34 protein-coding genes are annotated in these 41,791 nt (G+C 66.0%); 18 read left to right on the top strand and 16 right to left on the bottom strand.

Annotated features, from left to right (window positions below):
* Positions 1-149: 149 nt before the first annotated feature.
* Positions 150-641 carry a hypothetical protein gene (locus E3O45_RS01965; RefSeq protein ID WP_134441318.1) on the top strand — a complete coding sequence of 164 codons (492 nt, stop codon included), beginning with the start codon at positions 150-152 and terminating at the stop codon, positions 639-641.
* Between the two features lie 167 nt (positions 642-808).
* Here E3O45_RS01965 and E3O45_RS01960 read toward each other — a convergent pair whose 3' ends face one another.
* Positions 809-2,212, bottom strand: coding sequence for a recombinase family protein (locus E3O45_RS01960; protein ID WP_134441317.1), 1,404 nt, complete (start codon positions 2,210-2,212; stop codon positions 809-811).
* 20 nt (positions 2,213-2,232) lie between these two features.
* Here E3O45_RS01960 and E3O45_RS01955 point away from each other — a divergent pair, with 20 nt between their 5' ends.
* A complete protein-coding gene (locus E3O45_RS01955) occupies positions 2,233-2,421 on the top strand; it encodes a hypothetical protein (protein WP_134441316.1) in 189 nt (62 codons plus the stop codon).
* Positions 2,422-2,746: 325 nt separating this feature from the next.
* Here the strand turns inward: E3O45_RS01955 and E3O45_RS01950 are convergent, their stop codons facing one another.
* Both E3O45_RS01950 and E3O45_RS01945 read right to left on the bottom strand, forming a co-directional pair.
* Complete coding sequence (locus tag E3O45_RS01950; RefSeq protein ID WP_174843039.1) at positions 2,747-5,680, bottom strand: UPF0182 family protein; 2,934 nt, start codon at positions 5,678-5,680, stop codon at positions 2,747-2,749.
* 122 nt (positions 5,681-5,802) lie between these two features.
* A complete protein-coding gene (locus tag E3O45_RS01945; protein WP_134441315.1) occupies positions 5,803-6,903 on the bottom strand; it encodes a PDZ domain-containing protein in 1,101 nt (366 codons plus the stop codon).
* A gap of 226 nt (positions 6,904-7,129) precedes the next feature.
* Here E3O45_RS01945 and E3O45_RS01940 point away from each other — a divergent pair, with 226 nt between their 5' ends.
* A complete protein-coding gene (locus E3O45_RS01940) occupies positions 7,130-8,431 on the top strand; it encodes a zinc-dependent metalloprotease (RefSeq protein ID WP_134441325.1) in 1,302 nt (433 codons plus the stop codon).
* Between the two features lie 157 nt (positions 8,432-8,588).
* Entirely contained in the window at positions 8,589-9,599 is a 1,011-nt protein-coding gene (gene adhP / locus E3O45_RS01935; protein ID WP_134441323.1) for an alcohol dehydrogenase AdhP, read from the top strand.
* Between the two features lie 853 nt (positions 9,600-10,452).
* On the opposite strand, the gene E3O45_RS01930 is transcribed toward adhP, so the two are convergent.
* A complete protein-coding gene (locus tag E3O45_RS01930; RefSeq protein ID WP_134441314.1) occupies positions 10,453-12,168 on the bottom strand; it encodes an ATP-dependent helicase in 1,716 nt (571 codons plus the stop codon).
* Positions 12,165-13,199, bottom strand: a complete 1,035-nt coding sequence (gene nudC, locus E3O45_RS01925) for an NAD(+) diphosphatase (RefSeq protein WP_134441313.1) — start codon at positions 13,197-13,199, stop codon at positions 12,165-12,167. Before nudC ends, E3O45_RS01930 begins: the two co-directional genes overlap by 4 nt.
* A gap of 83 nt (positions 13,200-13,282) precedes the next feature.
* Here nudC and E3O45_RS01920 point away from each other — a divergent pair, with 83 nt between their 5' ends.
* Positions 13,283-14,419 (top strand): phosphotransferase, encoded by a 1,137-nt coding sequence (locus tag E3O45_RS01920; protein WP_134441312.1) that lies wholly within the window; start codon positions 13,283-13,285, stop codon positions 14,417-14,419.
* Here E3O45_RS01920 and E3O45_RS01915 read toward each other — a convergent pair.
* Both E3O45_RS01915 and E3O45_RS01910 read right to left on the bottom strand, forming a co-directional pair.
* Positions 14,314-17,667 (bottom strand): ATP-dependent DNA helicase, encoded by a 3,354-nt coding sequence (locus E3O45_RS01915; protein ID WP_134441311.1) that lies wholly within the window; start codon positions 17,665-17,667, stop codon positions 14,314-14,316. The genes E3O45_RS01920 and E3O45_RS01915 overlap by 106 nt on opposite strands.
* A complete protein-coding gene (locus E3O45_RS01910) occupies positions 17,664-20,972 on the bottom strand; it encodes an ATP-dependent DNA helicase (protein WP_134441310.1) in 3,309 nt (1,102 codons plus the stop codon). The genes E3O45_RS01915 and E3O45_RS01910 overlap by 4 nt, the downstream gene beginning before the upstream one ends.
* Positions 20,973-21,067: 95 nt before the next feature.
* Here E3O45_RS01910 and E3O45_RS01905 point away from each other — a divergent pair, with 95 nt between their 5' ends.
* Positions 21,068-21,292 (top strand): DUF3107 domain-containing protein, encoded by a 225-nt coding sequence (locus tag E3O45_RS01905; RefSeq protein WP_092108379.1) that lies wholly within the window; start codon positions 21,068-21,070, stop codon positions 21,290-21,292.
* Between the two features lie 6 nt (positions 21,293-21,298).
* A complete protein-coding gene (locus E3O45_RS01900) occupies positions 21,299-21,598 on the top strand; it encodes a hypothetical protein (protein ID WP_134441309.1) in 300 nt (99 codons plus the stop codon).
* Positions 21,599-21,608: 10 nt separating this feature from the next.
* Here E3O45_RS01900 and E3O45_RS01895 read toward each other — a convergent pair whose 3' ends face one another.
* The gene (locus tag E3O45_RS01895; protein WP_241985180.1) at positions 21,609-22,253 is read right to left on the bottom strand and encodes a ferritin-like fold-containing protein; all 645 of its coding nucleotides are present in this window, start codon (positions 22,251-22,253) and stop codon (positions 21,609-21,611) included.
* A 229-nt stretch (positions 22,254-22,482) separates the two neighbouring features.
* Between E3O45_RS01895 and E3O45_RS01890 the strand changes: the two genes are divergently transcribed.
* Positions 22,483-24,060, top strand: coding sequence for a DEAD/DEAH box helicase (locus tag E3O45_RS01890; RefSeq protein ID WP_134441307.1), 1,578 nt, complete (start codon positions 22,483-22,485; stop codon positions 24,058-24,060).
* A 112-nt stretch (positions 24,061-24,172) separates the two neighbouring features.
* On the opposite strand, the gene E3O45_RS01885 is transcribed toward E3O45_RS01890, so the two are convergent.
* Positions 24,173-25,042 (bottom strand): PHP domain-containing protein, encoded by an 870-nt coding sequence (locus E3O45_RS01885; protein WP_134441306.1) that lies wholly within the window; start codon positions 25,040-25,042, stop codon positions 24,173-24,175.
* A gap of 87 nt (positions 25,043-25,129) precedes the next feature.
* Here E3O45_RS01885 and E3O45_RS01880 point away from each other — a divergent pair, with 87 nt between their 5' ends.
* Together E3O45_RS01880 and E3O45_RS01875 are read left to right on the top strand one after the other, a co-directional pair.
* Positions 25,130-26,179, top strand: a complete 1,050-nt coding sequence (locus tag E3O45_RS01880) for an endonuclease/exonuclease/phosphatase family protein (RefSeq protein WP_134441305.1) — start codon at positions 25,130-25,132, stop codon at positions 26,177-26,179.
* 87 nt (positions 26,180-26,266) lie between these two features.
* Positions 26,267-27,811: an aminopeptidase P family protein gene (locus E3O45_RS01875; protein ID WP_134441304.1), complete on the top strand. Its 1,545-nt coding sequence runs from the start codon at positions 26,267-26,269 to the stop codon at positions 27,809-27,811.
* Between the two features lie 71 nt (positions 27,812-27,882).
* Here the strand turns inward: E3O45_RS01875 and E3O45_RS01870 are convergent, their stop codons facing one another.
* Complete coding sequence (locus E3O45_RS01870; RefSeq protein WP_134441303.1) at positions 27,883-28,431, bottom strand: general stress protein; 549 nt, start codon at positions 28,429-28,431, stop codon at positions 27,883-27,885.
* Positions 28,432-28,479: 48 nt separating this feature from the next.
* Positions 28,480-29,007: a hypothetical protein gene (locus E3O45_RS01865; RefSeq protein WP_134441302.1), complete on the bottom strand. Its 528-nt coding sequence runs from the start codon at positions 29,005-29,007 to the stop codon at positions 28,480-28,482.
* Between the two features lie 251 nt (positions 29,008-29,258).
* Here E3O45_RS01865 and E3O45_RS01860 point away from each other — a divergent pair, with 251 nt between their 5' ends.
* Genes E3O45_RS01860 through E3O45_RS01850 form a run of 3 tightly spaced genes read left to right on the top strand, consistent with a single transcriptional unit; the run spans position 29,259 to position 32,321 of the window.
* Complete coding sequence (locus E3O45_RS01860) at positions 29,259-30,590, top strand: magnesium transporter MgtE N-terminal domain-containing protein (RefSeq protein WP_092450442.1); 1,332 nt, start codon at positions 29,259-29,261, stop codon at positions 30,588-30,590.
* Positions 30,577-31,143 (top strand): DUF1003 domain-containing protein, encoded by a 567-nt coding sequence (locus E3O45_RS01855; RefSeq protein WP_092450248.1) that lies wholly within the window; start codon positions 30,577-30,579, stop codon positions 31,141-31,143. The genes E3O45_RS01860 and E3O45_RS01855 overlap by 14 nt, the downstream gene beginning before the upstream one ends.
* A complete protein-coding gene (locus E3O45_RS01850) occupies positions 31,140-32,321 on the top strand; it encodes an Mrp/NBP35 family ATP-binding protein (protein ID WP_134441301.1) in 1,182 nt (393 codons plus the stop codon). The genes E3O45_RS01855 and E3O45_RS01850 overlap by 4 nt, the downstream gene beginning before the upstream one ends.
* Before the next feature lie 28 nt (positions 32,322-32,349).
* On the opposite strand, the gene ppk2 is transcribed toward E3O45_RS01850, so the two are convergent.
* Both ppk2 and E3O45_RS01840 read right to left on the bottom strand, forming a co-directional pair.
* Positions 32,350-33,171: a polyphosphate kinase 2 gene (gene ppk2 / locus E3O45_RS01845; protein WP_092450252.1), complete on the bottom strand. Its 822-nt coding sequence runs from the start codon at positions 33,169-33,171 to the stop codon at positions 32,350-32,352.
* Positions 33,172-33,188: 17 nt separating this feature from the next.
* A complete protein-coding gene (locus E3O45_RS01840; RefSeq protein WP_092450254.1) occupies positions 33,189-33,578 on the bottom strand; it encodes a sec-independent translocase in 390 nt (129 codons plus the stop codon).
* A gap of 86 nt (positions 33,579-33,664) precedes the next feature.
* Between E3O45_RS01840 and E3O45_RS01835 the strand changes: the two genes are divergently transcribed.
* Positions 33,665-34,297, top strand: a complete 633-nt coding sequence (locus tag E3O45_RS01835; protein WP_092450256.1) for an O-methyltransferase — start codon at positions 33,665-33,667, stop codon at positions 34,295-34,297.
* Positions 34,298-34,364: 67 nt separating this feature from the next.
* Here E3O45_RS01835 and E3O45_RS01830 read toward each other — a convergent pair whose 3' ends face one another.
* The 3 genes from E3O45_RS01830 to dapE form a co-directional block, all read right to left on the bottom strand.
* Positions 34,365-34,541 carry a DUF3117 domain-containing protein gene (locus E3O45_RS01830; RefSeq protein ID WP_092108645.1) on the bottom strand — a complete coding sequence of 59 codons (177 nt, stop codon included), beginning with the start codon at positions 34,539-34,541 and terminating at the stop codon, positions 34,365-34,367.
* An 82-nt stretch (positions 34,542-34,623) separates the two neighbouring features.
* Positions 34,624-35,886 carry a hypothetical protein gene (locus E3O45_RS01825; protein WP_241985179.1) on the bottom strand — a complete coding sequence of 421 codons (1,263 nt, stop codon included), beginning with the start codon at positions 35,884-35,886 and terminating at the stop codon, positions 34,624-34,626.
* Between the two features lie 15 nt (positions 35,887-35,901).
* The gene (gene dapE, locus E3O45_RS01820; RefSeq protein ID WP_255452949.1) at positions 35,902-37,014 is read right to left on the bottom strand and encodes a succinyl-diaminopimelate desuccinylase; all 1,113 of its coding nucleotides are present in this window, start codon (positions 37,012-37,014) and stop codon (positions 35,902-35,904) included.
* 17 nt (positions 37,015-37,031) lie between these two features.
* On the opposite strand from dapE, the gene dapD reads away from it, so the two are divergent.
* The 4 genes from dapD to E3O45_RS17835 form a co-directional block, all read left to right on the top strand.
* A complete protein-coding gene (dapD, locus tag E3O45_RS01815; protein WP_134441300.1) occupies positions 37,032-38,021 on the top strand; it encodes a 2,3,4,5-tetrahydropyridine-2,6-dicarboxylate N-succinyltransferase in 990 nt (329 codons plus the stop codon).
* Between the two features lie 66 nt (positions 38,022-38,087).
* Complete coding sequence (locus E3O45_RS01810) at positions 38,088-40,757, top strand: penicillin acylase family protein (RefSeq protein ID WP_134441299.1); 2,670 nt, start codon at positions 38,088-38,090, stop codon at positions 40,755-40,757.
* Between the two features lie 112 nt (positions 40,758-40,869).
* The gene (locus E3O45_RS01805) at positions 40,870-41,424 is read left to right on the top strand and encodes a hypothetical protein (RefSeq protein ID WP_166789363.1); all 555 of its coding nucleotides are present in this window, start codon (positions 40,870-40,872) and stop codon (positions 41,422-41,424) included.
* The coding region (locus E3O45_RS17835; RefSeq protein ID WP_206750271.1) for a hypothetical protein at positions 41,400-41,791 on the top strand (392 nt) is incomplete at its 3' end. The genes E3O45_RS01805 and E3O45_RS17835, both read left to right, overlap by 25 nt.

Below are 41,791 nucleotides of genomic sequence, written 5' to 3'. Positions count from 1 at the left end.
TCACCAGCTTCACGGCTTCGTCTTTGTACTCAGGAGTGAACTCCCGACGTGTGTTTCCCATGTGAACATTCTCTCTTGTGAGGTGTCCAGTCAACGGGGGCAGGGCCACGCTGACCTTCGCAGGCGATGGGTGCCACGATCCCGCGCTGTTGCGCACGCACCTGGGTGAGTTCTTCCGTTCACTGCGCTCCTCGTTGGGTGGCAAGCCGTTGCCGTACGTCTGGGTTCCGGAGTGGCACAAGTCCGGCCATGGCCTGCACGCGCACTTCGCCGTGGGCCGGTACATCAAGAGGTCGCTGATCGATGCCGCGTGGGGGCATGGATTCGTGCACATCAAGTTGCTCGCGGACTTGCCGGTTGGCTCGGGGTCTCTTACGGAGGCACGGCGGGTAGCAGGCTACTTGTCCAAGTACGTGGCGAAGACGTTTACGGATCTGGATGCCCGCGTGTTGGGTCTGCACCGGTATGACGTAGCCCAAGGCTTCAAGCCGGAGGTGTTGTCGCTGTCGGGCACTACTGCGGGCGATGTGTTGGCGCAGGCTTCGGACTTGTTCTCGTCGGCTCCGGTGCATCAGTGGTCGTCGACGGAAAATGAGGACTGGAAGGGTCCGCCCGCTGTATGGGCGCAGTGGGGTCGATGATGGGCATCGATCAGGTTACGGTGCGGGTGTGGCTCGAGGCGTCATGCCGGGCTCAGGGTGTGCCCGTTGGGGTGACGAATCCCGCTGTGGTTGCCCTTGTTGGCGTGCTGATGAGGAAGGGGGTGCAGCGGGACGGGCGCGGAGCGCCGGACGCGGCACGCCGTCTCTCACAGCTGCCAGCTGGGGACGACACGGGACGGGTCGACCGTTCGAGCGCCTAAGACGCCGGGAAGAATCGTCACGAAGTCCAGCACGGCCCGGACGATCGCTACCTGTCGGTCGAGGTTCAGGCCGTCCCAACCCGCTGCCAGTTCCTCACCATGACCGACCAGACCATCGAGAGCATTCGTGCCCGCGATTTGATCGAGCTGTCGCTGTGCGTTTTCGACTCGTGCTTCGAGCGGTGTCCGTGCGGCCTTCCATTCTGGTCGGGAAATCTCTCCCGCTGCCCACATCTCGGACAACTCGGTCATTTTCGACTGAGCGCTTTGCAACTCAGCCAAAAGGGCCGCTTGGCGTTCGTCAGCTGCGGCCCGTCCGGATAGGGCGTCGCCCATTACCGGTGTGTCCAGGCGCATCAGCACGGCGCTGGCGATCAGTTCCTCCACGGGCTGCGCGACAACGGTAAGCCGCCCGCAACCGCGGTGATCCGGGCCGGACAAGCACACGTACCGGCGGCGGTCGGCACGGGCCGCGCTGTAGAGCGGGGCACCGCACTTTCCACAACGCAGTATTCCGGACAAGAGATACCGGCGCGGAGCACGCCTTCCGGAGCTCTTCTTCGTCTCGAACATTGCCAGAATCTGGTGGTGTTTCGCTTCGCTGACGAGGGCCGGCCACGCAGCCGGCCCCGCCGCCTCGCCGTGATGATCCCGCAGGCCGGCAATGCGTCCGGAGCGGAGAATTCCGCGGAGAGTAGTGGTGCGCCAGTTCACGCCTCCCGCAGCCGTCGGGATCTCCTGCTCGTTCATCCAGGCTGCTAAAGACCGCACCGACTCGCCCGCAAGGAAACGGTCCACAATTTCGCGCACGACCTCGGCCTCGGATTCTCGAATGGTCACCTTGTCCCGATCGTATCCAAATGGGCGTTGTGCACCGCCGTTGGGTTTGCCCTGTTCCACGTTCTGCTGGATTTTGCGGTTGATCCGAGCGGACTTGCGTGCGGACTCGTTCGCGGCGACGGCGGCTGTGATTCGGGCGATGAGCATGCCGTTGTCGTTGCCGAAGTTGATATCCGAGGTGACCGTGGCCAACTGCTCGACACCTGCAGTGTCGCAAAGATCGACAAACTGTTCCCATTCCATTGGGCGGCGGGTCAGACGGTCCTGGTGATAGGCGATCACGGCGTCGCGGCGGCCGCCAGCGATGTCGGCGAGCATGCGCGCGTACTCCGGGCGCGCCTTGCCTCGATATGCCGAGATATCGTTGTCGACGTACTCCTCGGCGATCGTCCAGCCACGCTCCGCGGCAAGCTTCCGACAGTCTTCGAGTTGGCGTTGAACTCCGAGTCCCTCGCCCGTCTGGTCGGAGGAAATACGTGCATACACAGCCGCAGCCGTCACTGTCTTCATAGGGGTCACATTAGCGTTGTGTGGACAACGCCGTCCTGATCTGTAACGCCGGGCATGCGAGCATCGAGACCTCCGGCTGGGACATTGACATGAGAGACGGCCGCCCCTGGGTTCGCGGACCCCTCATCTTCGACCCCACTCAAACCTGGCGCCCCGCCGGACAAAACCGTGCCGCCACCCCGGCCGAGAAACCCAACTGGGAAAAGTAGGCCCGCGCGGTCGCGTGCGCGGCCAACGGGATGGCCGGGCTGAGCAGACAGCCAGCGCAGGGCTATGGCGGCCTCGACCCGGTTGTCGAGCCTGTCGAGAGACGACCGACGGAATGGTGGCGTTGTCGAGATTGGTAAGTTTCGTGACTGTGGCGGTTTCGGCAGCCTCGGAGAGTGGAAGGGCGCCGTTGTCGAGACCGGCCGAATCTTCGGCTTCTCACATCGCTCGCTCACGTCTGGCGGGCGCACTCTGCCCTCCAATACCAAAGGCCGCAAGCCCCCACCCGAGAGAGTGAAGGCTTGCGGCCTGTGTGGTGCGGTCTGGCTACTCGCCGAGCAGGGCCAGCATGCTCGCGATCGTGTCTTCGAGCTTCGCGTCGGCGGTGCCATAGTCGGCGAAGTTACCGGCGGCGAGTGCGGCCGCCTTTTCTGCCAGCGCCGTCTTGGCGACGGCGAGCAGCGACTTGAGCTCGGCATCCGTTGTGGCATCGCCGGTCGACCCGGTCGGTACGTCGGTGCTGCCGCCGGTCGAACCGTCGGTGCTCGGGTCGGTGGAGCCACCGTTATTCGTGGTGGCATCTTCGGGCACGTCGGTATCACCAGCGGTGGCACCAGAGTCACCGCCGAACAGCACATCGAGGGCGCCGTCGAGGGTGTCCTCGAACGCGATCTGGTCACCGAAAGCCACAAGCACCTTCTGCAGCAGCGGATAGCTGGTCTCACCCGTGGACTGCACGTAAACCGGCTGCACGTAGAGCAGCCCGCCACCAACCGGAAGGGTCAGCAGGTTACCGTTCAACACGGTCGACGAGCCCTGACGCAGCAGGTTGAGCTCGGTCGACACTGTCGGGTCGGCGTTGAACACGTTCTGCACCTGACCGGGGCCAGGTACCGTGCCGTCCTTGGGCAGGTTGAGCAGCCTCAGCTGGCCATAGCCATCCGCTCTGACGCCGTCTACCGATCCGGCGTCTGCGTCTACAGCGAGGTAACCGTAGAGCACGTTACGGCTGGATTCACCCGTCGCTTCCGGCTGGAAAGTGGAGTACAGCGAGAACGACGGCTGGTCCGAGCCGGGTACCTGCATGGTGAGGTAGTACGGCGGCTGCAGCGTCGGGTTGGTCGCCGGCGAGTCAGGGTCGTTGGGCGAGATCCAGGCGTCGTCCTTCGAGTAGAACGAACCGGGGTCGGTCACGTGGTACTGACCAAGAATGGAACGCTGCACCTTGAACAGATCGGCCGGGTAGCGCACATGGCTCATCAGGTCCCCACTCATCTCGCTCATCGGCTTGAGCGACGACGGGAAGATCTTCTGCCAGGTCTGCAGCAGCGGCTCCTCGTCGTCCCAGGCGTAGAGGGTGACCTCGCCGCTGTAGGCGTCGACGGTGGCCTTGACCGAGTTGCGCATGTAGTTGATGCTGTCCAGCGCATACGGCTGGGCCGGTGTCTGCGTGTCGGCGATGGCCTCACTGAGGCTCACCGGGGTGGAATAGGGGTAATCCGCCGAGGTGGTGTAGCCGTCAACAATCCACATAACCCGACCGTCAACGACCGAGGGGTAAGCGTCGGAGTCGAGCGTCAGGTACGGCGCGACTTTCTGCACGCGGGTGACCGGGTCACGGTCGTAGAGAATCTCCGACTTGTCGTTGACCGAGGCGGCGAGGAAGATCTGCTCCGACTGGAATTTCAGCGCGTAGATCAGCTTTTTGAACGCATTGTCCAGTTTCGGTCCGCCGTCTCCGGAGAACGTCGTGTAGGTCTGGCCAGCGCCCTCTTCACCCGACGGATAGTCGAGCTCGATCGGGTTGGCGCCCTCTTCGTCACCGACGATGGAGTATTCGGGCGAGGTCTCACCAAAGTAGATGCGCGGTTCGAACTTGCCGAGCGCACCGCTGGTGGGAATGCCGGATTCCAGGAACACCGGCTGGCCGTCGACCGAGCGCTGGTTGCCGTACGCGGCGACCATGCCATAGCCGTGGGTATAAACGGTCTTCGAGTTGACCCAGGTGTTACCGGTGTTCAAGCCGTCAATATTCAGGTCACGCACGGCGACGACGGTGTCCTGCGAAGTACCGTCGATCACGTAGCGGTCAACGTCGAGGTTGTCCGGGAACTGGTAGTACTGGCGGAACTGCTCGAGCTGGCCGAAGGAGTCACTCACCAGGGCCGGGTCAAGAATACGAATGTTGGCAGTGGTCGCGGCGTCGGCGCGCAGCGCGCCCGGCTCGGCGGTGGTCTTCGCGTCGTAGGCAATTTCCTCGATGTCCGCGACGCCGTAGGCATCCCGGGTGAGGTCGATATTGCGTTCGATATATTCGGCCTCGAGTGCCTTCGCGCTCGGCTCCACCTGGAAGCGCTCCACGACCCACGGGTACAGCGAACCGATGAGCAGGCTCGACACGATAAGCAGCGCCGTGCCGATGACCGGCAGACGCCAGCGGCCGATGATGGCCGTCAGAATGAAGAGCAGGGCGACGACGGCGGCAATGCCGGCAAGGATCGCGCGACCAGGAATGGTCGCGTTGACGTCGGTATAGCCGGCGCCGGTGATCAAGGCGTTGTTGTTGGTCAGGGTGGAGTACTGGTCGAACCAGATACTCACGGCCTGCAGCAGCAGATAGAGGGCTGCGGTGATGGCGATCTGCACGCGCGCGGCCTTGGAGATGAGCACTTCACGCCCGGACACCCGAATGGATCCGTACAGGTAGCTGGTCGCGACCGAGACGAGCGCCGAAATCAGCACAACAGCGGATGCGAAGGCGAGCACGGCTTGGTAGAACGGCAGGTCCATCAGATAGAAGGAGATGTCGAAGTTGAACTGCGGGTCAACCCGCCCGGTTTCGGTGCGGTTGAGCCACATGAGCACGGTCTGCCAGCGGGTGGCAGCGGCCACACCGGCAAACAGCCCGAGGAGGGCCGGGATGCCATACATCGCGAGGCGACGCAGCGGCTCGATGACCTGCTGGTAGCGATCAAGCTGCGAGTTGAGCTTCGCGTAGACCGGGCGCAGACGGTAGGCCAGCTGAATACTCACCCAGACCGGAACGGCCATCGTGACGAAGCCGATCAAAAACAGCACGGTGCCGGCGATCCATTGGGTGGTCAGAACGTTGACGAACCCCAGCTGGTCGAACCACAGCACATCGGTATACAGTCCGGCGAAGATAAAGAACAGGATCACCAACCCTGCGATAATGGCTGCGGTAATTGCTAGCGGGGCTCGGCTGCGCCGTGGGACGTTGTCGGCTGATGATGAAGTCACGAATTGGCCTCTTGCGCTCAGTTATTAGATACAGGGTGATCATTTGCTGCAGGATCAGGGTCTGCCACCATCATACTTTGGCGGCCCTGAGAGAGTCATCACTACTGCTCGTTCGCCAAAGGTCAACTGGCCGGGCAGCTCGGCAGGTCGCTCGTGTCGGCACCGGTCTTGATCGCGTCGAGCGCGTCGAGCGCTTCGTCGAGGGTGGCGACTGAGAACACGGTCAGGCCGTCGGGGATATTTCCGGTTACCTCGCCGCAATTCTCGGCGGGAGCGAGAAACCAGGTCGCGCCGCTCTCGAGCGCGCCATAGAGCTTCTGCTGGATGCCGCCGATCGGGCCGATCGCGCCGGATTGGTCGATGGTTCCGGTGCCGGCCACGTTCTCGCCGCCCTGCAGCTCGCCGGGAGTCAGCTTGTCGATGATTCCGAGGGCAAACATCATGCCGGCGCTCGGGCCGCCGACCTTGTCGAGCTGGATCTGCACCTCGAACGGAAATTCGTAGGCGACCGACACGTTCACACCGGCCACGATCGTGCCGTTGTTGTCGATCGGGGTGACCTCGACGGTCCGGGCAAGGCCGCCCCGCACGATGTCGATGCTCGCCGCGGTCTCGGCACCGTTGTCCTGCAAAGCCGCGCGCAGTTCGGCGACATTGGCCACCGCGGTACCGTTCACGGCGGTCACTTCATCGTCGGGTTCGATCACGCCCGCGGCCGGAGAACCGTCGGGCAGGCTCACCACCGACACCGTCGTGGGGTAGTCGTAGCCGAGGTGGGTGAGGGCGGCGGCGATGGCATCCTGTTGGGAATTAATCATGTCGGCGCTGCTGCGAGCGTCGCGCTGCTCGGTGCTGACATTGTCGGGAAAAACCTGGTCAATGGGGAGGACGGCCTCGCTCGGGTCGAGCCAGGCACCGGCCACGGCGAGCCAGCTCGGCCGGTCTTCCCGGTTACCGAAGAGCGACACGGTGAGCAGATCGAGGGTGCCGCCGGTCGGGTAGACGGTCTCGTCGGGGATGGTGATGAGAGCGGTTTCGACGTCGTCGTAGGTGGCGGTGCCGAGGGTGTTGAACACCGGACCCGGCTTCTCGATCACGTAGGGCGCCGGCATGATGCCGAGAATCACTCCGGCGACGAGGGCGATCAGCAGTGCCGTCCAACCGAGGGACGGGCCAGAGCGTCCGGCACGTCGAGGTGCCGGTGCATTGGTGAAGAGCGCCATCGTGGTCCTTTGAGTGTTGATTCGTGCCAGGTTGCGGGTCGTGTTCGCGACGGGCGCACAGCAAGCCATTCAGCCTAGGATGTTTCCCAGCCCCGAGCGGGCTACTCGCACTAGCGTAGAAGTATGCGACTGAGAGGGGCCTGAAGTGGCCGACGACTCCCTACCCCCGAACGATCAGAACCCGAACAATCAGAATCCCGGCGAACCCAGCGACGAGTTTCGTGACATGCTGCGCGACATTCTGAGCGGCAAGAGCGGCATCGACCCGAGCCAGCTCGCCGGCGCTGCCGGTCTGCCCAACGACCCGGCCAGCGTCGCCGCGCTCATGCAGCAGCTGCAGGGCGCCATGAACTCCCAGGGCACCGGCGTCGACTGGAAGATCGCCCTCACCCAGGGTGAACAGCGAGCAGCCACCGGTCAGCTCAGCGCGACCGATGAACAGCAGACCCAGCTGCGCCAGGCCTTTCACATTGCGGCCCTCTGGCTCGATGACGTCATTACCGTGGCCGAACTCACCGTCGAACCGCGCCTGATGACCCGCCGCGAATGGGTCACCGTGACCATGCCGCTCTGGACCCAGCTCGCCGAACCCGTCGCCACGAGCATCTCCGACTCCCTCACCCGGGTCTTCGCCGAACAGGTTCCCGAAGAGATGCAGGGCATGGTCGCCAACGCGAGCCAGCTCGTGCGCAGCATCGGCGGCACCCTGTTCGCCATGCAACTCGGCCAGGTCGTCGGCCAGCTGGCGAGCGAGGTCGTCAGCGGCGGCGATGTCGGCATTCCGCTGCTCGGTGAGCAGCAGGCCGCCCTGCTCCCCCAGAACGTTGCCGACTTCGGAGCCGGCATCGACGTTCCGGCCGACCAGGTGCAGATCTACCTCGCCGTGCGCGAGATCGCCCACGCGCGACTGTTCCGCCACGCCCGCTGGCTGCGCCTGCACCTGACCAGCGCGGTCACCGCCTATGCACGCGGCATCAGCATCGACTCCAGCCGGCTCGAAGACTTGGCCGGAAGTTTCGACCCGTCCAACCCCGAAGACCTGCGCCAGGCGATGGTAGACGGTTCCCTCATTCAGCAGAAGTCCGAGTCGCAGCTTGCTGCTCTGTCCCGCCTAGAAACGATGCTCGCCCTGGTTGAGGGCTGGGTCGACGTCGTCACCGCTCGTGCCACGATTCGACTTCCCAAAGCGGATGCCATCGCCGAGACGGTCAAACGCCGCCGGGCCTCAGGCGGTCCGGCGGAGTCCGCTTTCGCGACCCTGGTCGGTCTCGAACTGCGTCCGCGCCGGCTGCGGGAGGCCGCAGCGATGTGGCAGGCCGTGACGGATGCCGTTGGCAATGAGGCGCGCGACGCGCTCTGGTCGCACCCCGACCTGTTGCCCACTTCGGAAGACATCGACGATCCCCAGCCGCTGATCATTCGGCTGACCAGCGCAGCCCGCGGGGGCCCCGAGGTGCTCGACGACGTCGACCAGGCTCTCGAAGACCTGCTGCGCGACGACGGAGCCGAGCGCCCGCACGAGGAGTAGCGGCGCGCAACGTTGCCGCAACCTGTGCCGATCTACCGTCGTTCAACGGACGAAATGTCCCAAACGAAGGAGTTTGGCAATGACGATAACGGAGACCACCACCGGCGCGACGGACGAGTTCAAGGCGCGCTACGAATCCACCCGGGTGCCAACGACCATGCACGCGGCCGTCGTGCACGAGTTCGGCCAGGGCCTCACCATTGACGAAGTGCCCGTTCCGACCCCCGGCCCCGGCCAGGCCCTGGTCAAACTGATCAGCAGCGGAGTTTGCCACACCGATCTGCACGCTGTGGAAGGCGACTGGCCGGTTAAGCCGAGCCCACCATTCATTCCGGGCCATGAAGGGGTCGGCGAAGTCGTCGCCCTCGGTGACGGCGTCAAGGACCTCGACATCGGCGACCTGGTCGGTAACGCCTGGCTCTGGAGCGCCTGCGGCAGCTGCCAGTATTGCCGCACCGGCTGGGAAACCCTGTGCGAAGCGCAGCAGAACGGCGGCTACAGCGTGGACGGTTCGTTCGGGCAGTACATGCTCGTCGACGCCCGCTTCGCCGTGCGCATTCCCCACGGCGCCGACCCGATCGAGATCGCCCCGGTGCTGTGCGCTGGCGTCACCGTCTACAAGGGCCTCAAAATGACCGAGGCCCGCCCGGGCCAGTGGGTCGTCATCTCCGGCATCGGCGGCCTCGGCCACATCGCCGTGCAGTACGCCAAGGCGATGGGGCTGCGCATCGCGGCCGTCGATATCGCCGACGACAAGCTCGCCCTGGCCCGCAAGCATGGCGCCGAGCTCGTAATCAATGCGCTGGACGAAGACCCGGTCGCCGCCATTCAAAAAGCCACCGGTGGTGTGCACGGCGTGCTCGTGACCGCCGTACACCCGGCCGCATTCGGCCAGGCCATCGGCATGACCCGCCGTGGCGGCACCATCGTCTTCAACGGTCTGCCGCCGGGAGACTTCCCCGCCCCGATCTTCGACATCGTGCTCAAGGGCCTCACCATTCGCGGCTCCATCGTGGGCACCCGCCAGGACATGGAGGAAGCCCTGCAGTTCTACGCGCGCGGCCAGATCCACCCCACGGTCTCTGAGCGCCGCATCGACGAGGTCAACGAGGTGCTCGACGAGATGAAGCACGGCAAGATCGACGGTCGCGTCGTCATCCGCTACTGAAGACACCTGACGGTGCGGGCCGCGTGACCACCGAATCCCAATATTCGGTGGAAGCGGGCCCGCACCCGTCTGTGGATAACTTTTACGCGCGACCGCCAGACGCGTCATCATGTCGGCATGGCCCTCAGACTGAATCCGCGGTATCCGCTGGTGTGGCGCACACCGAATTGCGTGCAGCTCGGCATCGACCAAGCCATTGTCACGATCGGCGGGTTGACGCCCGCTCACGAGGCTGTGCTGTCCGCGCTTTCTGCGGGGGTGCATCGATCAGGCGCGATGCTACTCGGAACGGCCGCCGGGGCATCCGCTGTCGAAGTGACGCACCTGCTCGACCTGCTCGAACCGGCACTGTTGTACGTGCCAGACGATGCGCCGGCACCGGTAACCCCGCTGCCCCGCACCGTGCTGGTTGACGGCCACGGACCGACCGCGACCCGGCTGCGCGCGCTGCTGGCCAACCTCGGAATCGAGGAGCCGGCTTCCGGAGACGACCCCGAGCTGGCCGTGTTGATCGGCCAGTACGTCTTCGCGCCTGAACGGCACGGGCATTGGCTGCGCCGCGATATTCCGCACCTGCCGGTGGTCTTCAGCGACAGCGCCGCGCGGGTGGGTCCGCTCGTCGAACCCGGCCGCGGACCCTGCCTGACCTGTCTGGAGCTCGCCCACGTCGACACGGATCCGTCCTGGCCCGCCATGGCCTGTCAGCTCGTGCTGCGCGAGGCCCCAAGCGAAACTCCGCGGCTGAGCTTCGAGCTCGCCGCCCGGGTGGCCGGACTCGTTCAGGATCGCCTGGAAACAGGCCGATCCGTGTTGTTCACCCGGTCAGTGCGCCTGGACGCGCGGGGCGGTGCGGTCACGGGCTCCGTACACCGGCTGCACGAGCGGTGCGGCTGCCAAGCTCTTCCAGAAAACGCGAGCGTTCGCGAGCTGCCCGCGCCTGTGCCCCAGAGGATGACCAGCTCAGCGCGAGTCGCTTCCGGGCGCGGGTGATGCCGACGTAGAGCAGCCGGCGTTCCTCGTCGATCTGCTCGAACGTGCTCGCATAGCTGATCGGCACCAGGCCCTCGCTCAGGCCGACCACGAACACCGCGTCCCACTCAAGGCCCTTGGCGGAGTGCATCGTGGCGAGCGTCACGGCCGACACCGTCGGTTCGTGCTGGCCGGCCTGACGTTCCATCAGCTCGTCGGTGAACTGTCGGAACGTGGTTCCGGCAGCGGCCTGGTCGACCAGGCCCATCAGTGCGTTGAGCGATTCCCACCGCGCCTGCACGGCGCCGCGGGTCTCCGGGGCGGTCTGGCTCCAGCCCAGCGACCGCAGCACGTCACTGACCGATTTGAACAGTGGTTCCCCAATGATTGAAACGGATGCCGCCCGCAGGCTCATCACCGCCTGCTTCACCTCTGGGAGGTCGAAGAACCGTTTGGCACCGCGAATCTGGTAGCTCACCCCCACCTCGGTCAGAGCCGTTTCGAGCAGCGCGGCCTGCACGTTGACTCGGAACAAGATGGCCACGTCTTCGGGTTTGGTGCCAGCCGAGATGAGCTGCAGAATCTGCTCGGCCACGCCGCGGGCCTCGGCCATGTCCGAGGCGTAGCCGCGCACCGTTGGGTCGGGGCCGCTATCGGTCTGGGCAGCCTGCAGGGTCAGGGCGCCGGACCGGCCACGCATCAGCTGGTTCGCGGTGGCGACGATCGGCGCGGTCGAGCGATAGTTCTGTTCGAGCCGCACCACGGTGGCGTCTTCGTAGTGCTTCGGAAAGTCCAGCAGGTAGTCGCTGCGAGCACCGGCGAAGGAGTAAATGGTCTGGCTCGCGTCGCCGACGACGCAGAGATCGCGGCGGTCGCCAAGCCAGAGGGCGAGCAGGTCGTGTTGCAGCGGCGAGACGTCCTGGTATTCGTCGACGACGAAGAACCGGTACTGCTCGCGCACCTGCAGGGCCACGGAGGGTTCGGCCTCGATCATGCCGGCCATGGCGAGCAGGACGTCTTCGAAGTCGATCTGCTTGCGATCGTCTTTGAGCTTCTCGTAGGTCTGCTGCAGGGCGACGACCTGGTCGACGTCGAGTCGGCCCGGCAGGCTGCGGCGGGCTATGCCAGCCGCGTACTGCTCGATACTCAGGCCGCTGGTTTTGCGCCATTCCACCTCGGCGGCGAGGTCGCGAAGCGTGGCGGTGTCGAGTTTGAGGTGCAGAGCCACGGCGGCGTGCCCGAGAATGCGGCCCTTGCCGTCGAGGATGCGCGGCGCCTGCCCGCCGACGACGTGCGGCCAGAAGTAGTTCAGCTGGGACAGCGCTGCGGCGTGAAAGGTGCGCGCAGCCACTCCCCCGGCGCCGAGCTGACGCAGGCGCCCGCGCAGTTCGGCGGCCGAACGGCTCGTGAAGGTGAGCGCCATGACCCGGTTGGGGGCGTAGGCGCCGGTCAGCACGCCGAGCGCGATGCGGTGGGTAATGGCGCGCGTCTTGCCGGTTCCGGCGCCGGCAAGCATACAGACCGGACCGATCAGCGCCTCGGCGGCAATGCGCTGCTGTTCATCGAGGCCTTGGAGCAGCGAGTCGGCGGTGGCCGTCACGGACGAATCAATTCCGTCGCGGCGGGCAACGGCGCGCCGAGCCAACGCTCGATCATGGCGTGCGCGATAGAGGACGGGCCGGGCAGCAGCATCCACTCACCGGCATCGAGCAGGTCTTTTCGGCTGAACCAGCGCAGCGCGAGAATCTCGGCGCCGTCGGGCAGCAGCTCATGGGCCGCCTGGTCGTCGGCGAGGCGCGCGGTGAAGCCACACATGACCGAGGCCGGGAACGGCCACGGCTGGGAACCGACGTAGGCCGGATCGGTCACGCGCAGACCGGATTCTTCGAACATTTCGCGGATCACGGCCGTTTCGAGGGCCTCGCCGGGCTCGACGAATCCGGCCAGGAGCGAGTACCGGTTGTTCTCCCACATGGCGTTGGAGCCGAGCAGAATGCGGTCGTCGGAGTCGGTGATAAGCACGATGACGGCCGGGTCGGTGCGCGGAAAGACCTGGCTGTTGTCGACCGGGCAACGGCGTACCCAGCCACCTTCCTCGACCAGGGTGGCGGTGCCGCAGCGCGGGCAGTGGCCGTGCGAAGCGTGCCAGTTGAGCACGCCGAGGGCCTCGGTGAACAGGCCAGCGTCACGGTCATCGAGCACGGTCGCAACGGTGCGCAGGCCCACCCAGCGACTCTCGTCGGGCTCCAGCCGGGCTGCAGCGTCATCATCGAGCTGCACGGCAACGATGCGGGTACCGGCCGTCTCGGGCAGGTCGGCGGGCAAAGACCGGCCGAGGTAGACCCGCAGGCCGGCATTGTGCAGACTCGTGGGCGGCAGCAGGGCGAGGTGCACACCGGTGTTGGCCGGGTCGATGCTGGCCGGGTCGATGCTGGCCGGGTCGATGCTGGCCGGGTCGATGCTGGCAGCATCGTGCGGCGCGAGCAGAATTTTGCCGTGCCAGACGGGCAGAACGCGGGTGGCGGCATCCGCCCAGAGCTGGTCGAACAGGTCCGGCAGGCCGCGGGTGAGGTGGTCACGGTCGACCGCCTGGCGAGACAGCGGCAACCGCGTCGTGAAAGTGAACGACATGGTATATCTCCGAGCTCTGCAAGAACGTGGGTGGAGGCGTGGCGAATAACCGCCAGACCGCAAGTCGATCTAACCTAGTAGGCATGGCCAGAACTCAACTCACTCTAGCCGCGTTAGCCACCTCCGCTGTTCCGGGGCTCGACGTGGCCTACGCCCGCAAGCACAGTGCCGGCGCGCACGGACTCTTCGACTCGGCGCTCGTCATCGACAAGGCCGGTCGGGCGCTCATTATTCGCGTTCCCACCAGTCAGTCGGCCGAAACCGAGCAGTCCGCGGACCTCGTGGCGCTGCGCGCGCTCACCACGGGCAATCGCAGCCGGCTGCCGTTCGACGTGCCCGAGTATGTCGGCCAGACGCCGATTCAGGGCACCCGTGCTGTGGTCTATGAACTGCTGGCTGGTGACAGTTTTGATGCGGATGCCCTCACCGGGCATGAGGGCGTCGCCGGGTCGATCGGGCGCGCGATCGCCGCCATACACTCGTTGCCGAGCGCCTTCATCGGCACCGCCGGGCTGCCGCAGCAGAGCGCCGAACAGTGCCGCAAGGACGCCATCGACCTGATCGATCGAGCCGCGGGCACCGGCTACCTGCCCGCCGCGTTGCTGCGCCGCTGGGAGCAGGCCACCGACGACGAGGCCCTGTGGCAGTTCGCGCCGGCCGTGGTGCACGGGTCGATGTCGGCCGATTCCATTCTGATCACCGACGACGCCGTGTCGGGGATTCTCGGCTGGTCCGGGCTGGCCGTCGGCGACCCGGCGCGCGACCTGCACTGGCTACTCGCCGCGCGCGGTGACGCCGCCGAACTGGCCATCGACGCCTATTCCAGCGCCCGCCAGGGCAGCGACACGCACATCACCCAGCGCGCCATGCTCTATGCCGAGCTGGAACTGGCCCGTTGGCTGCTGCACGGCTCCAGCAGCCACGACCAATCCATCGTCGATGACGCCGTCGCCATGCTCGACGGCCTGGTCGACACGGTGCACAGCCACACCCAGCAGCCGCTCTCCCCCGAAACCGGCCCGATCATGAGCGTCGGCGACGTGGAGAATATGCTCGACCACATGCCGCGCGCCGCCCGCGATTACGACCAGCACGCGGCGATGCACACCGACAGCTACAACTTTTCGGGACTAACCGTCGATTCTGATTCTGATTCTGACGATTCCAGCACCGGGGCCATCGCCCCTGACCAGGCCGCCAAAAGGTCAGCCTCCGAGTAGAGCCGCTCGGGGGCGACGACGGTGTCGTCGGCGACGAAGTAGAAGACGGCGTCGACGATGCTCGGATCGATCCCCTTCCAGCGGGCGTAGGCGAGCCGGTACAGCGCAAGCTGAGTCTGCTTGAGTTCCAGGTCTGCAGCGCTCTTGGGTGCCCGCCCGGTTTTCCAGTCGACGACCTGGTAGCCGGTTTCGGTGCGGTAGACGGCGTCGAGCTTGCAGACGAAAACCTGCCCGGCGAGCACATGGTGAATTTCAATCTCCACGTCGACGGGTTTTCGCTCGGCCCATTCGGAGCGTTCGAAGGTGGCCTGGAGAACCGCGAACTGCTCTTGCTCCGGCACGTCAAGCTGCTCGAGTGTGCCGGTGCCCTGGTCTTCGTCTGCCAGATCGAGGTCAAACAGGCTGGCATCGACGCGGTCGGTGCCGGTGGCTCCTCCCGCCCGACGCTCGACCCAGGAATGGAACAGCGTGCCGAGCCGAGTGGCCCGGTACGGACGCTGCGGCATCGGGCGGCGCAGCTCCGCCGCGACACCGGCTGGATCGTCGACGTAGTCCTTGAACCGGGAGGCCGGGATGCGGGTGGGCACCGGGGCGCCCTCGCCGCCGGTCAGGCGCAGGGCTCGCTCCGTAAGCAGCAGGGTGACGGCGTGCGACCAGCGAGTGGGGACATCCGCTTCGCTCGCGCTCACCCTCGCTGCGGCAGCCTCGACCAGCGCCCGTCGGCCGCCGAGTGGGTCGAACGGCCACAGTTCGGTGCCACTGGACGCCGAGGCGGGTTTCTCAGACTCGGCGGGCGCGTCGGGGATCTTAGCGATCAGCCCGGCCAGGGCGAGTTCCGTGAGGTAACGGCTGGGCTTGCGAGCGGTGACTCCGGGGCCCCAGAATGAGCCGGTCAACAGCAGTTCGCGCTTGGCGCGGGTGGTCGCGACGTAGATGAGGCGGCGCTCCTCGTCGTCGTGCCGGTCGGCCAGCTCGGCCTTGTAGGCCTGGAACGCCAGGTCGAAGTCGAACTGGGTGTCGTGGCCGACGATATCGAGTTCGGGCAGCTCGGACCGGTCGCCGCGGAACGCATAGGGCAGTTCGCCGAACCGCAGCCATCCGCTCGTATCGCGAGAGGCGGCGGGCAGGCTCTTCTCGGTCAGGTTGGGAATGGCGACGAAATCCCATTCGAGGCCCTTGGCGCCGTGAACGGTCAGCAGCTGCACGGTGCCCTGCTCCGACAGTTCAGCGCGCGGGCCGAGATCGTCCTGCAGTTCGGCCCGTTTGAGCCAGCGCAGAAAGCTCGCCAGTGTGCCCTGCTCGTCGCTGTCGAGAAAGGCCGAGACGGTGTCGTGGAAGGAATACAGATTGGCCAGGCCGAGGTCGTTGGCCTCGTTCGCGATCAGCTCGACGTCGAGCCGAAATTCCTGCTCGATCAGGCGTACAAAGTCGAGCAGAGGCAGGCCTGCTCGGGAGCGCAGCCAGGCCAGCTGACGGCCGGCCGATTGCACCCGGGCCCGGCCGAGGTCGCTGAACCCGGCGAGCTGGCCGTGCGAGTCGGGCGCTGACCCGAGAAAATCGAGAGCATCCACGAGTGAGCTGCCCTCATCGCCGGCGACGGATGCCCGCAGCTTGCCGCGCAGATCGGCCGAGATCGCTTTCTGGGCCCAGTCATGCCCGGCCAGCCAGCGCGCCACGTCGGCGAGCGCCTGCAGGTCGCGCGCACCAACCCGGTAGCGGGCACCGCTGAGCAGACGCACGAGTTCGCTGCCGGCGGCGGGGTCGTGCACCACGCGCAGCACGCTCACAACGTCGGCGACCTCGGGGGTGGAGAGCAACCCACCGAGTCCGAGCACGTGGGCACGCACGCCGTGCGCCCGCAGTACCTCGGCGAAGTATTCCATCTCGCGGCGGGCCCGAAACAGCATCGCGCCGCTGTGTTCGCCGACCAGACGGGTGGCGAACCAGTCGGCGATGGCTCCGGCCTCCTCAGCGATGGTTTCAGCCATGAGCGCGTCGACCGCGCCGGGCCGGGTGCCGGCGGGAACCTTGAGCGTTTCGACCTGGATTCCGCCCGGTTTTGCGCGAAGCGCGGCGCTCAGCGGGGCGACGAGGGCGTTGGCAGCGTCGAGGACGAGCGCCGGGTTGCGCCAGGTGAAGGACAGCGACATGGTCGGGGCTGCTGCTGCTGGGCTGAAGTCTCCGGTGTTGAAGTCTCGGCCGAAGCCGAGCAGGTTTGCACTGCTGGCGCCGCGCCATCCGTAGATGGATTGGTGGGGATCACCGACGGCCATCACCGGGTGGTTGCGAAACAGGGTGTGCAGCAGCTCGGTTTGCAGGACCGAGGTGTCCTGGTATTCGTCGAGGAGCACCACGCGGTACTGGTCACGGTAGCGGTCGACGACGGCGTTGACCTTTTGGCAGACCTGCAGGGCCAGGGCTACTTGATCGGAGAACTCGATGAGTCCGAGGCGACGCTTCTCGCTGCTGTAGCGAGCGGCCAACTCGGCCAGCACCGGAAGCGGGGCGACCGCGGCCAGGGAGTCAGTGACCGACCCGTACGGTGTCTTCTTGCGCGGATTACCGTAGGGCAAATCGGGCAGGTAGCCGAAACTGTCGACCAGTGCCCTGAGGTCGTGGGAAGCTCCGGGCTGACCAAGGTGAACGGCCGGCGGATTCTCGGCCAGGGCACGGCTGAGCTGCAGCACGGCATCGGTGACGAGGTCGAGGCTTTTGCCGAAGGGCACGAGCCGCCCGTCGCCGAAGTCGATGACGACGCGACGGGCCAGGAGCCAGGCGCTGGTTTCGCTCAGCAGCACCGACTCGGGTTCACGGCCGAGCAACAGGGCGTTGTCGGTGAACAGGCGGCTGGCGAAGGAGTTGTAGGTGGACACGCTCGGGGTGTTGAACAGGTCGGACGACTCGGCGGCCGTGCCATGGGCGGAGTCGGGGTCGGCGGCGATCGGCATGAGGCCGGCCGTTTCGAGATCGCTGATGCGTTTGTTGATGCGCTCACTGAGCTCGCCGGCGGCTTTGCGGGTGAAGGTGAGTCCGAGAATCTGGTCGGGGCGGGCGTGGCCGTTGGCGAGCAGCCAAAGCACCCGGTTGGCCATGGTCTCGGTCTTGCCGCTGCCGGCTCCGGCGACGACGAGGGTCGGCGTGAGCGGCGCTTCGATGACCGCCTGCTGCTCGATAGTCGGCGCAAACATGTTGAGCGCCGCCGCGATATCGAGGGCGGAGACCCCAGCGGTCGTGGAGACAACACTCATGAGCTGACCTGCTTGATGACGTGGATGCGGCAGGACCCGTGGGATCTGGGGTCGAGACAGTGCGAGGTGATTTCGGCGATGAAGGTGGCGCCGCCCATGCCGGCAGCGTCGTCACCGACGCGGGTGCGAAAGGCCTCGAGCTGCTCCGGAGTGAAAGCGGGCTGGGTGGGATTGCGATAGTTCTGCTTGACGGTACCCGAGGAGACGATGACCAATCGTGCACCGGCCAAGGCCATGTCCGAGGACACACCGTCGATGGCGCCTTCTTGAAAGGCCAGCTGGTAGGCGCCGAGCTGCGGATGCTCCGCGACTCCGGTATCGCTCGTCGCATCGCCCTTGCCCGTTTTGAGGTCGACGATCACAGCCCGGCCGTCGGCCTGGCGTTCGACTCGGTCGATGGTGCCCGACAGCACGGCACCGCTCACTTCGAGCTGAAAGGTGCCCTCGGCGCTCAATAGCTCTCCGCCGCCGTTCTCGAAATCCAGCAGGTAGGAGGCGAGCCGATCGGTGAGCTCCCTGGCTGCAACTTTCTGCACCCGGGACTGCCAGTCGGCGTCGAAGTCGAGCTCGTTCCAGCGGGCCTCCACCCCCTGCCACAAGGCTTCTGGGCGCCGATCGGTGGCGTCTTCCATGACCTTGTGGATGATCGTGCCGAGGTTGGCCGCGGTGTTGGAATCGCCGCCACCGACCTGACCGATCAGCCAGTGCAGCGGGCAGGTTTCAAAGGCTGCCATGCGCGACGGCGATACCCGCACCGGTTGGTCGCCGGCCTCCGGGTCGTTGAGTGGGCGCACGGTGCTCGGGTCGGCCAGGCCGTACCACTCGTCGGGCGAGGCACCTGGCACGTTTTCGTCGGCGAGCCGGGCAAGCGTGGCTGCGGCATCCGCTGCCCGGGTGGCGGAGTCGACCCGACCCGGCGAGTGGATGGCGCGGGTCAGGTCACGCCGCAGCCTTCCGGTCAGACCGCGAAGCGACACGGGGTAATGCGCGGGGTCGTCGGCGCCCAGAGCGGGAGCAGGCTGCGGCAACAGGCGAAAGAACACCGATGGTTCGTTCTCTTCGTTGTTGACGGCGGTGACGAGTAGTTCGGTCGTGGCCCGGCTGGCCGCCTGAGCAAACATGCGCAGTTCGTCGTGCAGCACCGCGGTGCGGGCGTCGGTACCGGATGCGTCTTGCCCGGAGGCGATGAGGGCGAGGTCGCCGGCGCCGAGCAGGGAGCCGCGAATGCGCAGGTCGGGCCAGACGTTGGCCTGTACACCGGCCAGCACGACGATGTCGAAGTCGCGCCCGATGGTGCCGCTCGGCGTGGACACGGTGACGGCCGCGCCGACGGCGCGCGGCGCCAGGGTGTCTTCGGGCACGTCGGTGTCGACGAGGTGTTCGAGGAACAAAACCGGCGGGGCCGACGGGGTTCGTTCGACGTAACGCTGGGCCGCGGAGAACAGGGCGACGACAGCATCGAGGTTGTGGTTGGCCTCGTCGGCGACGATTCCGGTGCCGGTGGATTGCTCCTTCCAATCACGGTCGAGACCGCTGCGCTGCCAGAGGCCCCAGAGCAGCTCTTCGATGGTCGCGCCGGCCGCGTACTCGATGGCGGCCTGGCGCAGGCTCGCTCCGCAACCGGCCGCACGGCGGGCGGTGCGGTTGTCGATGGTGGCGAGCAGCTCAGGGTCGTGCAGGGCGGCGACGAGCAGGTCATCGGCGCTGCGCGGGGTGGGGGTGTCGGTGGCCAGCTCCTGTTGACGCAACGCGGCGCGCAGCCGACGCAGGGTAATCGGGTCGAGGCCGCCGAGCGGACCGCGCAGCAACTCGATTGCGGCCTCGGGGGCGAGCGGTTTGCGGCCGAGGGTGACCTCGAGGGCGAGAATGAAGGCTTTCACCGCGTACTCGTCGCGGAGGGCCGTGCTCGCCGTGGACACCTGGGTCGGCACTTCGAGCGCGGCGAGCCCCTTGGAGATCGAGGGAACGAGTGATCCGGTGCGCACGATCACGGCCATGCGAGACCACGGAGTTTCGTCGATCACGTGGCGTTCGCGCAGCAGCCGGGCGATCACCGCGAGCTGGTCGGCCGGGCTGGTCGCGATGACGGTGTGCACGGACGGTTCGGGGACGGCGTCCGGCGCGGTCAGCGTCTTGGGCGCGGTCACGGCGCTCGGAGCCGAGAGCGCAGGATCATCGGAGCCGTCGACGGCAATCTCGCTCACCGCGTCGGGTTCGGCCTGCGCGCTGGCCGCCGCACGCTGGGTTCCGGCCGCGGCCGCGCCGATGCGACTCGTTATCTGCTGAATCACCTGACGGATGCCCGCGCCGTGTCGGTAGACGGTGCCGAGTACTATCGGCGGTGCGATCCCGCCGGACGGCGAAGCCGCCGCGGGGCCGGCCGATGACCCCACCGGCGCCCCGACCGGGCCCAGGCCGAGGTACTGACCGAGGCGACCGAGGGCATCCGGATGCGCACCGTGGAATGATCCGGTGCTGATATCCGGGTCGCCGACGGCGATGATCGCGACCCCGCGCGCCTGAAACTGGGCCAGCAGAGTGAGCGTGGCCTGGGTGACTTCCTGGGCATCGTCGAGCACGATCAGGCGCAGTCCGGCCAGGGTACCGAGCGTCGCCGCCCCGGCCGGGCCTACCTCGGCTCCGGCCACGATAGCCGCGGCATAGCGGGCCAGCTCGGTGGAGTCATACTGCCCGGGGCGGGCCTGGTCCTTGGCCTCCTCGTAACCGCGAATGAACTCGGCAGCGGCCACCCACTCCGGCCGCCCGAGGCCGAAACGCTCCAGCTGGTCCGGAGTGACGCCATATTCCACGGCGCGCATCATCAGATCGCGCAGTTCGGTACGAAATCCCCGCAACTGGCGTACGTCGGCGCCCAGGGTGTCTGGCCAGACCGGGCCGCTCGGCGCTCCGGCCGTCTCGTCGTCCAGGTGGCCCTGCAGCAGTTCGGCGATAATCTGGTCTTGCTCGCCGCCAGTGAGCAGGGTCGGAGTGGGCCCACCGCCCTGGGCGACCGCGGAGCGCACGATCTGAAAGGCCACGGAGTTGGCGCTGCGAGCGAGTGGCCCGTTGGTCGGCACGGCCAGGCGCAGCGCGATTCGGTCGCGCAGCGCGGTGGCACCGGCGCGCGTCGGCACCAACACCAGCACCGCGCTCGGCGAATACCCCCGGTTCAACACCCGGTCGGCGACGAGTTCGACGAGCGTATTGGTCTTGCCGGAGCCGGGCGCGCCGATAACGGCGGCGCTCACCGCGTCGGGGAGATCGAGAACAGCCTGCTGGTCGGCGTCGAGGTCGTGATTGGTCACATTTCAACGGTAACGGGTTGCGCCGACAGTGAAATCGGTCAGGGCGAGGGCGCGTTCTGTCGTAATCTGGGCGCAAGGCTACGAAAGGCAGTTCGGTGGATATTCGCATTGGTATTTTCAACTCTCCCCGTGAGATCGGTTTTGAGACTTCGCAGCCAGCGACCGAGATTGAGGAGACCGTTGCGGCGGCCCTCTCCGGTCAGACCGGCTATCTGAAGCTCAGCGACAGCAAGGGTCGCGTCTACATCGTTCCGACCGTGGGGCTCGCCTACGTCGAACTCGGCAGCGAAGAATCGCGCCGCGTCGGCTTCGTCGCCTAAAACGCCATGGAGCTGTTGTTCGTCGCGCTGTTCGGCACGCTCATCGGCCTCGGCGCACGGTATTTCCTGCCCGGACGCTCAACCCAGGGCTCGGTGCTGGTCCCCGCGATCGGAACGGCCGCGGCATCCTTGGTCTGGGTCGGGCTGACCTGGCTCGGCTGGAATTGGGCCGGGGGGTGGATCTGGTGGGTGTCTCTCGGTGCCGCCGTCGCTGCATCCGTTGTGCTGAATCTTATGATCAGCCGGCAACGCATTCATGCCGATCAGCGGATGCTGCAGGCCCTGGCCAAAACCGGCACGGCCTAATCTCACATTCTTAAGCCGTGAGGCCGAGGCCGTCCATGCGGCGGGTGTGCGCCGCGATGAGTTCGGTGAAGACCGGTTCGATGCGTGACTCAGTGCTGCCCGCGCGATCGTTCGTGGGATCCGTGGCCGGCATGGCCGACCGGGCCACGAGCAGGGTGTCACCGACGAGCCGACGGCCCCACATCGCCAGCTGTGAGCCGAGCGCCTGGTCGTTTTCGATCGCGGTCTGGAGCTCGTGAACGAGCACGTCGGTACCGGAGTCCTCGCCGAGCAATTGCGCGACGCGAGGCCCGATATCCCGCGGCAGGCCGTCGGACAGCCGAATGAAGAAGTCATCGAGCAAGCCACCGACGAGGTAGCAGCTCAGCAGTAATTCGTGCCAGTTGACACCGGCGGTCTTCGCGCGGAACGCATCGAGGCTCACGACGAACGGGGCCATCTCAACGGCCGGCTCGTGGCCGCGGCGACGAATCTCGGTGATCAGTCCGTGGTGCTTGCTGAGCGCCCGACCGGCAGCGGCGCTGAGGCCTTCTTTAACGGCGAGGTTCGGTGCGGTCGCCACCGCACGGGCGAGGCTTTCGAATTCACCGAGCTCGCTATACGCGGCCTGACCAAGAAAATGCTGCACGCCCGGCGCGAGCGAACTGATGTCCACTTTTTCGGTTGGCCGGGGTGCCCCGCGGGCCGAAAGCCTCGGAGCTTCATTGCGCTGCGGGCGCCGACCGAACCACGTGACCACGGGCTTAGCTTAGAACAGCGCGCCTGTGGCCGCTGTCCAGACGGGGCAGTAAGGTGGAATTACGTCGCCGACAAGGATCGGCGGCCGCTGCCCGAGACGCAAAAACGGGCGCACTTCGCTTCCAGTTAATGACAGGCATACATTCGTGACTTTCTCCGAACTTAATATTGACCAGGACATGGTCGACTCCCTTGCTGCCAAGGGCATCCTCGAACCGTTCCCCATTCAAACCCAAACCATCCCGCTCGCTCTCGCCGGCCAGGACATCATCGGCCAGGCCAAGACCGGCACCGGAAAGACCTTCGGCTTCGGGCTTCCGGTGATTCAGCGCCTCGGACTCGACCCGGAGCCCGGTGTGCAGGCGCTCATCGTCGTTCCGACGCGCGAACTGTGCGTGCAGGTCTCCGAAGACCTCGAACTCGCCGCGGCGAACCGTAATACCAAGATCGTCTCCATTTACGGCGGCAAGGCCTATGAGGGTCAGATCGAACAGCTCAAGGCTGGCGCTCAGATCGTCGTCGGCACCCCCGGCCGTCTGCTCGACCTCGCCGGCCAGCGTTTGCTCACCCTCGCCAACGTGCGCGAGATGGTGCTCGATGAGGCCGACAAGATGCTCGACCTCGGCTTCCTCTCCGACATTGAGAAGCTGTTCGCGCAGACCCCGGCGACCCGCCACACAATGCTGTTCTCGGCGACGATGCCCGGACCGATCGTTGCCCTGGCCCGCCGCTTCATGAACCGCCCGATTCACATTCGCGCGACCGACCCCGACGAAGGCCTCATGCAGGCCAACATCGAACACTTGGTCTACCGCGCGCACAATATGGACAAGGATGAGGTCATCGGCCGCATCCTCATGGCTGAGGGCCGTGGCAAGACCATCATCTTCACCCGCACCAAGCGCGCCGCCGCGAAGCTCGTCGAAGAACTCGGCGACCGTGGCTTCAACGCCACCGCCGTGCACGGCGACCTGAACCAGGAACAGCGCGAACGCGCCATGGCCAGCTTCAAGAGCGGCAAGAAAGAGATTCTGATTGCAACGGATGTCGCCGCTCGCGGCATCGACGTGGAAGACGTCACCCACGTGATCAACCACACCATTCCCGAAGACGAGAAGGCGTACCTGCACCGCGTCGGCCGCACGGGTCGCGCCGGCAAGACCGGAATCGCCGTCACCTTCGTCGACTGGGACGACCTGCACAAGTGGTCGCTCATCAACAAGGCCCTGGACTTCGGCCAGCCGGAACCGATGGAAACGTACTCCTCGTCACCGCACCTCTACACCGACCTGAATATTCCAGCCGGCTCCAAGGGCCGCCTGCGCGCCACCCCGGTGAAGGAGGTCACCGCGGGTGACGCTCGCACCGGCGGGGCCGGACGTACCGGCGGGTCGCGTTCCGCCGGAGCGGGCAGCCGATCCGGCGCGGCACGATCTGGTCGCTCGGAGAGCGGGCGCTCCGAGGGCGGTCGTGGCTCCGGCCGTGGCGACTCTGCGCGCACCGGTTCTGACCGGCCAGCGACGAGCCCGGTTGCCGACGACGCCAGTCGCCCCGCCCGGTCACGCACCCGCGTCGGCTCCAGCACGAACCCGGACGCCCCGGCGGCAACTCCGGCCGCCGGCACGCACGATGGCGGCGGAGCCGAGCACCACGACGGCAACAACGCCCCGCTGCGTCGCAGCCGCACCCGTCGTCGCTCACCGCAGACCGGCAGCGCGATCTAATAGCTGCTCAGCACCGCTCGCGCCCGGCACCCGGGCTGCCCTCGCTTCGGCTTCGGCAGTCTCGGAGGTCGGGCGCGTTTGCGTTCAATGCTGCGGCATCCGCTTCAGGGGATCAACCGTAAACCGGAGCCGCGCCGCGGCCCTCGGCGATGATGCGGTCGAGAACGTCGGGGGCTGTGGTGTTCTCGCCGAGCAGGTTGGGCTTGCCGGTGCCGTGATAGTCGCTCGAACCGGTGACGGACAGCCCGAATTTGGCGGCGAGCTCGTACAGCCGTTTGGTGGGTTCCGGATTATTCTCGCGATGCTCCAGTTCAAGCCCGAACAGTCCGGCCTCAACCATCGTCTTCAAGCTGGATTCAGCGACGACGTCGCCGATTCCACGGGTGGCGGGGTGGGCGATAACCGGCACTCCCCCGGCGGCGCGCACGAGCTCGATCGCTCGCACCGGATCTGGAGCGTAGTGCGGCTGAAAGTAGCCGGCCTTCCAGTGCAGAATGTCGGCGAAGGCCGCGCTGCGATTGAGGGCGTGCCCGCGGGCCACGAGGGCATCGGCGATATGTGGCCGGCCGACCGTGGCCTCAGGGGTGGTCTGGGCGAGCACATCGTCCCAGCTCAGGTCGTAGTCCGCGCCGATGCGGGCGACCATCTGTTCGGCCCGGCTGAGCCGGGCTGCGCGCACGCGGGTCATCTCCGCCAGCAGCGCCGAATCGTCAGGGTCAAAAAGATATGCCAAAAGGTGCACACTGGCGTACCGCACGCGGGTGCTGAATTCCATTCCCGGAATAAGTGTGAGGTGCTCGGTGCGTGCGGCCGCGGAAGCCTCGGCCCAGCCGACCGTCGAATCGTGGTCGGTGAGGGCGATCGTGCCAAGCCCCGCCATGGCTGCGGCGTGCACGAGCTCCGCCGGAGTCTCGGTGCCGTCCGACACGCTCGAGTGTGCGTGAAGGTCGATCGGACCCCGAAATTGCCGCGCGACTGCCATGCTCCCATGCTAGTTGGACACCTGCGCCCGTTCATTGCTGACCCGGCACTGGGGATTCCCCAGAATACTGATCTAGGGTTCAGAACAATGTTCTCCAGACTCCTTCGGGCACTGATTCTGATCGGTGCCGCCGTCATCCTGCTGGTGGTGACCTGGCCGCAGGCGTTCGGCCTGCACAACAGCTGGGTCGTCGCCCATCTGGTGTCCTTTCGCGCCGTGGCCGTCATCGGCGCGGTCGTCGGGCTCGTCCTGCTCGGGGTACTACGGTTTATTCGCCCGCTGCGTCGAACATTGGGAATGGCCATGGTGCTGCTCGCCCTGTTCGGTATCGCCAACGTCGGCATTCTGGCCTCCCGCGGTTTCACGACCACGGTTTCGCCCACCCAGGGTCAGCTCAGCGCCGAAGCGGATGCCGACTCCGTCACCGTACTCAGTTGGAACACGCTCGGAGACGCTCCCGGCGCCGCGGTCATCGCCGCGCAAGCGCTGGCCCAAAACGCCGACGTCGTGACCCTGCCCGAAACGACGGAAGAGACCGGCATTCTGATCGCCGAAGCAATGCGCGACGCCGGCCGCCCAATGTGGGTGCACACCCTGGCCTTCGATCTGGTCTCCAAGGCCCGCTCCACCACCGTGCTGATCAGCCCCGACCTGGGGGACTACACGGTCACCAACGCGGCCGGGTCCGGGCCGCCGGGCAACACCAACGTGCTGCCGACCGTGGTGGCCGAACCGGTCGACGGGACCGGCCCGACCATTGTGGCGGTGCATGCCGTTGCGCCGATTCAGTATGAGATGTCGAACTGGCGCAGCGATCTCGACTGGCTCGCCACCCAGTGCCTGGGCGACGACGTGATCATGGCGGGCGACTTCAATTCCACGCTCGACCATATGGCGGGGCGCGCGAGCGTCGGCGGCGGCTCGGTTCTCGGCAACTGCTCGGATGCTGCCCTGTCAATCGGTGCGGCATCCGTCGGCACGTGGCCGACCGCGATGCCCGCGCTGCTCGGCAGCCCGATCGATCACGTGATGGCCACCCCGAACTGGCGGGTCTTGGACCTGCAGGTGATCGAGTCACTGGACGAGGCCGGAAGCGATCACCGACCGATCGTGGCGACGCTGACGCCGGCCAGTTAGCTTCGGACAGCCGCGCAGCATCCGCTCGTCGCAGCATCTGCAGCACCCGATCGGGCGCCGCCCAGAGTGCGGTGTGAGAATGGGGGAATGGCTGATACTACTGCTCCCGCACTTATTCCTGCCGCGCGTTCGAACGAGAACCGTTCGACCACTCCCGGGTCTACCGGCTTCAAAGCTTTCATCGCGAGCGGATGGGCCGAACGCACCGACGTTCTGCCTCCAGCTCGCGAGCAGGCACCGTTCGCCGCCGCACGTCGCGCCCGGCTATCCGCGCAGTACCCGGGCCAGCGACTGATCATTCCGGCCGGCCGCCTCAAGCAGCGCTCCAACGACACTGACTACGCCTTCCGCGCCCACTCGGCCTTCGCCCACCTCACCGGCTGGGGCAGCGACAGCGAACCCGGTGCCGTGCTCGTGCTGGAACCAGCGGCCGCTGTCGGCCACGACGCGACCCTGTACTTTCGCGAGCGGGCCGGCCGCGACTCCGACGAGTTCTACGCCAACCCCGACATCGGCGAATTCTGGATCGGACCGCGTCCATCCGTCGCCCAGGTCGCCAGCGACCTCGCCGTCGAGGTGCGCGGCATCGCCGACCTCGCCGCAGTGCTGAAGGCGGTCGACAGCGAAACCCTCGTGTTGCGTGAAGCCGACCCGACCTTCACCGAGCAGGTCGACGAGGCCCGCCTGCGTTTCGCCGCCGAGCGGGTGCTCAGCAGCAACGCCACCGACTCTCCGTTCAGCATCGAGATCAATGCCGAGCATGAGCCCGACGCCGGCCTGGCCCGGGATCTGTCCGAACTGCGCCTCGTCAAGGACGCCTGGGAGATCGCGCAAATGCGCCTCGCTGTCGCCGCCACCGCCCGCGGATTCGACGACGTCATCGCCGACCTCCCCCGCTCCAGCCAGCACGCCCGCGGCGAACGCCTCGTCGAGGGTGTGTTCAACACCCGCGCCCGCAGCGACGGCAACACGGTCGGCTACGACACCATCGTCGCTTCGGGCCCGCACGCCTGCATTCTGCACTGGACCCGCAATGACGGCGTTGTCGCCGCCGGTGACCTCATTCTCATCGACGCCGGCGTCGAACTCGACAGCTACTACACCGCCGACATTACCCGCACCCTCCCGGTGAATGGCGTCTACAGCGACGTCCAGCGCCAGGTCTACGAAACCGTGCGCGAGGCAGCGGATGCCGCCCTCGCCGTCGTTCGCCCCGGTGCCATCTTTCGCGACGTGCACGCCGCCGCGATGCAGGTCATCGCGAGGCGCACCGCGGAGTGGGGAATGCTCCCGGTCACCGCGGAGGAGGCTCTTCTTCCGGACAACGGCCAACACCGCCGTTACATGGTGCACGGCACCAGCCACCACCTCGGCATCGACGTGCACGACTGCGCGCAGGCACGCCGCGACATGTATATGGACGGCGTGCTCGAACCGGGCATGGTCTTCACGATCGAACCCGGCCTGTACTTTCAGCCCGACGACCTCACCGTGCCGGCCGAATTCCGCGGCATCGGCGTGCGCATCGAAGACGACATCCTGGTGACCGCCACCGGAGCCGAAAACCTCTCCGCAGCTATTCCCCGCACCGCGAATGAAGTTGAAGCCTGGATCGCCGCGAAGCAAAGCTAAACAGGTTCGCGAGAGCGCAAAAAGTGCCCGATTGGGAGTCCCAATCGGGCACTTTTTGCGCTCTCGCGTGACTATTGGGAGGGGACCGGAGGATCTACCGGGGGCGCAGCAGGCGCTGTTGGCTCGGCCTCGCGGAATCCCGAGAGTAGGTTGCGGGCCCGGTTGACCAGTTCGACGTCGACGATGATCTGGTAGTTGGTCGCGATGACCTGCATGGTCGAGGTGAAGTCGCGGCGGCGGCGGTTGATCGCGTAGCTCGCAATGCCGAGCAGCATGCCGAATCCGGCACCCATGATCAGGGCGGCGAAGACGAACGGTAGGCTCGATCCGGTCGGCGAGAACAAAAAGAACAGAATCCCGAAGAAAATTCCCAACCAGGCACCAGATGCCGCGCCAGCGAGCGCGACCCGGCCGTAGGTGAGTTTGCCGGTCACTCGCTCGACACTCTTGAGGTCGTTGCCGACAATCGCCAGCTGCTTCACCGGAAAGTCCGCCTTGGCGAGCGTGTCGACCGCGCTCTGCGCATCGGCGTAGGTGCTGTACGTCGCGAGCACCTCTCCGCGCGGCAACACGGGAGGCAAAACTGGGCGACGCCGGGGAAACAGACTCTGGTTGCTCATTCCGGTATTCTTTCACGCAGACCTGTTGACATGCCCGATCGTGCCACCTCAGGTAATCCATTCAATGGACTCGGCGAACGTCTCCGCACCGTCGTCGTCGTCAAAGACATTGGCCACCATGTGGGTGACGAAGAGCGCAAAGCCCAGAGCAATGTCCTTGAAGAGCTCGCGGTCGAACGGGCCGTACCACGAGACACCGCCCGGGCTTTCGGGGTCCAAGTCGAGCCGGTTGATGGCGAAGTCACCCTCCAAAGAGAGGATGACGATTCGGAGCGAGCGAAACGGCGGGTTCCCGCCGATCAGGTCGCCGAGACCCCGTGCCTCCTCAGCGTTGACCGCCAGGAGGTGGGACAGCGAGACGGCATTGTCTGCGGTGCGATCGGTTGCTACCGCAAATTTCAGGTAGCTCATCCGGTCGCCGGAGACCAGGTGGATTGATTCGGCCTTGACCGATAATTGCCGATAGGCGAGGATGTCGTGCGCTGCGTTCAGGAGACCGGTGAGCGCCCGGCGGGCAGCGGCGCTGTCTTTGACTTTGCCGTAGTCGGGTGCCACTCCGCTCCAGATCAATTTCACGGCTCGCCTCGCCGGTGGAATGCCGTCCTTCGCCGGAAAGCTCAACGTTCGCCCTGCGCCCGGAAAGCGGGCCCGGCCAAGCGCCGCGCAGTGAACTTTTGTCGGGAATCATGGGCAAGTTCGCAAACGGTCATGAGCGCAACCCTATTCCGTGCCGGCAATTCGTGCCTGGTCACCATCGTCGGGCTGGTGGCCGACACGGGAAGTCGTGCCGGACCACCAATGTCGGGCCAGTGGCCTACATTTATATTGTGAGTGCCACTAGAGTTTTTGTCGCCCGACTGGCCGGGTGCACCGTTTTCGACCCCGCGGGCGACCGCGTGGGCAAGGTGCGCGATGTTCTCGTGGTGTATCGAAAAAACGACCCGCCCAGCGTCGTCGGCCTGATCGTGGAGATCCCCGGTAAACGCCGGGTCTTCGTGTCGATTAACCGGGTCACCAGCATCGGCAGCGGCCAGATCATCACGACCGGCCTCATCAATGTTCGCCGCTATGAGCAGCGCGGCGGCGAGGTGCGCGTCATCGCTGAACTCCTCGGCCGCAAGGTGCTCTTCACCGATGGCTCGGGCGACGCCACCATTGAAGACGTCGCGATCAAGGAGGGCACGGAGGCCGACTGGGCGATCAGCCAGCTGTTCGTGCGTCGCCCCAAGACCAGCGCCTCCCCCTTCGTCAAGGGCGTCACGACCTTTGCAACCTGGGCAGAGGTGCGCGAGAAAGCGACCGAAGGCCAGGCGCAGTCTGCCGAACACCTCATCGCGACCTATTCCGATTTGAAACCGGCCGACCTCGCCAATACCCTGCTCGACCTGCCGCGCGAGCGCATGTTCGAGGTGGCCGGCGAGCTGCCCGACGATCGCCTCGCCGACGTGCTCGAGGAGATGCCAGAGACCGATCAGGTCGGCATTCTGACCAGCCTTGGCGATGCCCGCGCCGCCGATGTGCTCGATCAGATGCAGCCCGACGATGCGGCCGACCTCATCGCCCAGCTGCCCGAGGAGCGCGGCGAGCAGCTGCTCGACCTGATGGAGCCCGAAGAAGCCGAAGACGTGCGGTTTCTGCTCTCCTACGCTCCCGACACGGCCGGCGGCCTCATGACGACCGAGCCGATCATCGTCTCGGCCGATGCCACCGTCGCCGAGGGGCTCGCGCGCATCCGTCGTCATGATCTTGCCCCGGCACTCGGTGCGGCGATCTGCGTAACTCTGCCCCCCTACGAAGCTCCCACCGGTCGTTTTCTGGGCATGGTGCATTTTCAGCGGATGCTGCGCTACCCGCCCCACGAGCGGCTCGGCACGCTGCTCGACGCGGGTCTGGATCCGGTGACCGCCGACACGTCGGCCGCCGAAGTCAGCCGTATTCTGGCGAGCTACGACCTTGTGTCGGTGCCCGTGGTCGATGAGAATTACCGACTGGTCGGGGTGGTGACGATTGATGACGTGCTCGACTACCTGCTGCCCGACGACTGGCGCAGCCACGACGGCAATGATGATGTGCGTCGCCGCGCCGCCGCCCGCAGCGAGCTGAGAACCGGCAGTATCCCGCTCCCCGGAGCGCAAAGGACGACTCGTGGCCCGCAATAATCGCGCCGACCTGCGCCTCGATGCGCCCAAGGGGCTGCGAACCGGCAACCTCGTGGGTCTCGGGCGCAACGGCGGCCACAGCCGGGACCGGTTCGGCCGCTTCACCGAGGCCATCGCCCGCGGCATGGGGACCCCCTGGTTTTTGCTCGGACTCACCCTGTTCGCCGTCGCCTGGATCTCCTGGAACACGCTCGCCCCGGTTGCCTGGCGATTCGACTCCGTCGCGCTCGGCTTCATCGCCCTGACCCTCGTGCTCTCGATGCAGGCTTCGTATGCCGCGCCGATGATTCTGCTCGCGCAGAACCGTCAGGACGACCGTGACCGGGTGCAGTTCGAGCAGGACCGCCAGCGGTCAGAACGCACCCTCGCTGACACCGAATATCTCGCCCGTGAGGTCGTGGCCCTGCGCATCGCGATCAAGGACATGGCCTCGAAAGACTTCATCCGCGCGGAACTGCGCGCGTTGCTGGAGCATCTGGATGAGCGCAGTGATGAGCGCAGCGACGAACGAGCAGCCCCAGACAGCACCGACGAAAGCCGCCCCACCGCATGACTTCTGCACCTTTTCCTCCGGCCCCTCTGACTCCAGAGCCCGACAGCATCCGCTCCCGCGTCTTCACCGCCCTAGCCCGGGTGACCGACCCCGAGATTCGCAAGCCCATCACCGACCTCGACATGGTGTCCGGGGTGAGCGTGAGCGATGACGGTCAGGTGAGCGTCGGCATCCGCTTGACCATTGCCGGTTGTCCGGCCGCCCAGCGCATCGAGAGCGACGTTCTGGCCGCCGCCGAGTCGGTGTCCGGGCCTGGGCGCGCGAGCGTCGAGGTGGCGATCATGACCCGCGAGCAACGCACCGCGCTGACTGAGAAGCTGCGCGGCGGCCAGGTGGCACGCAGTGTGCAATTCGGCCCGGAGTCGCTCACCCGCGTTTACGCGATCACGAGCGGCAAGGGCGGCGTCGGCAAGTCCACCGTCACCGCGAACCTGGCCGTGGCGCTGGCCGGCGAAGGCTTGCGAGTGGGAATCGTCGACGCCGACGTGCACGGCTTCAGCATGCCCGGCCTGCTCGGCCTGGTGCACGACGGCCTCGCGGTCAAACCAACCCAGGTCGGCGACATGATTTTGCCGCCGATCGCGCACGACGTGAAGGTCATCTCGATCGGCATGTTCATCGACGACGCGTCGGCCGCGGTCGCCTGGCGCGGACCGATGCTGCACCGCACGATCAAGCAGTTTCTCACCGATGTGTACTTTGGCGACCTCGACGTGCTGCTGCTCGACCTGCCACCGGGCACCGGCGACGTCGCCATCACGGTCGGCCAGCTGCTCCCGCACGCCGAGGTCATCGTCGTGACCACGCCTCAGTCCGCAGCGGCCGATGTGGCCGAACGCAGCGGCGTCGTGGCCCGCCAGACCGGGCAGAGCGTCTACGGCGTGATCGAGAACATGTCGGCGATGGTGCAGCCCGACGGCAGCTTGCTCGAGCTGTTCGGTGCGGGCGGCGGCGACGAGGTCGCCAGGCGCCTCTCCGTCGGGCAGCCCGCGCCGGTGCCGGTGCTAGCGCAGGTTCCGCTGAGCCTGGCCCTGCGCAGCGGCGGTGATGCCGGGCTCCCGGTCGTGCTCGGCGCGCCCGACGACCCGGCCGCTCGCGCCATTCTGGAGCTCGCGCACCGCTTGAAGACGCGGGCCCGCGGACTGGCCGGCCTCAGCCTGGGCCTCACACCGCGCTAGTCGGCCCGGTAAAACCGCCCGGGAATCCTTATTCCTTCGGCTTCACCAGCGTCGCCGCATGGTCGGGAACCTGGTGATTCTCCTCCCGCGGCGGCCGTTCATAGTCCGAAGCCGGCGGCCTGGGCGGAATGTGCACCTTCGGCGGGTCCGTTTTCTCGTACGGCACGAGCGAGAGCAGATGGCTGATCACGTTCAACCGGCTGGCCCGCTTGTCCTCGCTCTCGACCACCCACCAGGGCGCTTCGGCGATGTCGGTGTGCACGAACATCTCATCCTTCGCCTTGGAATACTCGACCCACTGGGTGATCGACAGCACATCCGTTTCGGAGAGCTTCCAACGCCGCATCGGGTCCTTCAGCCGGGAGCGAAACCGTCGTTCCTGCTCCAGGTCAGACACCGAGAACCAGTACTTGACCAGCAGAATTCCGTCTTCGACCAGCATCCGTTCGAACAGGGGTGCCTGGTGTAGAAACCGACGGTATTCATCGGAAGTGCAGTAGCCCATCACCCGCTCGACGCCGGCCCGGTTGTACCAGGAGCGGTCCATCAGCACGATCTCTCCGGTCGAGGGAAGGTGCTCGATGTAGCGCTGAAAATACCACTGGCCGCGCTGGCGCTCGGTCGGCATCGGCAGCGCGACGATGCGCGCCACCCGGGGGTTGAGATATTCGGTGATGCGCTTGATCGCCGAACCCTTGCCGGCAGCATCGCGGCCCTCGAAGATCACCACGACGCGGGCACCGGATGCCTTCACCCACTGCTGCATCGTGACCAGTTCGGCCTGCAGCCGGGCGAGTTCGGTCTCGTAGATGGACTTTTTTACTCGCTTGGGCTGCTTCAACTCGCTCATCCGTTCTCCTTGGAGCGTTACGTCGCCTCAGAGTCGAACGGGGCCGGCTCGAGCGCGGCCAGGGCGGCTTCCCTGGCACGTTTGCGTTTCAAATAGGCGCCGTCGGGGTTCGGCTCGGCCCGGGAAATTGACGCGGATTGCTCCTTGACCGGGTCTTCATCGGCGAGGGCTTCTCGAATGATGCGGCGGGGATCGTACTGGCGTGGGTCGAGTTTTTTCCAGTCCAGATCGTCGAACTCCGGACCCATCTCGTCGCGCATGCGATCTTTGGCACCATTGGCCATGTCGCGCAGCTGGCGTACCAGGCGAGCAAGCTGGGCGGCGTAGTGCGGCAACTTGTCTGGGCCAAGCAAGAAGACAGCGATGATCCCGATCAGCAGAATCTTTTCGAACGTCAGCCCAAACATGTCCCTAGAATATCTGCCCGGCGGGGCATCCATGGACCAGTCCACCTCGGCCCTAGTCTTGAGCTAATCATCTACTGGAGTTATTTGTGTCTGACATTGAATTGAACTGGAAGTTCTCCGACGACTGTGTCGTCGAATCCGAAGCCATCGCGCGCGCGCGTCAACAATCCCTCGAACTCGGGATCGACGCGATTGCACCCTCGGTGGGCGCACAGTCCGCCGTGATCGCCGCCGCCACCGGGGCCCGCAGCATCCTCGAGGTCGGTACCGGGGCCGGAGTATCGGGGATCTGGCTGCTCACCGGCGCGCCCGGCGCTACCCTGACCTCGATCGATACCGAGGTCGATCATCTACAGCACGCCAAAGCCAATTTCGCCGAGGCGAAGATTCCGGCCAACCGGGTTCGCCTGATCACAGGCAAGGCCGGCGAGGTGCTGCCCCGCATGAACGAGAATTCTTACGACATTGTGTTCGTTGACGCCGACCCGCAGTCGGTCATCGAATACGTTGAACACGGCCTGCGCCTGGCCCGCCCGGGCGGAACCGTACTCGTGGCGCACGCCCTGTGGCGCGGCCGCGTCGCCGACCCGGCGCAGCGCGACGACGTGGCCACCGGTTTTCGCACGCTGCTGACCGAGATCGCCGGGTCGAGTGCCGTGATCAGCGCGCTCTCCCCCGTCGGCGATGGGCTGCTGCAGATCACCAAACTGAGCGCTTAACCGACCGCACATAGAAAAGAACGGCTGCGCGAGCAGCCGTTCTTTTCTGTTTCGAACTAGAGGAACGCTACTTCGCTGCAGCGACAACCCCTGCGAGTGCATCGTGAAGTTCCTTGGCCTCGGCGTCGTTGACTGATACAACGAGCCGACCCCCACCTTCGAGCGGTACACGCACGATGATCAGGCGCCCCTCTTTTACCGCCTCCATTGGACCGTCTCCGGTTCGTGGCTTCATGGCCGCCATGAACTCCCCTTCCATTCGTCTTTGTATATCCATTATCGACTATCTCGGCCCGAGACGTAAATTAGGGCCTGATCGCGGTCGTTTAAGGCGGTGTCCAGTCGTAGCCGTCGACGCCCCAGCAGATCAGCAGCCAGCCCCACTGCCCGGCCACGCAGACCAGAACGATCGCCACGCGATAGGCCCGGTTACGCGGCATCGCGGCCGCGCCGAGCAGCGGAAACATCGGCATGAGCAGCCGAAACGTGCTGGACTGCGGAAAAAACACCGCAAGCAGGTACAGGGCGTAACTCGCCAGCCAGAGCCGCAGGTCAACGCCGAGACGTCGCACGGCGGGGGTGAACAGCAGTAGCGCGAAGGCCAGAATCAGGGCGGTCACCACGACGATACCCAACGGGCTGCCGAGCCACCAGACGCCGCTCTGGAACCAGGCCGTGAACGGCACGAGCTCCTGATAGCCGATGTACGGTGCTCGCCAGGCCAGTTCCGTGTCGGTATAGGCCATCAGGTCGCCGGTCGCCGCCCACGCAGCGAGCGGCCAGGCCAGTCCCATCAGAGCGCTGAACAGGGTAACGGATGCCGCCAGCATCCGCTCTCGAGGCGCAAAAGGATCACGCGCGCGCGTGACGAACCGATAGATCACGTGCAGCCCGAGCGCGAGCGCGAAGGCCAGCCCGCTCGGCCGGGTCAGGGCCATCACCGCGATCACCGGAAACAGCAGCCAGTAGCGGCGTTCGAGCAGCAGGTAGAGCGCGAGAGTCAGAAAGAAGAGGTACATCGACTCGGCGTAGGCGAACTGCAACATGGGCGACAGCGGGGCGGCACAGAACAAAACGACCGCGAACAGGGCCGTGGCCGGCGACTGAACCCGAGCCATCAGCCGGTAGAACAGCAGCGCGGTGCCGAGGCTGAAAGCGACCGAGACGAACACCGCCACCGGCGCCCAGGATAACCCGGTCAGTTCCATAAGCAGGCGCGCCAGTACCGGGTACCCCGGCATGAACGCCCAGGCGTTCTCGCCGATCTGGCCGGTCGAGGTTTCCGGCAGCACACTCGGGTAGCCGACAACGGCGACGATGTTGTACCAGTTGCCGTCCCACATATTGGCGAAGTCGGTGTATTTCGGGCTCGCGCCGGTCCAGGCGTTGGGGCCCTGCACGCTCGCCAGAATGAGGACCAGGCTCGTCGTGACCACGCGCGACAGCGCCCAGACCACGATCACCTTGCCCCACCACGGCGTCAGCCGATAGCGGGCCTGCCACGCAGCGGGCAGCCGGCGGGCGGGCGGGCGGCGGCGGTCTGGGCGGCGGGTGGCTTGGTTGCGGGAGCGCAGCGTCCGCTCAGTCATCGTTCTGTCGCTGCGTTAGCGAACGGATGCGCTCAGCCAGGCGCGCAGTCCGATCTCGCAGGCCGTGATCTCTTCTACGGCCACGCGCTCGTCGTCGGCGTGCGCCTTCAGCGGGTCGCCGGGGCCGTAGTTGACGGCCGGAACGCCGAGGGCGGAGAAGCGCGCGACGTCGGTCCAACCGTATTTGGGCTTGGCCACGCCGCCGACGGCAGCGAGGAACTCGCGGGCGAGCGGGGCGTCGAGGCCGGGGCGCGCGCCCTCGGCCCGGTCCACGACCGTCAGGTCGTAGCCGGCGAACAGCTCGCGCAGGTGGGCGACGGCCTCATCGCCGCTGCGGCTCGGCGCGAAACGGTAGTTGACGTGCACCATGCACTCGTCCGGGATGATATTGCCGGCGACACCGCCGGTGATGCCGACCGCGTTGAGTCCTTCGCGGTAGACCAGGCCCTCAACCTCAACCTCGCGGGCCTGATACTCGGCTAAAATGTTCAGGATGGGTGCGGCCTTGTGGATGGCGTTCTCGCCGACCCAGCTGCGCGCGGAGTGCGAGCGCAGTCCGAACGTGCGGATCTCGACCCGCAGGTTGCCGTTGCAACCGCCCTCGACCTGGCTCTTGGTCGGTTCGCCGAGAATAGCGAAGTCGCCATGGAACAGGTCGGGACGATTGCGGGCGAGACGGCCGAGGCCGTTGAGCTCGTCGGAGACCTCTTCGTGGTCGTACCACATCCAGGTCACGTCGACTCCGGGGTCGCTCAGTTCGGCGGCGAGCTTGAGCTGCACGGCCACCCCCGCCTTCATGTCGACGGTGCCGCGGCCCCACAGGTAGTCGACGCCGTCGATCGTCTCGTAGCGCGTCGGCAGGTTGTCGTTGAGCGGCACGGTGTCAATGTGGCCGGCGATAACGACCCGCTGGGCACGATTCAGGTTGGTGCGAGCGACGACGGTGTCGCCGTCGCGAATGATTTCGAGGTGGTCGAAGCCCTCCAGCGCGGCGACGATCGCATCGGCCAGGGCGGTCTCATTGCCGGAGACCGACTCCATATCGCAAATTTGTCTGGTCAGTTCGATCGACGTTGCCGTCAGGTCAAGCACGGTGAATTTTGCTGGGGCCGGAAGTCTAGAAGTCACCCTACTAATCTAGAGGTATGCCCTCCGTTCTGACCAAAAACGCCCCTTCTGACGCCACTCCGACCCAGGCGTGGGGGTATGGTCTCGCCTCTGTCGCCACCGACGGCACCGTGCTCGACACCTGGTTTCCGACCCCGGCCCTCGGCGCCCTGCCGACCGGCCGCGATCGCTGGATTATTCCGGCCGAACTCAGCGAGGCAGCCGGTGACGACGTGCGTCGCGCGGTGCGCCTCGAAGCCGTCACCGTTGAGATCACCCTTGACGCGGCCCCAGCCAGCACCTCGGATGCCTATCTGCGGCTGCACCTGCTCTCGCACCTGCTCGTTCTGCCGAACAGCATCAACCTCGACGGTATCTTCGCGCACCTGCCCACCGTGGTCTGGACCAACGCCGGCCCCATGCTGCCGGTCGACTTCGCCCGGCTGCGCCCGGCCCTGCAGCGCGCCGGCATCCAGGCCAGCGGCGTCGACAAGTTTCCGCCGCTGCTCGACTACGTCGTACCGGCCGGCGTGAGAATAGCGGACGCCTCGCGCGTGCGGCTCGGCGCGCACCTCGCGCCCGGCACCACCGTGATGCACGAGGGCTTCGTCAACTTCAACGCCGGAACCCTCGGTTCCTCGATGGTCGAGGGCCGTATTTCGCAGGGTGTCGTGGTCGGTGACGGCGCCGATATCGGTGGCGGGGCATCCATTATGGGCACGCTCTCTGGCGGCGGTACCCAGCGCATTTCGATCGGTGCCCGCGCCCTGCTCGGCGCCAACTCCGGGGTCGGCATCGCCATCGGCGACGACAGCGTCGTCGAGGCCGGGCTCTACGTCACGGCCGGCACCAAGGTGATTCTGATCGGCGAGCCGGTCGGGGAGGACGGCGCGCGGCCGACGGTGAAGGCCGTGGAGCTTTCCGGCGTGCCGAACCTGCTCTTTCGCCGCAATTCCATCTCCGGCGCCGTCGAGGTCCTCGCCCGCAGCGGCAGCGGCATCACGCTGAACGCCGCGCTGCACGCGTAGCAGCTGCAGAGCGGATGTCGGCGGGTTCCGCTAGCATCCGGGTAGGGCAACACGCGAGGGAGTGATGTGGGCACCGACGCACCGCGCAGCAAGGGCCATCGCCGCATTCGGCGGTTGCTGATCGCGCTCGGTGTGGTGCTCAGCCTCGTCCTGGTCACGGCCGGGCTCGGGGTGTGGACGGTGACACGGTCGTTTCCGACGCTGTCGGGCACCGTCGACATCGAGGGATTGTCGAACCCGGTGACCGTGACTCGTGACGAAGCCGGGATACCTCAAATCACGGCGAAGACCGCGGCCGACCTGTTTCTGGCCGAGGGCTACGTGCACGCCCAAGACCGCTTCTGGGAGATGGATTTTCGCCGGCACGTGACCAGCGGCCGATTGTCGGAGCTGTTCGGCGAGAGCCAGGTGGGCACCGACACGTTTGTGCGGACGCTCGGCTGGCGAGCCGTCGCCGAACAGGAGGTAGCACTGCTCGACCCGGTCGCGCTCGGCTATTACCAGTCCTACGCCGACGGGGTGAACGCCTACCTCGACACCCACGACGGCGCCGATCTGTCGCTGGAGTATGCCGTTTTGGGCCTGCAGAACCCCGGGTATGAGGTCGAACCGTGGACTCCGGCGGATTCGGTCGCCTGGCTCAAGGCAATGGCCTGGGACCTGCGTTCCAACCTTGATGATGAGATCGACCGGGCACTGCTGTCGACGACGCTCACCCCGACCGAGGTGAACCAGCTGCACCCCGAGTACCCCGCGGGAGCACACCCGACCATCACCGGCAGCCAGACAGTCGTCGTTCCGTCGGCCGGGGCGCCGGAGGCTGCCGAGCCGGCCGAGCCGGCCGGTGAACCAACGGCTGAGCCGTCCGCCAGCACCGGCCTCGATTCGACCGTCGAGTCCGCGTCCGTCGACTCTTACGCGGGGGCGCTCACCGAGTTGCGCGCCGTACTCGGGGCAATTCCGGAGCTGCTCGGGCCGGCCGGCGGCGAGATCGGTTCCAACTCCTGGGTCGTCGCCGGCTCCCTCACCAACACCGGCATGCCACTGTTGGCCAACGACCCGCACCTCGGGCCGGCGCTGCCCTCGGTCTGGTACCAGGTCGGGCTGCGCTGCCAGTCGATCACCGCCGACTGCCCGTTCGACGTCGCCGGATACAGCTTCTCCGGTTTGCCCGGCGTCATCATCGGTCACACCGAGCGCATCGCCTGGGGTTTCACCAACCTCGGACCCGACGTCGCCGACCTCTACATTGAAAAAATCACCGGCGACAGCTACGAATTCGACGGCGCGGCGAAGCCGCTCCTGCTGCGCGACGAGAAGATCTCGGTGGCCGGCGGCGATGACGTGAAGATCGAGATTCGCTCGACCGAACACGGACCGTTACTCAGCGGATTCGACGGCACCACGTACCAACGCATCGCCAGCGACTATCCGAAAGCGGCTGGACTGCCGACCGCTTCCTCCGGGGCAGAGTCCGACGCCGAGGCCAGCGGTGTTGACCTAACGACGTATGAGCTGTCCCTGCAGTGGACCGCGCTGACACCGGGGCGAACGGCATCCGCTATTTTCGCACTCAACCAGGCGACCGACTGGACCAGCTTTCGGGCTGCCGCTGAACTGTTTGAGGTTCCGGCGCAAAACCTGACCTACGCCGACGTCGAGGGCAATATCGGCTATCAGGCTCCCGGGCTCATCCCCATTCGAGCCAGCGGTAACGGTACCCTTCCGGTGCCGGGCTGGACCAGTGAATACGGCTGGACCGGCTACATCCCCTTTGATGCGCTGCCGAGTACGTTCAATCCGCCGAGCGGATACATCGTCACGGCCAATAACGCCGCCGCCGACCCGGGCTCCCCGAACCTGCTGACCGCCGACTGGGATCTCGGATACCGGGCAAACCAGATCACCGCTCGACTGCAAGAACTCATCGCGGTTGGTACTCCGCTCACCGCGGAGCTGATGAGCGACATTCAGGGCGACAACTACAGTGCCATCGCGGCTGCGCTGGTGCCTCGGCTACAGCAGGTGCGCCTCACCGGTTCAGCAGCTGAGGCGCAGCAGCTGCTCGATGGTTGGGACTACCAGGTGGATGCCGACAGCGCGGCGGCCGCCTACTTCAACGTGATCTGGCGCACGTTGCTGAAGGACATGTTCACCGGAAAGGTCGATGACGGCGCCCACCTCACCGGTGGTGACCGAGCGTTCTCCGTCGTGACGAGCCTGCTCGGCCAGTCTGACTCGCCGTGGTGGTCCAACCCCACCTATGGCACCGTCGGTCAGGAGAGCATGTTGCGGCGGGTCATGACGAGCGCCGCCGCCGAGAGTGCCGATCTGATGGGATCCGACCCGACCGACTGGCAGTGGGGCGGCATCCACACGCTCGAGCTCAAGAACGCGAGCTTCGGTGAGTCGGGGATCGCCCCGCTGGAATGGCTGTTCAACCGCGGACCCTACGAGTTGGCGGGCGGATCCGCCGTCGTGAACGCCGTCGGCTGGGATGCCACCCAGGGCTACCAGGTCGACTGGGTGCCGTCGATGCGGCAGGTGATCAGCCTGGAGAACTTCGACGACTCCACCTGGATCAATCTCACCGGGGCATCCGGTCACGCCTTTCATTCCAACTACACCGATCAAGCACCGCTCTGGCGCGACCATGAGACGCGCCCGTGGCTGTTCACCCCCGCCGCCATCAAGGACGACGCCGCCGACACGCTCACCCTCGAGCCCGCCGCGTAGCCTGATTCTGGCCCGAACACCAGCCTGTGGAGAACTTTGACGGTGTTGTAGCAATCCGGTCTATGGTGACCCCATGCGTAACCCGCCGCGACGCCGCCCCGTGCACAGAGCTGTGCTCACCGCTGCCGTGCTTTTCCTTGCCGGCACGCTGAGCGGATGCCTGGCCGCTCCCGTCCCGCCCGACACGGCATCACCCGTCGCGAAAGCTACGGCCGCTCCCGCTGAAGCTCCCCCGATCTTCGCCTCGAACGACGAAGCCCTCGCTGCCGCGACTTCGTTCTATTCGTCGTATCAGGCAATGGCCAACACAATTTCGCACGAAGGAGGAGTAGAGCCGCAACGAATCACACCCTTCGTGACGAGTGAAATGCTGTCAGGCGAAATTGCATCCTTCCAGCGATTGGCCGAAAACGGAGTCCATCTCGTCGGGGACCTCGGCTTCGATTCCATGAAAATACAGTCCGTGAATCTCAGCGAAGGGTCGCTGGTCATTTACATGTGCCTCGACGTTTCCGCGACAGATATCATCGACGTCACCGGGCTGTCAACTGTTCCTCCCGATCGCGTTTCACGGCATCCCCTTGAAGTGGCACTGGTTCAGGACCCTACGGCCAGTCGTCTTTTACTAGAGAGATCGGAAACATGGACCGGCGCAAACTTCTGTTAGGGATCGCATCTCTCTCAATCAGCATTGCGATCCTTGCCCCCAACCCCGCATCGGCGGTGTCCCACGACTCGGCGGTATGGCTTGCAGGCCTGTCTGGCTACAGTATGGACCCATCCGCGTTTGAGGAACCCGCCCAAGGCGTTGTCAACGGCGCTGGCATTGATGTGTCCGTCGGAACAGTCGGCATCTCGGACACCGGTAGCAGTGGCGAATCGGACGACGCCACCGGTAGCGGCGGCGGCTCGGCGGGCGACCTGAAACGACCGGCCATGTGCGTGAGCCACAAATCGACGACGGAACCCAGCCAATGGGTTCCCTGCAACACCGGCGGCCTCAGCGACATAGTGGAACGACACCCCCAGCTCCT

It is taken from the genome of Cryobacterium sp. TMS1-20-1 (assembly GCF_004402355.1).
Taxonomy (GTDB): domain Bacteria; phylum Actinomycetota; class Actinomycetes; order Actinomycetales; family Microbacteriaceae; genus Cryobacterium; species Cryobacterium levicorallinum.
Note: the sequence above shows the minus strand (reverse complement) of the source record. Positions and strands in the feature narration are given on the sequence as shown.

What these genes read in the sequence shown, in the direction of transcription:
- E3O45_RS01945 (WP_134441315.1), bottom strand. Translation starts at nt 6,903, where the DNA reads ATGGCGCTCTTCACCAATGCACCGGCACCTCGACGTGCCGGACGCTCT.
- E3O45_RS01880 (WP_134441305.1), top strand. Translation starts at nt 25,130, where the DNA reads ATGTTCTCCAGACTCCTTCGGGCACTGATTCTGATCGGTGCCGCCGTC.
- E3O45_RS01875 (WP_134441304.1), top strand. Translation starts at nt 26,267, where the DNA reads ATGGCTGATACTACTGCTCCCGCACTTATTCCTGCCGCGCGTTCGAAC.
- ppk2 (WP_092450252.1), bottom strand. Translation starts at nt 33,171, where the DNA reads ATGAGCGAGTTGAAGCAGCCCAAGCGAGTAAAAAAGTCCATCTACGAG.
- E3O45_RS01830 (WP_092108645.1), bottom strand. Translation starts at nt 34,541, where the DNA reads ATGGCGGCCATGAAGCCACGAACCGGAGACGGTCCAATGGAGGCGGTA.
- E3O45_RS01870 (WP_134441303.1), bottom strand. Translation starts at nt 28,431, where the DNA reads ATGAGCAACCAGAGTCTGTTTCCCCGGCGTCGCCCAGTTTTGCCTCCC.
- E3O45_RS01960 (WP_134441317.1), bottom strand. Translation starts at nt 2,212, where the DNA reads ATGAAGACAGTGACGGCTGCGGCTGTGTATGCACGTATTTCCTCCGAC.
- E3O45_RS01885 (WP_134441306.1), bottom strand. Translation starts at nt 25,042, where the DNA reads ATGGCAGTCGCGCGGCAATTTCGGGGTCCGATCGACCTTCACGCACAC.
- dapD (WP_134441300.1), top strand. Translation starts at nt 37,032, where the DNA reads ATGCCCTCCGTTCTGACCAAAAACGCCCCTTCTGACGCCACTCCGACC.
- nudC (WP_134441313.1), bottom strand. Translation starts at nt 13,199, where the DNA reads ATGTCGTTCACTTTCACGACGCGGTTGCCGCTGTCTCGCCAGGCGGTC.
- E3O45_RS01850 (WP_134441301.1), top strand. Translation starts at nt 31,140, where the DNA reads ATGACTTCTGCACCTTTTCCTCCGGCCCCTCTGACTCCAGAGCCCGAC.
- E3O45_RS01825 (WP_241985179.1), bottom strand. Translation starts at nt 35,886, where the DNA reads ATGACTGAGCGGACGCTGCGCTCCCGCAACCAAGCCACCCGCCGCCCA.
- E3O45_RS01840 (WP_092450254.1), bottom strand. Translation starts at nt 33,578, where the DNA reads ATGTTTGGGCTGACGTTCGAAAAGATTCTGCTGATCGGGATCATCGCT.
- E3O45_RS01915 (WP_134441311.1), bottom strand. Translation starts at nt 17,667, where the DNA reads ATGAGTGTTGTCTCCACGACCGCTGGGGTCTCCGCCCTCGATATCGCG.
- E3O45_RS01920 (WP_134441312.1), top strand. Translation starts at nt 13,283, where the DNA reads ATGGCCAGAACTCAACTCACTCTAGCCGCGTTAGCCACCTCCGCTGTT.
- adhP (WP_134441323.1), top strand. Translation starts at nt 8,589, where the DNA reads ATGCACGCGGCCGTCGTGCACGAGTTCGGCCAGGGCCTCACCATTGAC.
- E3O45_RS01900 (WP_134441309.1), top strand. Translation starts at nt 21,299, where the DNA reads ATGGAGCTGTTGTTCGTCGCGCTGTTCGGCACGCTCATCGGCCTCGGC.
- E3O45_RS01940 (WP_134441325.1), top strand. Translation starts at nt 7,130, where the DNA reads ATGCTGCGCGACATTCTGAGCGGCAAGAGCGGCATCGACCCGAGCCAG.